The sequence below is a fragment of the Streptomyces sp. A012304 genome (assembly GCF_026008495.1).
GTDB lineage: Bacteria > Actinomycetota > Actinomycetes > Streptomycetales > Streptomycetaceae > Streptomyces.
Map to the genome: position 1 here is coordinate 16,147 of NZ_BQUN01000074.1, position 56,418 is coordinate 72,564.

44 protein-coding genes and 1 pseudogene are annotated in these 56,418 nt (G+C 72.4%); 33 read left to right on the top strand and 12 right to left on the bottom strand.

Going from position 1 to position 56,418, the window contains the following annotated elements; all coding sequences use genetic code 11:
* Positions 1-652 (top strand): annotated as a pseudogene (locus tag ALMP_RS17020) (sigma-70 family RNA polymerase sigma factor); the annotation flags it as partial.
* Here the strand turns inward: ALMP_RS17020 and ALMP_RS17025 are convergent.
* Positions 634-993 carry a helix-turn-helix domain-containing protein gene (locus ALMP_RS17025; RefSeq protein ID WP_264928848.1) on the bottom strand — a complete coding sequence of 120 codons (360 nt, stop codon included), beginning with the start codon at positions 991-993 and terminating at the stop codon, positions 634-636. The pseudogene ALMP_RS17020 and the gene ALMP_RS17025 sit on opposite strands and share 19 nt — an antisense overlap.
* Before the next feature lie 40 nt (positions 994-1,033).
* On the opposite strand from ALMP_RS17025, the gene ALMP_RS17030 reads away from it, so the two are divergent.
* Complete coding sequence (locus ALMP_RS17030; RefSeq protein WP_264928850.1) at positions 1,034-1,624, top strand: NADPH-dependent F420 reductase; 591 nt, start codon at positions 1,034-1,036, stop codon at positions 1,622-1,624.
* On the opposite strand, the gene ALMP_RS17035 is transcribed toward ALMP_RS17030, so the two are convergent.
* Positions 1,621-2,316: a glycerophosphodiester phosphodiesterase gene (locus tag ALMP_RS17035; RefSeq protein ID WP_264928851.1), complete on the bottom strand. Its 696-nt coding sequence runs from the start codon at positions 2,314-2,316 to the stop codon at positions 1,621-1,623. The genes ALMP_RS17030 and ALMP_RS17035 overlap by 4 nt on opposite strands.
* A gap of 18 nt (positions 2,317-2,334) precedes the next feature.
* Positions 2,335-3,357, bottom strand: a complete 1,023-nt coding sequence (locus ALMP_RS17040; RefSeq protein ID WP_264928915.1) for an adenosine deaminase — start codon at positions 3,355-3,357, stop codon at positions 2,335-2,337.
* Between the two features lie 321 nt (positions 3,358-3,678).
* Between ALMP_RS17040 and ALMP_RS17045 the strand changes: the two genes are divergently transcribed.
* Positions 3,679-4,494 (top strand): DUF4190 domain-containing protein, encoded by an 816-nt coding sequence (locus tag ALMP_RS17045; RefSeq protein ID WP_264928853.1) that lies wholly within the window; start codon positions 3,679-3,681, stop codon positions 4,492-4,494.
* Between the two features lie 228 nt (positions 4,495-4,722).
* Here ALMP_RS17045 and ALMP_RS17050 read toward each other — a convergent pair whose 3' ends face one another.
* The gene (locus ALMP_RS17050) at positions 4,723-5,280 is read right to left on the bottom strand and encodes an NADAR family protein (protein WP_264928855.1); all 558 of its coding nucleotides are present in this window, start codon (positions 5,278-5,280) and stop codon (positions 4,723-4,725) included.
* Positions 5,281-5,491: 211 nt separating this feature from the next.
* Here ALMP_RS17050 and ALMP_RS17055 point away from each other — a divergent pair, with 211 nt between their 5' ends.
* From ALMP_RS17055 to ALMP_RS17085, 7 genes are all read left to right on the top strand, one after another.
* Positions 5,492-7,051 (top strand): gamma-aminobutyraldehyde dehydrogenase, encoded by a 1,560-nt coding sequence (locus ALMP_RS17055; protein WP_264928856.1) that lies wholly within the window; start codon positions 5,492-5,494, stop codon positions 7,049-7,051.
* An 80-nt stretch (positions 7,052-7,131) separates the two neighbouring features.
* Positions 7,132-8,379: a spermidine/putrescine ABC transporter substrate-binding protein gene (locus tag ALMP_RS17060; protein ID WP_264928857.1), complete on the top strand. Its 1,248-nt coding sequence runs from the start codon at positions 7,132-7,134 to the stop codon at positions 8,377-8,379.
* A gap of 5 nt (positions 8,380-8,384) precedes the next feature.
* Positions 8,385-9,557, top strand: coding sequence for an ABC transporter ATP-binding protein (locus ALMP_RS17065; RefSeq protein WP_264928859.1), 1,173 nt, complete (start codon positions 8,385-8,387; stop codon positions 9,555-9,557).
* Positions 9,557-10,486, top strand: coding sequence for an ABC transporter permease (locus ALMP_RS17070; RefSeq protein ID WP_264928861.1), 930 nt, complete (start codon positions 9,557-9,559; stop codon positions 10,484-10,486). Before ALMP_RS17065 ends, ALMP_RS17070 begins: the two co-directional genes overlap by 1 nt.
* Entirely contained in the window at positions 10,487-11,287 is an 801-nt protein-coding gene (locus ALMP_RS17075; RefSeq protein ID WP_264928862.1) for an ABC transporter permease, read from the top strand.
* Between the two features lie 41 nt (positions 11,288-11,328).
* Positions 11,329-12,747 carry an FAD-binding oxidoreductase gene (locus ALMP_RS17080; RefSeq protein WP_264928864.1) on the top strand — a complete coding sequence of 473 codons (1,419 nt, stop codon included), beginning with the start codon at positions 11,329-11,331 and terminating at the stop codon, positions 12,745-12,747.
* Between the two features lie 121 nt (positions 12,748-12,868).
* Complete coding sequence (locus ALMP_RS17085) at positions 12,869-13,306, top strand: hypothetical protein (protein WP_264928865.1); 438 nt, start codon at positions 12,869-12,871, stop codon at positions 13,304-13,306.
* 247 nt (positions 13,307-13,553) lie between these two features.
* Here ALMP_RS17085 and ALMP_RS17090 read toward each other — a convergent pair whose 3' ends face one another.
* Positions 13,554-15,140, bottom strand: a complete 1,587-nt coding sequence (locus tag ALMP_RS17090; protein WP_264928866.1) for a PucR family transcriptional regulator — start codon at positions 15,138-15,140, stop codon at positions 13,554-13,556.
* 126 nt (positions 15,141-15,266) lie between these two features.
* Positions 15,267-17,717, bottom strand: coding sequence for an ATP/GTP-binding protein (locus tag ALMP_RS17095; RefSeq protein ID WP_264928868.1), 2,451 nt, complete (start codon positions 17,715-17,717; stop codon positions 15,267-15,269).
* A 271-nt stretch (positions 17,718-17,988) separates the two neighbouring features.
* Here ALMP_RS17095 and gabT point away from each other — a divergent pair, with 271 nt between their 5' ends.
* The 4 genes from gabT (at position 17,989) to ALMP_RS17120 (ending at position 22,940) form a co-directional block, all read left to right on the top strand.
* The gene (gene gabT, locus ALMP_RS17100; RefSeq protein ID WP_264928870.1) at positions 17,989-19,323 is read left to right on the top strand and encodes a 4-aminobutyrate--2-oxoglutarate transaminase; all 1,335 of its coding nucleotides are present in this window, start codon (positions 17,989-17,991) and stop codon (positions 19,321-19,323) included.
* Between the two features lie 450 nt (positions 19,324-19,773).
* A complete protein-coding gene (locus ALMP_RS17110) occupies positions 19,774-20,670 on the top strand; it encodes an alpha/beta fold hydrolase (protein ID WP_264928871.1) in 897 nt (298 codons plus the stop codon).
* 13 nt (positions 20,671-20,683) lie between these two features.
* Positions 20,684-21,430, top strand: coding sequence for a phosphatase PAP2 family protein (locus tag ALMP_RS17115; RefSeq protein WP_264928873.1), 747 nt, complete (start codon positions 20,684-20,686; stop codon positions 21,428-21,430).
* Positions 21,431-21,494: 64 nt separating this feature from the next.
* Positions 21,495-22,940, top strand: coding sequence for an aldehyde dehydrogenase family protein (locus ALMP_RS17120; RefSeq protein WP_264928874.1), 1,446 nt, complete (start codon positions 21,495-21,497; stop codon positions 22,938-22,940).
* A gap of 97 nt (positions 22,941-23,037) precedes the next feature.
* On the opposite strand, the gene ALMP_RS17125 is transcribed toward ALMP_RS17120, so the two are convergent.
* Entirely contained in the window at positions 23,038-25,875 is a 2,838-nt protein-coding gene (locus ALMP_RS17125) for a glycoside hydrolase family 3 C-terminal domain-containing protein (RefSeq protein WP_264928875.1), read from the bottom strand.
* Between the two features lie 384 nt (positions 25,876-26,259).
* Between ALMP_RS17125 and ALMP_RS17130 the strand changes: the two genes are divergently transcribed.
* From ALMP_RS17130 to ALMP_RS17165, 8 genes are all read left to right on the top strand, one after another.
* Complete coding sequence (locus tag ALMP_RS17130) at positions 26,260-27,954, top strand: extracellular solute-binding protein (RefSeq protein ID WP_264928877.1); 1,695 nt, start codon at positions 26,260-26,262, stop codon at positions 27,952-27,954.
* A gap of 26 nt (positions 27,955-27,980) precedes the next feature.
* On the top strand, positions 27,981-29,015 hold the full coding sequence (locus tag ALMP_RS17135; RefSeq protein ID WP_264928878.1) for a sugar ABC transporter permease: 1,035 nt from the start codon (positions 27,981-27,983) through the stop codon (positions 29,013-29,015).
* Positions 29,012-29,947: a carbohydrate ABC transporter permease gene (locus ALMP_RS17140; protein WP_264928879.1), complete on the top strand. Its 936-nt coding sequence runs from the start codon at positions 29,012-29,014 to the stop codon at positions 29,945-29,947. The genes ALMP_RS17135 and ALMP_RS17140 overlap by 4 nt, the downstream gene beginning before the upstream one ends.
* 177 nt (positions 29,948-30,124) lie before the next feature.
* A complete protein-coding gene (locus tag ALMP_RS17145; RefSeq protein ID WP_264928880.1) occupies positions 30,125-32,341 on the top strand; it encodes an exo-alpha-sialidase in 2,217 nt (738 codons plus the stop codon).
* Entirely contained in the window at positions 32,341-34,320 is a 1,980-nt protein-coding gene (locus tag ALMP_RS17150; RefSeq protein ID WP_264928882.1) for a beta-galactosidase, read from the top strand. Before ALMP_RS17145 ends, ALMP_RS17150 begins: the two co-directional genes overlap by 1 nt.
* Positions 34,317-36,515, top strand: coding sequence for a glycoside hydrolase family 95 protein (locus ALMP_RS17155; RefSeq protein ID WP_264928884.1), 2,199 nt, complete (start codon positions 34,317-34,319; stop codon positions 36,513-36,515). The genes ALMP_RS17150 and ALMP_RS17155 overlap by 4 nt, the downstream gene beginning before the upstream one ends.
* Positions 36,516-36,556: 41 nt before the next feature.
* Entirely contained in the window at positions 36,557-37,285 is a 729-nt protein-coding gene (locus ALMP_RS17160) for a hypothetical protein (protein WP_264928886.1), read from the top strand.
* A 63-nt stretch (positions 37,286-37,348) separates the two neighbouring features.
* Positions 37,349-37,939, top strand: a complete 591-nt coding sequence (locus ALMP_RS17165) for a chorismate mutase (RefSeq protein WP_264928888.1) — start codon at positions 37,349-37,351, stop codon at positions 37,937-37,939.
* A gap of 70 nt (positions 37,940-38,009) precedes the next feature.
* Here ALMP_RS17165 and ALMP_RS17170 read toward each other — a convergent pair whose 3' ends face one another.
* Complete coding sequence (locus ALMP_RS17170) at positions 38,010-40,052, bottom strand: glycoside hydrolase family 31 protein (RefSeq protein WP_264928890.1); 2,043 nt, start codon at positions 40,050-40,052, stop codon at positions 38,010-38,012.
* Between the two features lie 61 nt (positions 40,053-40,113).
* Complete coding sequence (locus ALMP_RS17175) at positions 40,114-41,121, bottom strand: LacI family DNA-binding transcriptional regulator (protein ID WP_264928892.1); 1,008 nt, start codon at positions 41,119-41,121, stop codon at positions 40,114-40,116.
* Positions 41,122-41,583: 462 nt separating this feature from the next.
* Here ALMP_RS17175 and ALMP_RS17180 point away from each other — a divergent pair, with 462 nt between their 5' ends.
* The 7 genes from ALMP_RS17180 to ALMP_RS17210 all read left to right on the top strand — a co-directional run bounded on the left by ALMP_RS17180 (position 41,584) and on the right by ALMP_RS17210 (position 51,113).
* A complete protein-coding gene (locus ALMP_RS17180; RefSeq protein WP_264928894.1) occupies positions 41,584-43,518 on the top strand; it encodes an acyl-CoA dehydrogenase family protein in 1,935 nt (644 codons plus the stop codon).
* A gap of 76 nt (positions 43,519-43,594) precedes the next feature.
* The gene (gene dxr, locus ALMP_RS17185) at positions 43,595-44,854 is read left to right on the top strand and encodes a 1-deoxy-D-xylulose-5-phosphate reductoisomerase (protein WP_264928895.1); all 1,260 of its coding nucleotides are present in this window, start codon (positions 43,595-43,597) and stop codon (positions 44,852-44,854) included.
* 11 nt (positions 44,855-44,865) lie between these two features.
* A complete protein-coding gene (locus ALMP_RS17190; RefSeq protein ID WP_264928917.1) occupies positions 44,866-46,158 on the top strand; it encodes an RIP metalloprotease in 1,293 nt (430 codons plus the stop codon).
* A 171-nt stretch (positions 46,159-46,329) separates the two neighbouring features.
* Positions 46,330-47,487 (top strand): flavodoxin-dependent (E)-4-hydroxy-3-methylbut-2-enyl-diphosphate synthase, encoded by a 1,158-nt coding sequence (ispG, locus tag ALMP_RS17195; protein ID WP_264928897.1) that lies wholly within the window; start codon positions 46,330-46,332, stop codon positions 47,485-47,487.
* Between the two features lie 281 nt (positions 47,488-47,768).
* Positions 47,769-48,617, top strand: coding sequence for a GNAT family N-acetyltransferase (locus ALMP_RS17200; protein WP_264928899.1), 849 nt, complete (start codon positions 47,769-47,771; stop codon positions 48,615-48,617).
* 135 nt (positions 48,618-48,752) lie between these two features.
* On the top strand, positions 48,753-49,292 hold the full coding sequence (locus tag ALMP_RS17205) for a GNAT family N-acetyltransferase (protein WP_264928901.1): 540 nt from the start codon (positions 48,753-48,755) through the stop codon (positions 49,290-49,292).
* A gap of 108 nt (positions 49,293-49,400) precedes the next feature.
* Positions 49,401-51,113 (top strand): proline--tRNA ligase, encoded by a 1,713-nt coding sequence (locus ALMP_RS17210; protein ID WP_264928902.1) that lies wholly within the window; start codon positions 49,401-49,403, stop codon positions 51,111-51,113.
* A gap of 138 nt (positions 51,114-51,251) precedes the next feature.
* Here ALMP_RS17210 and ALMP_RS17215 read toward each other — a convergent pair whose 3' ends face one another.
* Genes ALMP_RS17215 through ALMP_RS17225 form a run of 3 tightly spaced genes read right to left on the bottom strand, consistent with a single transcriptional unit; the run spans position 51,252 to position 53,338 of the window.
* The gene (locus ALMP_RS17215; RefSeq protein WP_264928904.1) at positions 51,252-52,145 is read right to left on the bottom strand and encodes an aminoglycoside phosphotransferase family protein; all 894 of its coding nucleotides are present in this window, start codon (positions 52,143-52,145) and stop codon (positions 51,252-51,254) included.
* A gap of 45 nt (positions 52,146-52,190) precedes the next feature.
* Entirely contained in the window at positions 52,191-52,757 is a 567-nt protein-coding gene (locus ALMP_RS17220) for a ferritin-like domain-containing protein (protein ID WP_264928906.1), read from the bottom strand.
* The gene (locus ALMP_RS17225) at positions 52,754-53,338 is read right to left on the bottom strand and encodes a hypothetical protein (protein WP_264928907.1); all 585 of its coding nucleotides are present in this window, start codon (positions 53,336-53,338) and stop codon (positions 52,754-52,756) included. Before ALMP_RS17225 ends, ALMP_RS17220 begins: the two co-directional genes overlap by 4 nt.
* Positions 53,339-53,552: 214 nt before the next feature.
* On the opposite strand from ALMP_RS17225, the gene rimP reads away from it, so the two are divergent.
* The 4 genes from rimP to ALMP_RS17245 all read left to right on the top strand — a co-directional run.
* Entirely contained in the window at positions 53,553-54,062 is a 510-nt protein-coding gene (gene rimP, locus ALMP_RS17230; RefSeq protein ID WP_264928909.1) for a ribosome maturation factor RimP, read from the top strand.
* A 2-nt stretch (positions 54,063-54,064) separates the two neighbouring features.
* On the top strand, positions 54,065-55,051 hold the full coding sequence (nusA, locus tag ALMP_RS17235; protein WP_264928910.1) for a transcription termination factor NusA: 987 nt from the start codon (positions 54,065-54,067) through the stop codon (positions 55,049-55,051).
* Between the two features lie 90 nt (positions 55,052-55,141).
* Entirely contained in the window at positions 55,142-55,438 is a 297-nt protein-coding gene (locus ALMP_RS17240) for a YlxR family protein (protein ID WP_264928912.1), read from the top strand.
* A gap of 147 nt (positions 55,439-55,585) precedes the next feature.
* Positions 55,586-56,418: translation initiation factor IF-2 N-terminal domain-containing protein (locus ALMP_RS17245; RefSeq protein WP_264928913.1), on the top strand; the 833-nt coding region annotated here is incomplete at its 3' end.

Consider the following 56,418-nt stretch of genomic DNA (forward strand, 5'->3'; position numbering starts at 1 on the left):
GTCCGTGACCGAGAAGAAGGCCGCCCTGTACGGCAGTGTCGTGGACGCCGTCGACAGGGCGCCCGACCCGGACACCCCGCCGGGCGCCCTGCCGCACCGGCCCGATTCCGGTGTCACCAGCACCGGCGGCGCGCACGCCGTCATGAACCACCGCGGGGACAGCGTCACCCTGAGCGGCCGGGGCTATGTCCTGGTGCGCTGGCAGATCTCGCCGCAGTACCGGCCCGGCACCCTGGTCATGCCGGCCTGGACCGGCCTGAGGGGCAAGCTCTTCCACGTGGCCTCGGGCGGCGGCCGCCGGATGGACGACCCGGTCAGCGCCACCGACCCGGCCGCCACCGGCATGGGCAGCCCGTCCACCGGTTACGCCGTCCTGCCGCCCGGCACCCAGCAGATGTGGCAGAACGAGTACTTCCACCTCGACGGCACCGTGACCCTCACCGTGAACGAGCGGGGCGCCGACTACGGGGTGAGCGTCTTCCCGACGACCTGGGAGGCCGTGGAGAAGGACGTCACGACCGGCCCCGACCAGGGCGCGAAGCGCTACGGCCTGGTCCGCGACACCGGCGAGGACGACACACCGGTCCCGCAGTACCTCACCCGCGACACCCCGGCCGACCCGGCGACCGTGGCTCAGCGCTCCCGCGTGTGACGGTCCTGGGCGGCCAGGACGTCGTCCCCGTGCTCGAAGGCCCACGCGCCGACCACGTCGATCGCGGGCAGCAGGCTCCGCCCGAGCGCGGTCAGTTCGTACTCCACCCGGGGCGGGGCGCCACCGTGCGCGTGCCGGTCGACGAGCCCGTTGAACTCCAGCCGCCGCAGGGTCTCGGTCAGCACCTTCTGACTGATCCCGCCGATCCGGGAGCGGAGCGCGCCGTGGCGCAGCGGTCCGTCGCGCAGCGCCCACAGCACCACCGCGTTCCAGGTGTGGGCGAGCAGGTCGAAGGCGAGCCGGGCGCGGCAGTCGGCGAGGAAGGATTGATCCGTGGTCACGTACCGAATGGTGCCCGAGCGGCCCCCTACCGTCAGGCGTATGCGAATCGGAATCCTCGGAACGGGAGCGATGGCGGACGCGCTCGGCACCCAGTGGGCGCGGGCCGGACACGAGGTGCGGGCGGGGAGCCGCTCGGGCGGGCTGCGGGAGGCGGCCGAGTTCGGCACGGACGCCGTGCTGCTCGCCGTGCCGTACGGGGCGGCGGTGGACGTCGTCGCCGGGCTGGCACCGGCGCTGCGGGGCCGGGTGCTGATCGACTGCACCAACCCGGTGGGGCCGGGGTTCTCCCTCCTCACCGAGGGCGGACCCGCGGCGGCGGAACGCATCGCCTCGGCGGCCCCCGGCGCCCATGTCGTCAAGGCCTTCAACCTCTGCCACGTCGACGTCTGGCGCCTCACCCCGCCGGTCTTCGACGGCCGCCCCCTCGCGGTGCCGTTGTGCGGCGACGACGAGGGGGCCCTGGACGTCGTCCGGCGGCTCGTGCGTGATGTGGGGTGCGAGCCGCTGAACGCGGGCGGGCTGCGTCGGGCGGCGCTCGCCGAGGCGACGGCCGCGCTGCTGATCGGGCTGTGGGTGGGGGAGGGAGCGGACGCCCAGGCGATCGCGCCGCCGCTGGAGTACGCCGGTTAGACGCGCGTGAGGTCCGCGCGCAGGGCGTGGAGGACGTCGACGCGGTTGGTGGTGATCGAGTCGACGCCCAGGTCGATCAGCCGGCGCATCGAGCGACGGGTGTCGGGGGTCCACACGGACAGCAGATGGCCGTCGCGGTGGATCCGGGTGGCCAGGGCGTGGTCGATCACGGAGAAGCGGTAGTTGAGCCAGCGCGGCCGCACCGCCGCCAGCAGCGCCGGCCGCACCGGCGCCCGGCTGGTGTGGGTCAGGGCGATCTCGGCCGCCGGGTCGGCGGCGCGCACGGCGAGCATCGCGACGGCGTCCGCGCAGTAGTACACGCGGTCCGCCGCCCCGGCCTCCCGGACGACGTCCACGATCCGGCGGGCCGTCCGCACGTCGCGGGTGCCCGGCAGGTCGATCATCACCCGGCTGCCCTCGGTCGCCACGAGCGCCTCCGCCAGGGTCGGCACCCCGCCCGCCGTCAGCCCCCGCACCTCGGCGGCCGACAGCGACCGCAGCGGCCGTTCCCGTTCCCACAGCCGCTTCAGCGTCTCGTCGTGCAGCAGCACGGGCACGCCGTCCTTGGTGAGCCGTACGTCGATCTCGACGGCGTCCGCGCCCTGGTCGAGCGCGGAACGCAGCGAGGCGAGCGTGTTCTCACGGAAGCGGTAGGGGTCGCCGCGGTGGGCCACGGCCGTCAGGGTCTGCATGCGCCCATTGTGCTGGGGTCAGCGGGTGAGCCACCCGGCGGTGTAGGTGTCGATCTCGGTCCTGACGCGGGCCTTGCCGGGCTCGTCGAGGAAGGACGCCTCGACGGCGTTCTTCGCGAGGTCGGCCACGCCCCGCTCGTCGAGGCCGAGCAGCCGGGCGGCGACGGCGTACTCGGTGTTGAGGTCCGTGCCGAACATCGGCGGGTCGTCGGAGTTCACCGTCACCAGGACACCGGCCCGCACGAACTCCTTGATCGGGTGCTCGTCCAGGGTGCGCACCGCGCGCGTGGCGATGTTGGACGTCGGGCACACCTCCAGGGGGATGCGGTGCTCGGCGAGGTGCGCGAGGAGCTTCTCGTCCTGCGCGGAGCTCGTGCCGTGCCCGATGCGCTCGGCCCGCAGGTGGGTGAGGGCGTCCCACACGGTCTGCGGGCCGGTCGTCTCACCCGCGTGCGGCACCGACCGCAGCCCGGCGGCGATCGCCCGGTCGAAGTACGGCTTGAACTGCGGACGCGGTACGCCGACCTCGGGGCCGCCGAGGCCGAAGGAGACCAGCCCCTCGGGTCGCAGCCGGTCGTCGGTGGCCAGCCGGGTGGTCTCCTCGGCCGCCTCCAGCCCGGCCTCGCCGGGGATGTCGAAGCACCAGCGCAGCACGGTCCCGAACTCCGCCTCGGCCGCCTTGCGGGCGTCCTCGATCGCGTCCATGAACGCGCGCTCGTCGATGCCGCGGCGGGTGGAGGAGAACGGCGTGATGGTCAGCTCGGCGTACCGCACCTGCTGCCGGGCCAGGTCCCGGGCCACCTCGTACGTCAGCAGCCGGATGTCCTCCGGGGTGCGGAGCAGGTCCACCACCGACAGATACACGTCGATGAAGTGCGCGAAGTCGGTGAAGGTGAAGTAGTCGACCAGGGCCTCGGGGTCGGCGGGCACCTTGGAGCCGGGGTGGCGGGCGGCGAGCTCGGAGACGATCCGCGGGGAGGCGGAGCCGACGTGGTGGACGTGCAGTTCGGCCTTCGGCAGCCCGGCGACGAAGGCGTGCAGCGGGTGGGTGGCGGGCTCGAAGCGCGCGCCGGAGGCGGGGGCCGCGGTGGAGTCGGCGGGGGTCGCGTCGGCGTCGAATCGCTCGGTCAAGGGGTCCTCCCCGGGACGGCGCCCCGGGCCACGGGGGCCGGACGGGACGCGGGTGATCGGCTGATCGGTGAGACGGGATCATCGTAGGCGGAGCGACGGGGAGACGCCGAAGGCTTTCGGACCACCCCGGAACGCCGGACGGAGGCAGTCCCCGCCGGGTCGAGGTCGGGGGGGGGCCGTTCAGGCGTGGGCCGTAGCATTGCGGGACCGTACGACAGAGGGGGCCCGCGCATGTCCGACGACGCGTCGACGCCGGAGACGCCGGAGAGCACGGCGGCTTCCCGGCCGGGTCCGGCCGAGGAGCCCGACCGCGATCCGTGGGCCGCGCCGGTGGCCGACGGCCCCCAGGGCGCCCCCGCCGCTCCCCGGGTCCCGCTGGACAAGCCGGCCCACGGTCCCGGTGCCACCCTCGTCTCCGGCGCACCGCCGGAGTCGCGGGAACCCGCCCCTCAGGACCGGGCACCGCAGGGCCCGGCGCCCCGCTCCGTGCACGACCAGCAGACGGTCACCTCCCTGCCCAGCGTGCCGGCGGCGCCGCAGCCCTGGGCCGGTCCCGTCGCCCCGCCGGTGCCGCCGGCGAACGGATCGCTCGCCTCCTTCCCGCCGCCCCACCCCGCCATGGTCTCCGGCGACGGCTCCGTCCCCCCGCCCCCGATCGCCCCGGACGGCCCCGGCCCGGCCGCGTACGGCCACCCCGGCGGGTACGGACACCCGGGCGGCTACGCACCGGGCGGGTACGCACCGGCCGGGTACGGACACCCGGCGGCACCGCCCGGCCCCTACGGCTGGCCCGGGCCGCGGCCGGTGGAGAACGGGATGGGCATCACGGCGATGGTGCTCGGGATCGTGGCGGCCGCCGGCTTCTGCCTGTGGCCGGTCGCCATCGTGCTCGGCATCCTCGCGGTGATCTTCGGGGTGATCGGCCGCGGCAAGGCGAGCCGGGGCGAGGCCACCAACCCCGGACAGGCCCTGGCCGGCATCATCTGCGGCGCCGCCGGAACCGTCCTGGGAATCGGCCTGCTGGTCGTGGCGCTCGTGGCGCCCTGAGGCACCGAGGCGGCTCCCCGCCCCGGGAGCCCCGACGGCGCCGCAGAACCGACCGCCGCTGCCGCATCCGCGCTTCGCGGGCCGCGCGCCGCAGGCTGCCGCTGCCGCACGATGGCGCCTCCTGGGCCGCGCGCCTCGGAACCGGCCGCCGCTGCCGCACCTCGGCGCCTTGTGGACCGCGCACGTGTGGCCGCCGCTGCCGGACCGGCACCGTATGAATCGTGTGCCTCAGGTCGCCCGCAGGCGCTCTCTGGCCTCCATCAGTGCGAACCCCAGCAGGTTGGGCCCCCGCCACCGCTCCGGATCGCCCGCCGCCTCGTCGTCGGCGGCGAGGCCGATGCCCCACACCCGGTCCACCGGGCTCGCCTCCACCAGCACCCGCTCACCCGTGTTCAGCAGGAACTCCCGTAGCCGCGGATCCGACCCGAACTTGTGCACGCTGCCCTCGACCACGATCCGGAACCGCTCCCGCTCCCAGGTCGCCTCGTCGAAGCCGCGCACCAGCCGCCCGGCCTTCTTCGCCTGCGAGGGGTGGTCCGCGGCCAGCACGCGCCGCTCGCCCTCCGCGTCCCCGAACAGCCGCGCCTTCCCGGCCATCATCCAGTGCTCGGCCGTCGCGTAGGTGACGCCCTCCACCACGAACGGCGACGGCCACCACTGGCTCAGACAGCTCGCGCCCAGCCGGCCGTCGGGCAGCGGCCGGTGCCCCCAGAAATGCAGGTACTTGATCCTCGCCCCCGCCCGGACCTGCCTGACCAGGGCCTCCAGGCCATCGATCTTCTCCATGCACGCCACTCTGACACGCACCACTGACACCCCGTCCCGCCTTTTCCGCCCCGACTCGACACCTGGTCGACAGATTCCGTCGCGTAACCAAAAGGAAACAACGGAATCACTTGTTGGAGTGTCATCGCTCTGTCAGGATCGGCACTCAAATCGAGCCGGAGCTACGCCACCCACCCCCGTCGACAGCGGGGCGAAGGCGGAGGAGAGCGACATGCAGAACCCGGGCACCGCCACCCCGGAGCACACCCCGGACCGAGCCGACCGGTTCCCCGCACGGCAGCGCTTCGCGGACGGCGCCCAGTACGTCGCGGGCCGCCTCATCCGCGGCACCGCGGGCCGCACCCACACCGTGGTCGACCCGGCCACCGGCGCCGAGGTGCTCACGTACGAGCTGGCCGGCCCCGCCGACGTGGACGCGGCCGTGGCCGCCGCCCGGGCCGCCTTCCCGGGCTGGGCGGGGGCCACGCCAGGCGAGCGCTCCGACGCCCTGCACCGCTTCGCCACCGTCCTCGCCGACCGCGCCGAGGACCTCGCCCGCGCCGAGTCCCTCCAGTGCGGCAAGCCGCTGAAGCTGACCCGCGAGTTCGACGTCCCGGGGACGATCGACAACACCGCCTTCTTCGCCGGCGCCGCCCGCCACCTCCAGGGCCAGTCGGCGGGGGAGTACTCCGGGGACCACACCTCCTACGTCCGCCGCGAGCCGATCGGCGTCGTCGGCTCCGTCGCGCCCTGGAACTACCCCCTCCAGATGGCCGCCTGGAAGATCCTCCCGGCGATCGCCGCCGGCAACACCATCGTGCTGAAGCCCGCCGAGCTCACCCCGCTGACCTCGCTGCTCTTCGCGCGGGCCGCGACGGACGCCGGGATCCCCGACGGCGTCGTCAACATCGTCACCGGCACCGGCAGGGAGGCCGGCGAGCACCTCGTCGGCCACCCCGACGTGGCCATGATCTCCTTCACCGGCTCCACCGCCGTCGGCCGGCGCGTCGCCGAGATCGCCACCGCCACCGTCAAGCGGCTCCATCTGGAGCTGGGCGGCAAGGCGCCCTTCGTGGTCTTCGACGACGCCGACCTGGAGGCCGCCGTGCACGGGGCGGTCGCCGCCGCCCTCATCAACACCGGCCAGGACTGCACGGCCGCCACGCGCGCGTACGTGCAGCGGCCCCTGTACGAGGCGTTCGTCGAGCGGACCGCGGCGCTCATGGAGACCGTCAGGCTCGGGGACCCGTTCGCCCCGGGCACCGACCTCGGCCCGCTCGTCTCGCACGCCCAGCGCGACCGCGTCGCCGCGTTCGTCGACCGGGCGCGTGCCCACGCGCGCGTGGTGACCGGCGGCGAGGCCCCGCAGGGCGGGCTGAAGGACGGCGCGTACTATCTCCCCACCCTGATCGCGGACGCGGCCCAGGACAGCGAGGTCGTCCAGTCCGAGATCTTCGGGCCGGTCCTGGTCGTCCTGCCCTTCGACACCGACGACGAGGGGATCCGGCTCGCCAACGACACGCCGTACGGGCTCGCGGCCTCCGCCTGGAGCCGGGACGTCTACCGGGCGAACCGCGCGACCCGCGAGATCAAGGCCGGGTGCGTGTGGGTCAACGACCACATTCCGATCATCAGCGAGATGCCCCACGGCGGGTATCGGGCGTCCGGCTTCGGCAAGGACATGTCCGCCTACTCGTTCGAGGAGTACACCCAGGTCAAGCATGTCATGTTCGACAACACGGCGGTCGCCAGGAAGGACTGGCACCGCACGATCTTCGGGGACCGGCCGTAGACAGTTTCCGGCTGCGGCCGGGTGAGACAACAGGCCGCCCGACCCGCGGCCGCCTACCCTCCCGAAAGGGCACCACGCGCATGGAGCAGTACGAGCCCGACCGCCTGACCCCGGCCCGAGCGGCCGCCATGCGGCGCAGCCTCCGCGACGGCAGGGCGGCCATGACCCGCCGGTCGCTGCTGCGCGCCTCGGCGGGCGGCGCCCTGACGCTGGGCGGCCTCGGGGCGCTCACCGCCTGCGGGATCCCCGCGGCCGGCAAGACCGAGGGCGGCACGTCCGCCGAGGACCACTCGGCCGAGGAGAAGACCGTCAACTTCTCCAACTGGACCGAGTACATGGACGTCGACGACTCGGGGAAGCGCCACCCGACCCTGGACGGGTTCAGCGCGCGGACCGGCATCAAGGTCAAGTACACCGAGGACATCAACGACAACAACGAGTTCTTCGCCAAGATCAAGCCGCAGCTCGCCGCGGGCCAGGACACCGGGCGCGACCTGATCGTCCTCACCGACTGGCTGGCCGCCCGCCTCATCCGCCTGGGGTGGGTCCAGAAACTGGACCCGTCCAACCTGCCGCACGCCTTCGCCAACCTGTCGAGCCAGTTCCGCAGCCCCGACTGGGACCCGGGACGCGCCTACTCGTACCCGTGGCAGGGCATCTCGACCGTCATCGCCTACAACAAGAAGGCCCTCGACGGCATCGAGGTCAAGTCGGTCTCCGACCTGCTCGACAACCCCAGGCTCAAGGGGCGCGTCGGCTTCCTCACCGAGATGCGCGACAGCGTCGGCATGACCCTGCTGGACATGGGCAAGGACCCGGGCAGGTTCACCGACGACGACTACGACGCGGCGATCGCCCGCCTCCAGAAGGCCGTCGACTCCGGTCAGATCCGCCGCTTCACCGGCAACGACTACACGTCCGACATCACCAGCGGCGACTTCGCGGCCTGCATCGCCTGGGCCGGTGACGTCGTGCAGCTCAAGGCCGACAGCCCCGACGTCGACTTCGTCATCCCCGACAGCGGCTACCTGACGTCCAGCGACAACCTGCTGATCCCCAACAAGGCCCGGCACAAGACCAACGCCGAGCGGCTCATCGACTACTACTACGAGCCGCGACCGGCCGCCGAGCTCGCCGCGTACATCAACTACGTCTGTCCCGTCGACGGCGTACAGGCGGAGCTCGCGAAGATCGACGAGGACGCGGCGAACAATCCGCTGATCATCCCCGACAAGGCCATGCAGGCCAAGTCCCATGCCTTCCGCTCGCTGAGCGCGAAGGAAGAGACGGCCTACGAAGAGAAGTTCGCGAAGCTCACTGGGGCGTGACGACGATGAAGACGACGACAGACAGCGGCAGCGGCGACGTCCGCCTCTCCGGCATCAGCAAGACCTACGGCTCCTTCACCGCCGTCCACCCGCTCGACCTGACCGTCCCGCAGGGCTCCTTCTTCGCCCTGCTCGGCGCCTCCGGCTGCGGCAAGACCACCACCCTGCGCATGATCGCCGGACTGGAGGAACCTTCCTCTGGCACCGTGCACCTCGGTGACCAGGACGTGACCGCCCTGCCGCCGTACAAGCGCCCGGTGAACACGGTCTTCCAGTCGTACGCGCTCTTCCCGCACCTCGACATCTTCGAGAACGTCGCCTTCGGCCTGCGCCGGCGCGGCATCAAGAGCGTGCGGAAGCAGGTCGAGGAGATGCTGGAGCTGGTCCAGCTCGGTGAGCAGGCCCGCAAGAAGCCGCATCAGCTGTCGGGTGGCCAGCAGCAGCGCGTGGCCGTCGCCCGCGCGCTCATCAACCACCCGAAGGTGCTCCTCCTCGACGAGCCGCTCGGCGCCCTCGACCTGAAGCTGCGCCGCCAGATGCAGCTGGAGCTCAAGCGCATCCAGACGGAGGTCGGCATCACCTTCGTCCATGTCACGCACGACCAGGAGGAGGCCATGACGATGGCCGACACGGTCGCTGTGATGAACGCCGGCCGCGTCGAGCAGCTCGGCTCGCCCGCCGACCTGTACGAGAACCCGAGGACGACGTTCGTCGCGAACTTCCTCGGCACCTCCAACCTGATCGAGGCCGAGGTCGACTCCAAGAGCGGGGACGACATCGTGCTGAAGGCCGGCGACGACAAGCTCGTGCTGCCCGAGGCGCGCTGCGCCGCGCCGACGACGACCGGCGGAAGGGTCCTGGTCGGCGTCCGCCCGGAGAAGATCACCCTCACCCACGCCGACGACGCGGGCGAAATCCCGGCCGGCCGCAACCGCGTCTGCGGCAGGATCGCCACCGAGTCCTTCATCGGCGTCTCCACGCAGTACGTCGTCGACAGCGCCGTCTGCCCCGAGCTGGAGGTCTACGTCCAGAACGTCGACCGCGACGCGCGGCTGGTGCCCGGCGCCGAGGTCGTCCTGCACTGGAGCCCCGCCCACACCTTCGGTCTGGACGCCGCCCAGTCCCCGCTCGCGGGGACGGCCGGCGAGGCCGGCGTCCAGGACGAGGCGGCGGTCTGATGGCGACGCTCACCGAGGCGCCGCCGCCTCTCTCCCCGGCCGCACCCGAGAAGAAGCCACCACGCAGACGGGGCCGCCGGACGCCGTACTGGCTGCTGCTGCCGGGTCTGCTGTGGCTGCTGGTGTTCTTCGCGCTGCCGATGATCTACCAGGCCTCCACCTCGGTGCAGACGGGCTCCCTGGAGGAGGGCTACAAGGTCACCTGGCACTTCGCGACCTACTGGGACGCGCTGAGCGAGTACTGGCCGCAGTTCCTGCGCTCGATCGCCTACGCGACCGCCGCGACCGTGCTCTGCCTGGTGCTGGGCTACCCGCTGGCGTATCTGATCGCCTTCCGGGCGGGCCGCTGGCGCAATCTGATCATGATCCTGGTGATCGCCCCGTTCTTCACCAGCTTCCTGATCCGCACCCTCGCCTGGAAGACCATCCTCGCGGACGGCGGGCCGGTGGTCGGCGCGCTCAACACGCTGCACGTCCTGGACGTCACCAGCTGGCTCGGCTGGACCTCCGGCGACCGTGTGCTGGCCACGCCGCTCGCGGTGGTGTGCGGTCTGACGTACAACTTCCTGCCGTTCATGATCCTGCCGCTGTACACCTCGCTGGAGCGCATCGACGGGCGGCTGCACGAAGCGGCCGGCGATCTGTACGCCAAGCCGGTCACCACCTTCCGGAAGGTCACCCTGCCGCTGTCGATGCCGGGCGTGGTCTCCGGGACGCTGCTGACCTTCATCCCGGCGGCCGGCGACTACGTCAACGCCGAACTCCTCGGCTCCACCGACACCCGCATGATCGGAAACGTCATCCAGACGCAATTCCTGCGGATTCTGGACTATCCGACGGCCGCGGCCCTCTCCTTCCTCCTCATGGCCGCGATCCTTTTCATGGTCACCTTCTACATCCGCAGGTCCGGGACGGAGGATCTCGTCTAAATGCCCTTCGTCAACTGGCTCAAGAGAAATCTCGTCGTCATCGCGGGACTCCTGACGCTCGCCTATCTCCTGCTGCCCAACGTCGTCGTCACGGTGTTCTCCTTCAACCAGCCGAAGGGACGCTTCAACTACCAGTGGCAGCGGTTCTCCACGGACGCCTGGCAGGACCCGTGCGGCGTCGCCGGCCTGTGCGGCTCGCTCTCGGTCAGCCTCCGGATCGCGTTCTGGGCGATGCTCGGCGCGACCGTCCTCGGCACGATGATCGCCTTCGCGCTCGTCCGCTACCGCTTCCGCGCGCGGGGCGCGGTGAACTCGCTGATCTTCCTGCCCATGGCGATGCCCGAGGTCGTCATGGCGGCCTCGCTGCTCACCCTGTTCCTCAACATGGGTGCTCAGTTGGGATTCTGGACGGTCCTGATCGCGCACATCATGTTCTGCCTCAGCTTCGTCGTGACGGCCGTGAAGGCGCGGGTGATGTCGATGGACCCGAGGCTGGAGCAGGCGGCACAGGACCTGTACGCCGGGCCGTTGCAGACGTTCCTGCGGGTCACCCTGCCGATCGCGGCACCGGGTATCGCCGCGGGCGCGCTGCTCGCCTTCGCGCTCTCCTTCGACGATTTCATCATCACCAATTTCAACGCGGGCTCGACCGTCACCTTCCCCATGTTCGTCTGGGGCTCGGCGCAGCGCGGAACGCCCGTTCAGATCAATGTCGTCGGTACGGCCATGTTCCTCGTCGCCGTGCTGCTCGTGCTGATCTCGATGGTCATCGGAAAACGCCGTAACAGACAAAAAGCATGACGCTGTCGCAAGGCGTCACGCTGTTGTAGGGAGTTGACATCATGGCCCCGAGCGCCATGAACCGCTGGACGAGATCGCTCTCCGACGCCCGGCCGGTCCCGTACTGGCTGGAGGACCCCGGCAAGCCCCGCCCCGAACCCGCGCTCACCGGCACCGAGACCTGCGACCTGCTGGTCGTCGGCGGCGGATACAGCGGCCTGTGGACCGCGCTGACCGCCAAGGAGCGCGACCCGCGACGGGACGTGGTGCTGGTGGAGGGCCGCGAGGTGGGCTGGGCGGCCTCGGGCCGCAACGGAGGCTTCTGCGCGGCCTCCCTCACGCACGGTCTGCCCAACGGGCTGGCCCGCTGGCCGGACGAGATCCACACCCTTCAGCGGCTGGGCGAGCGCAACCTCGACGCGATCGAGGCGGCGATCGCCCGGTACGGCATCGACTGCGACTTCGAGCGCACCGGCGAGATCGACGTCGCGACGGAGACCTACCAGGCGTGGGAGCTGCGCGACTGGTACGAGGAACTCGACCGCCGGGGCCTCGCCGAGGGCATCGAGTACCTCGACGCCGACGCGGTCCGCGCCCAGGTGGACTCCCCGACGTTCACGGCGGGGCTGTACGACCGCCGGGGCGTGGCCATGCTCCACCCGGCCAAGCTGGCCTGGGGCCTGAAGCGGGCCTGCGCACGGCTCGGCGTCCGCGTGTACGAGCACACGCCCGCGCTGACGCTGAAGCCGTACGGCGCCGGCATGGCCGTACGCACCCCCTACGGCCGGATCCGTGCCCGGCAGGTCGCGCTCGGCACGAACGTCTTCCCGAACCTGGTCAAGCGGGTGCGCCCGTACACCGTGCCGGTCTACGACTACGCGCTGATGACGGAGCCGCTGAGCGCCGGGCAGCTGGCGTCCGTCGGCTGGCGGAACCGGCAGGGGCTCGGGGACTCCGCCAACCAGTTCCACTACTTCCGGCTGTCGGCCGACAACCGGATCCTGTGGGGCGGCTACGACGCGATCTACCCGTACGGCGGTCGCGTGCGCGCCGAGTACGACGACCGGCCGGAGACGTACGCCAAGCTGGCGGGGCACTTCTTCACCTGCTTCCCGCAGCTGGAGGGCGTCCGCTTCACGCACGCGTGGGGCGGCGCGATCGACACCTGCTCGCGCTTCTCGGCGTTCTTCGGCACGGCGCACCAGGGGAGGGTGACGTACGCGGCCGGGTACACCGGGCTGGGCGTGGGCGCCAGCCGGTTCGGCGCCGAGGTGATGCTGGACCTGCTGGCGGGGGAGCGCACGGAGCGCACCTCGCTGGAGATGGTCCGCAGGAAGCCGCTGCCCTTCCCGCCCGAGCCGTTCGCCTGGACCGGCATCGCCCTCACCAAGTGGTCGCTGGCACGGGCCGACGCGCACGCGGGGCGGCGCAATCTGTGGCTGCGGACGATGGACCGGCTGGGGCTGGGCTTCGACAGCTGACGGTCCTCGGGGTGCGCGTCGGTTCACTCCGACGGGTGGCCCGAACCCGCGTAATGGTCGCCGGGGACCTCCCTCTCCCTCATGACGCGCACGCGTCCACGAGAGAAAGGGAGGTCTTCTCATGGCTGGGGCGAAGACGGCCGTCGAATGGCTGGCATCGGCGGCACCGGATCCCGAGGCCTGCCGCTGGGAATGGGAGCGCAACCCGCTGGGGGTCGTGCTGCTGCCCGCGGGCAGGGCCTGGGACGTGCTGATCCTGCCGGGCAGGCTCGGCTACCCCACGCTCGACGTCCTCACCCGCATCCTCGACCGGCCCGGGCCCGTACTGGCCGACTTCGGTGACGACCGGACGGGGTTCTTCGTGCCACCGGGCACGGCCGCGCGCTGGATCGGCACCGGCATCCGCACCGCCGGGGCCGGCACCTGGATCGTCGTCCCCTATCCGGGCCGCTCCGCCGGCGGCATCCGCTGGCTGGTCCCCCCGGACGGCTCGGGCACCCTCACCGACCCGGCGCTCCTGGAACTCTCCATGCACGAAGCGGCAGCGGGCCCGCCATGACCCCGGAGCCCGTGAAGTCCCCCCGTCCGCAGCCCGCCTGAGGCCCGTGCGCCATGGCCGGACCCCGACACGCTCGCCCGCCACGCGGCCGACACGTCTCCCGCCGGGACCGTGTGGTCCCATCGGCACCGCGTCCAGCCGCCGGCTCCGCGTCCAGCTGAAGGAACCCGTCCCACGTGGGCCTCAAGGTCCGCCCGTCAGGTGTGGGGCGGGCCCGAATGCTGCCTCCCCCCGGCGAGCCTCGCGTCTACTCCGTCGTCGTGGCCTTCAGGGCCAGCCACAGCTCCATGCGGACGTCCGGGTCGTCCAGGGAGCGGCCGAGGATCTCCTCCACGCGGCGCATGCGGTAGCGGAGCGTGTGGCGGTGGACGCCCAGGTCGGCTGCCGCGGCGTCCCACTGCCCGTGGCGGGACAGCCAGGCGCGTAGCGATGCGACGAGGTCGCCGCGGCCGGTGGCGTCGTGGTCGCGCAGGGCCCGCAGCAGGCCGTCCGCGAAGGCCTTCACCGCGTCGTCCGCGAGGAGCGGCAGCACCGAACCCGCCGCGAGCTGCTCGTGCTCGACCAGGACCCGGCCCCGGCGCCGGGCCACGGACAGCGCCTGCTCGGCCTGCTTGTACGCCGCGGCCGCCGCGATGGGCCCGGCCGGCGCCGACAACCCGACGACCAGGTCGTTCTCCTCGCAGCCCTCCCGGACGGCCCCGGCCGTCCGGGCCTGCTCCAGCGCCGCCGCGTGGCGCCCGCACGCCAGCACCGCCTGGCCCCCGTCCGCGCCCAGCACCACCAGCCGCTCGCCCTCGGGCACCACCAGCACGGTCTCCCCGGAGCGTGCCGCCGCCGACTCCACGACCTCGGCGAGGCCGCCCAGCGTCTCCCCGCCGCCGTGCGCGGCCTCGGCGACGATCACCCGGAACGGAGCGTCGAGCAGACCGCCGTACAGGTCCCCGGCGACGGCCCGCGCATGGTCCGGTTCGCCCGCGAGCAGCATGCGCAGCACCGCCGCCCCGATGCGCTGTTCCGCCGCGTGCAGCGAGCGGGAGCGTTCCGTGGTGAGGGTGAGCAGCGCGATCGCCGAGTGGACGGCGTACCGCTCCGCCGTGCCGGGGGCCGCCGCCGTGCCGACGGCTAGCGCGGCGCGCGGGCGCCGGCCGGTGCCCAGGGAGTGCAGCTCGACCCGGTCGTCGTGGTCGAAGTGGTCCGGTCCGCCGACCACCGCCGACGCCGGCGCCGGCCGCTCGCGCAGCCGCTCCACCTCCGCCGTCAGCCGCGCGGCCCGCCGCCCGGCCCACTCCGGCGCCGCCGCGACGACCGTGCCCGAGGCGTCGTACAGCGCCGCCCACCCGTCGACCTGGGAGGCGAGCGCGGCGAGCAGGCCCTCCGGACCGGCCGTCAGAGCCTGCTTCGTCAGCTCCCGCTGCGCCGCGAACCCGGCCGTCACCGCCCGGTACTGGTCGGCCGCGATCGCCGCCGACACCGCCTTGCTGATCGCGAGGAAGGGCGTGCGGCGCGGCACCTCCAGCAGCGGCAGTCCCTCCAGCTCCGCCGCGTCCACCAGGGCCTTCGGGATCTCCTCGTAGTTGACCCCGACGGCGAAGCCGAGCCCGACCACCCCCGCCCCGACCAGGCGCTTCACATAGCGCCGCATGGCCTCGGGGTCCTCCGCGTCCAGCTTCAGCGCGGTGATCAGCAGCAGCTCCCCGCCCTCCATGTACGGCACGGGGTCGGCCAGCTCGCTCACGTGCGCCCAGCGCACCGGCACGTCCAGACGGTCCTCGCCCGCCCGCACGGTCAGCTTCAGCGCGGAGTGGTGGACGAGCGAGGCGAGCGTGGGGGGCATGGGACCTTCAGGTCGGAGACGTGATCATTTGGCCACGACGTATGAAGGGCCGGTGTCGATTCTGCCTCACTGTACGATCCGGGGACGGTCCTTCGCCCGCAGGCCCGCTCGCCCCCGCAGGGCCGCTCACCCCCGCAGATCCACCAGCAGCGGCGGCGCGTGCTCGCCCTCGACCGTGGTCAGGGACAGCACCGCGTGCCCCGGCGGCACCTCGTGCGCCAGCTGGGACGCCGACCACCGCTCCCGCTCCACCTGCCGCACGGTCACCGCGTCGGTGGTCACCGCCTTGCCGGTCACCAGCTTGCGCAGCGCGTGGATGGCGCGGGTCATCGGCTGGTCCGCGAAGACGGTGTGCTTGGCGACCTCCGTCGTCTCCACCCACTCGGTGCCCCAGGTCTGCGCGAACCGGCTGCCGTCCCAGGTGGTGATGCCGCAGAACGCCATCCGGCAGCCGACCGCCCCGTACAGCGGGCCGTGCAGCGCCTCCGGGACGTCACCGACGGAGCGCAGGGCGAGCACCACACCGGCGTTCTGCGAGCGCAGCCGCTGGATGCGACGCACCGACTCGGCGGTGACCGTACCCGTCGCGTCGTCCAGCACCAGGCAGGCGAAGTGCGCGCGCCGCCCCTCCCGTACGACGGCGTGGAACTGGGCCAGCACCAGCCGGGTGATCAGCCGCCCGGCCTCCTCGTGGCCGCGCTCCGGCAGGTCGATGCGCACGCGCAGCGGATGGTGCGCGACGGCCCGCAGCGAGAACGGCCGGTGCGCGCCCCCCTTCGCGCTCCCTCCGCCGAAGAACTCCGCGAACGCCGGCCGGTTCAGCAGCGCCAGCCGGTCCGCGAGGGCGCGGCCAGGGTCGCCGGGCGCGCCGGCCTGCCGCACGCGCGCCTCCAGCTCACGGCGCATGACGTCGTCCCCGGCCACCGCGTCGCGCAGCGCCGACACCGCCGTGGGCTCGCCCTCCAGCAGCTCGCGCAGCTCCGGCAGCGCCGGGAACCGTCCGTGGGCGGCCCGGTAGGGGCCGAGCACCTGCGCGAGCGCGGTGGCCGCGCTCTGCCCGCCGACGGTGTCCAGGTCGCCCGCCAGCGCCTCGGCGAGGAGGGCGGCCGCCTCGTCGGGGTCGTCGGAGTCGGCGTAGGGGTCCAGGTCGTGCACCGACGACGGATCACCGATCCGCACGATCACATCGAAGGAGGAGTCCGGGCCGAGCGGGCTGCCGGGGGAGGAGACGGCGACCAGGGCGCACCCTCCGGTCAGCGCCTGGAGGGCCAGCGCCTCGGTCACCGGCTCGATCAGCGTCCGCGTCTTGCCCGAGCCGGACGGCCCCACCGCGAGCAGTGAGGTGCCCAGCACCTCAGGGCCGAGCGCGGCGCCCGCGTCGTGATAGGCGGACGGGGCGCGGTCCGTGGCCACCCAGCGGCCGATGCGCACCTGACCGGCCAGCAGGTCGTGGCGTGCGCCGCGCCGGGGCAGGTCACGGGAGCCGGAGGGGTGCGTCCAGGCGGCGCCGGCCTGCCGCAGCACGACGTCCCGGAAGTCGGCGGGCCGCGCCTCCCAGACGCGGGTGACGCGCGCGCAGTCCACGTCGTTCATCCGCCCGGCCGCGACCTCGGCGGTCAGCACGTCGGCCGCCTCGCCCTGCCCGGCGTCCCGCAGCGCGGGCCACTGGGCGCGCGGCCGCTCGACGCTCACCGGCGCGGGCCGCCCGGTGTCCGCGCGCCGCGCGGCGAGTCGTTCCCTCAGGTACGGCCACCAGCCGCCGACCAGCGCGAACGGCCACACCACCAGCAGTGTGATCACCGTGTACATCGAGTTGGTGAAGGTGGGGGAGGCGAACAGCTCGTAGCCGCCGGAGACCAGGACGATCAGGGAGAACAGCGGGTCGACCACCGGCAGGGCGTCCCAGCCGACGCCGGGGAAGGCGCTGGGGAAGACGAAGCTCAGCGCGATCAGGGCGGTCAGCAGGGCGAGCAGCGCCCGCGCGGGCTGCGGCCGGCGGCCGATGAAGTAGCGCACCGCGTCCGGCCAGCTGCCGAGCCGGCCCATGGCGTAGACGAGGACGGCGAAGAAGACACCGTCGTAGACGACGCGGGCCTCGGCGCCCTCCATCGTCCTGGGGGAGGCGATCGTGCCGCCCCACCACCAGTCGTCAGGGGTGAACAGCCGCAGCGGGGCGAACTGGTACGGCAGACCGCCCTGCCGCCACAGCGACCACAGCACCAGCGCGACCACGAAGGGGATCAGCATGCCGACGACGGTGACCGGGGCGAGCCGCTCGGCCGTCCGCGAGGCCTTCGACGGGCGGTACCCGAAGCGCCAGATGCCCGGCCCGGCCGCCGGACGTGCCTCGTTCAGCCACGCGGCCACGGCGGAAGAGGGCGGCGCGGCCTGCCCGGCCACCTGCGGCGCGTCCTGCCCAGGCGCCTGCGCCGCCTGCGGAGCCTCCGGTGCGCGGGCCGGCCGTGGCGGTGCCGCGGGGGGTGCCGGTGCCGCGGCGGGGCGCGGTGGCGGCCCCGCCGGGCGCGGCACGGGATTCGCATGCGTACCGCGCGCGTCCTGCGTCCCGTCGCTGTCCATCGCCCTTGCCCCCTGACCAGCCGCTCCGTCCACCATCAGCGAGCCAATCTAACCCGGCCGCAAGGGGAGTTCACGGCTTACCCGGCCGGGCGTCGCGAGGACGGCCCGACGCCCGCTATGTCCACGACGGACAACCGGTGCCGCCGACAACGCCCACATGGAGCATGCCCACCCCTCCTTCCCCGTCCTAGCCTGCGAGAAAAGAAGTCGAGCGTCCTCAGCACGCCCCATCTCCGGAATCTCCGGTTCGCAAGATCATCAGGGAGCCCCCATGACCGCACTTCCGCAGGAGCGCCGCGTCGTCACCGCCATCCCCGGCCCGAAGTCGCAGGAGCTGCAGTCCCGCCGCGTCGCCGCGGTCGCGCAGGGCGTGGGCTCCGTGCTGCCGGTGTTCACCGCGCGCGCGGGCGGCGGCATCATCGAGGACGTCGACGGCAACCGCCTGATCGACTTCGGCTCCGGCATCGCCGTGACCTCCGTCGGCGCCTCCGCCGAGGCCGTCGTACGCCGCGCGAGCGCCCAGCTCGCCGACTTCACCCACACCTGTTTCATGGTCACCCCCTACGAGGGCTACGTGGAGGTCGCCGAGGCCCTCGCCGAGCTCACCCCGGGTGACCACGCCAAGAAGTCCGCGCTGTTCAACAGCGGCGCCGAGGCCGTCGAGAACGCCGTCAAGATCGCCCGTGCCCACACCAAGCGGCAGGCCGTCGTCGTGTTCGACCACGGCTACCACGGCCGGACGAACCTCACGATGGCGCTGACCGCGAAGAACATGCCGTACAAGCACGGCTTCGGCCCCTTCGCGCCCGAGGTGTACCGCGTCCCCGTCGCCTACGGCTACCGCTGGCCGACCGGCCCGGAGAACGCCGGCCCCGAGGCCGCCGCGCAGGCCATCGACCAGATCACCAAGCAGGTCGGCCCGGAGAACGTGGCCGCGATCATCATCGAGCCGGTGCTCGGCGAGGGCGGCTTCATCGAGCCGGCGAAGGGCTTCCTGCCCGCGATCCGCCAGTTCGCCGCCGACCACGGCATCGTCTTCGTCGCCGACGAGATCCAGTCCGGCTTCTGCCGCACCGGCCAGTGGTTCGCCTGCGAGGACGAGGGCATCGTCCCCGACCTGATCACCACCGCGAAGGGCATCGCCGGCGGTCTGCCGCTGGCCGCCGTCACCGGCCGCGCCGAGATCATGGACGCCGCGCACGCGGGCGGCCTCGGCGGCACCTACGGCGGCAACCCGGTCGCCTGCGCCGGCGCGCTCGGCTCCATCGAGACGATGAAGGAGCTCGACCTCAACGCCAAGGCGAAGAACATCGAGGCGATCATGAAGGCCCGCCTCGGCGCGATGGCGGAGAAGTTCGACATCGTCGGCGACGTCCGCGGCCGGGGCGCGATGATCGCCATCGAGCTGGTCAAGGACCGCTCGACCAAGGAGCCCAACCCCGAGGCGACCGCCGCGCTCGCCAAGGCCTGCCACCAGGAGGGGCTGCTGGTGCTGACCTGCGGCACCTACGGCAACGTCCTGCGCTTCCTGCCGCCGCTGGTGATCGGCGAGGATCTGCTCAACGAGGGTCTCGACATCATCGAGCAGGCCTTCGCGCGCATCTGAGCCGAGGCGTCGCACAGCTGATTACCGCTGGTGGCAGAGCGTGTGAAGAAGGTGTGCGAGGTGGATGGCGGGACGGGATTCCGTCTGTCGCCCCGTCGGCCACTGCCGTAGGTTCTCTTCAGATGAGAGATACACCCGTCCACAGGTGACTGTGGGCGAACCCAGGACGGGGCCTCCCCAGCTTCGACCTGGTCGTGCCTCGCGCACAACCGGAGCTTCCGGCTTCGGATCTCCTCACCGATCGGACCGTCGAGCGCCCCAAACCCCCCGGGGCGCGCGGCACCCCGATCCGGACGGCCGCCCCGGAACCACCCCCCCTGTTCCGGGGTGGCCGACCTCCTTCTCGACACGCACACCTCGCACGCGACCCCGGTTCCCCACCGGGGTCTCTTTTTTCATCGAGAAGCGATACGATACGTCTCGTCTTGTCAGTCGACGGGAAGGATCCCCGTGCACCGCTTCATCGACGCCGCACCCGGCATCCGCCTCTGGGTGGAGGAGCGCGGCCCGGCCGACGCGCCCCCGCTCCTGCTGATCATGGGCGCGCAGGCCTGCGGGCTCGGCTGGCCGGACCCGTTCGTCGACCTGCTCGCCGCCCACCACCGGGTCATCCGCTACGACCACCGCGACACCGGCCGCTCCACCTGGGCCTACGACGAGCGGCCGTACCCCGTCACCGCGCTCGCCCAGGACGCCGTCACCGTCCTGGACGCCCTCGGTGTCGACCGCGCCCATGTGGCCGGTATGTCGCTGGGCGGGATGCTCGCCCAACTGCTGATCGCCGACCACCCCGACCGGCTGCGCACCGCCACCCTGATGGGCACCATGGCGCTCAGCTCCACGCCCTACACAGGGCCGGACGGCGTAGCCGTACCCGTGGCGGACCTGCCCGGCATCGACCCCCGGATCCTGGAGCTGTGGGCCCGGCCCGTGCCGCCCGACCTGGACCTGGAGGCGGAGCTGGACCGCCGGGTCGAGCACTGGCGGCTGCTGAGCGGCGACGCCCTCCCCTTCGACGCCGCCCACACCCGCGCCTTCGAACGCCGGATCGTCGAGCACACCGGTCACCACCGCACCAACACCGCGCACGGCCGCGCCAACCCCTCCGGAATGGACCGCACCGACCGGCTCGCCCGCACCACCGTGCCCACGCTGGTCGTCTCGGCCCCGGCCGAGCCGGTCTTCCCGCCACCGCACCCCCAGCACCTCACCCAGACGATCCAAGGCGCCCGACTGGTGGAGATCCCGGGCATGGCCCACGCCCTGCCGCCCGCCGTGCACGTTCCGCTGGCCCAGGCGGTCCTGGAGCACACCTCGGCCGCCGAGCGGGCGGGCAGCCACCCCTGACAAGCTGGAACACATGTCGACCAGCTCCCGCCCGCAGACCGAGGGTGCCCCCGCGGGACCGGCCACGCCGCACCGGCCGGGCCCGTCCCCCGCCGGTCTCCTGCTCGTCCTGCCCGCGCTCCTCTTCTCCCTGATCACCTGGCAGGTCACCGACGACGGTCCCCTGGTGGACGTCGACGAGCGGCTCAGCCGTGCCCTCGTCCACCCGGACCGGGCCTCCGAGCTGCTGTCCGACCTGGGGAACGCCGAGACAGCGATACCGGTGATAGTGCTGGCCGCCGGGTACACCGCCTGGCGGGGGAGCGCGGCGCGCGTGCGGCGCTGGTGGCTGCCGCCCGTCGCCGCACTGCTGCTCCTGACCCTGGTGCCGCTGATCGTCATACCCCTGAAGGCGTGGACCGACCGGGTCGGTACGCCCGCGGTGCCGCCGGCCACCGGGTACTACCCCTCCGGGCACACGGCGACGGCCGTCGTGGCCTACGGGGCCGCCGCGCTCCTGCTGCTGCCCTGGCTGCTCACCCCCCTCGCGCGCCGCGCGGCCCTGACCGCGGCCGCCGTCCTCGTCGCCGCCGTCTCCTTCGGGCTGGTCCGGCGTGGCTACCACTGGCCGCTGGACGTCGTGGCCAGCTGGTGCCTGGGGGCGCTGCTGCTCGGCACGCTGTGGCTCGCCCTGCGGCGGATCGCGCGGGGGGCGACCGCGCCAATCCGGCGCACCGCGGCCTCGCACCACTACGACTCGGACAAGCGACCCCCCGCCTGACCGCCCCTACCGTGGAGCCGAAAGCAACGCACACCTCCAACGCGGAAGGGCCGGGAACTCGATCATGACTTCCACCCACGCCTTCTGGCTCGCCGGCCGCCAGGTCACCGGCGAGGACAGCTTCGACGTCACCTCCCCGTGGGACGGCCGGCTCGTCGCCAAGGTCAGCGTGCCCACGGACGCCCAGGTCGAAGAGGCCGTGGCCGCCGCGTACGCCGTACGGGACGAGTTCGCCGCCACCCCGGCCCACGTCCGCGCCGCCGCCCTCGACCACGTCAGCAAGCGGCTCGTGGAGCGCACCGAGGAGATCGCGCGGCTGATCTCCGCCGAGAACGGCAAGCCGATCAAGTGGGCGCGCGGTGAGGTCGGCCGGGCCGTGTCCGTGTTCCGGTTCGCCGCCGAGGAGGCCCGCCGGTTCAACGGCGGCGAGGCCCAGCGGCTCGACACCGACCTCGGCGGCCAGGGGCGCCTCGCCCTCACCCGGCGCTTCCCCAAGGGCGTCGTGCTCGGCATCGCGCCGTTCAACTTCCCGCTGAACCTGTGCGCCCACAAGGTCGCCCCGGCCATCGCCGCCGGCGCGCCGATCATCCTGAAGCCCGCCCCGGCCACCCCGCTGTCCGGCCTGGTCATCGGCGAGCTGCTCGCCGAGACCGAGCTGCCCGCCGGCTCCTGGAGCATCCTGCCGGTCTCCAACGACCGCATGCCCGCCCTCGTCCAGGACGAGCGGCTGCCGGTCATCTCCTTCACCGGCTCCGAGAAGGTCGGCTACGCGATCATGGACTCGGTGCCGCGCAAGCACTGCACCCTGGAACTGGGCGGCAACGGCGCGGCCGTCGTCCTCGGCGACTACGCCTCCGACGCCGACCTCGACTGGGCCGCGACCCGCATCGCCACCTTCTCCAACTACCAGGGCGGCCAGTCCTGCATCTCCGTGCAGCGGGTCATCGCGGACGCCTCGGTGTACGACCGGCTGCTGCCGCGCATCGTCGCCGCCGTCGAGGCGCAGGTCACCGGCGACCCCTCCGACGACGCCACCGACGTCGGCCCGCTGGTCAGCGAGGACGCGGCCAAGCGCGTCGAGGCGTGGGTCCAGGAGGCCGTGGACGCCGGGGCGAACCTCCTCACCGGCGGCAAGCGCGACGGCGCCTCCTACGCGCCGACCGTCCTCACCGACGTACCGGCCACCGCCACGATCTCCTGCGAGGAGGTCTTCGGACCGGTCCTGACCGTGCGGAAGGTGGACGGCGAGGCCGAGGCCTTCGCCGCCGTCAACGACTCCAAGTACGGCCTTCAGGCGGGCGTCTTCACCCACGACCTCCAGGTCGCCTTCCGCGCCCACCGCGCGCTGGAGGTCGGCGGGGTCGTCATCGGCGACGTGCCCTCCTACCGCGCCGACCAGATGCCCTACGGCGGAGCCAAGCAGTCCGGCGTGGGCCGCGAGGGCGTGAGGTTCGCCATGGACGACTACACCTACGAGCGCGTGCTGGTCCTGACCGGACTCGCCCTCTAGCTCATGGGAACCATTTTCAGTTAAGCTGCCCGAAGGGGCCCGGCACCGATGCCTTCCGGTGCCGGGCCCCTTCTTCTCGTCGGCCTCGTCCGGACCCTCAACCGGAGAAGCCGACGTGCGCCAGCCGCAACGGGCCGCGCAGTCTCAACCGCAGATCACCCACGCCCTCCGCGGTGAACGGGGCGTCGAGGGTGATGTAGTCGTACGGCCCCGCCGTGGGCGTGGGGACCGTCAGCTCCGCGAGGACCGGGCCGCCGGCCAGCGACACCTCCACCGTGCCCTCACCCGCCACGGTGACCCGCACCCCGCCGACCCCGGTCCCGAAGTCGCAGGCCCGGTAGAGCAGCTCGCCCGAGCCGCCCGCCGCCGGCGTCACCGCGTCGCCCGACACCTTCGTCCGGTCGACGATCTCCGTGCCGCTCTGCTCGTCGAAGTCGACCGCGTCCACCCCCCGCCCGCGCACCGCGCGCGGCGCGGCCGGCTCGCCGTCCAGCGTCACCGCCGTCCGCAGCCGGACGTCCTCGCTGGAGGCGCCGACCAGCAGGTCGTACGGCCCCGGCTCGCGGCGCCAGGCGCCCCGGGCCACGTCCCAGAACGCGAACGCGGACAGCGGCACCTCGAAGGACAGCTCCGTCCTCGCGCCGGGGGCGAGCGTGACGCGGTGGTGGGCCAGCAGCTCACGGCGCGGACGGGTGACCGACGGCTCGACCGCGCGCGTGTAGAGCTGCGCGACCTCGTCGGCGGTCACGTCCCCGGTGTTGGTGACCGTGAAGGAGACCCGCACCCGGTCGTCCCCGACGCGCACCGCCAGATCGGCGTACGCGAACGACGCGTACGACAGGCCGTGCCCGAACGGGAACAGCGGGGTGCCCTCGAAGTACAGATACGTCTGACGGGCGCCGATCACGTCGTAGTCCAACAGGTCCGGCAGATCGGCGTCGTCGGCGTACCAGGTCTGCGGCAGCCGGCCCGCCGGGGAGACGTCACCGGCCAGGACACGGGCCAGGGCGGTGCCCGCGGCCTGCCCGCCGTGCGCGGTCCACAGCGCCGCCGCCAGCCGGCCCGGCTCGAACGCGTACGGGTACGCCGACACCAGCACCAGCACCGTCCGCGGGTTCGCGGCGCGGGCCGCGGCGAGCAGCCGCTCCTGGTGCTCCGGCAGCCGCAGCGTCGTACGGTCCTCGGTCTCCCGGCCGTTGATGTGCGGGTCGTTGCCCGCCACCACCACGACCACGTCCGCCTCGGCCGCGACGCGGGTCACCGCGTCCTCGCCGCGCTCCACGACGACGACCTCGAAGACCTCGGGATCCTCCTCGGCAACCTTCACGCCGTCGGCGGCGACGCAGACGTGGTGCCCCGTTCCCATGTGCTTCAGGAGGTGACCGTTCTCATGGGCCTCGAGACGGAACGTCTCCTGGACCACCCAGCCGCCCGGCTGGTCCGCGGAGGCGCGCAGGAAGCCGTCCTCGGCGACCGAGAGATAGCGGCCGTCCGGAGCGCGCAGCGTCCAGACGCCCTCGCCCCATTCGACCAGCGCGAGTTCGGTGCCGGCCGCGTCGGCGGTCAGCGGCGGGAGGTCGGTGCGGCCGGCGAGGAGCGCCGGGTCCAGCGCGCCCTCGGCGCCGCGCACCTGGTCGGTGGCCTCCGGGGCCGGCGGCACCTTCAGGAACGTACCCGCGGCGGTCTTCAGCAGGACCCGGTCCACGCCCTCCGCGAACAGCACCCGCTCCGCGCCGAACCGCTCGTACAGGCCCTCCAGAGGGGTGGAGCGGTGGATCAGCGTGCCGCTGTACCAGTCGAGCTTGCACTCGTCGGCGAGCAGACCGACCACCGCGATCCGGGTGTCGGCGGCCAGCGGCAGCACCCCGTCGTTGCGCAGCAGGACGACCGCCTGCTCGGCGGCCTCCCGGGCGAGGTCGCGGTGGGCCGGGGTGTCGAACTCGCCGGTGCCCGCGTGCGGGTCGTAGTGCGGGTCGAACTCGCCGAGGCGGAAGCGCACCGACAGCTGGCGGCGGACCGCCGTGTCGAGGTCGGCCTCGGTCAGCAGGCCCCGCTCCAACGCCCCCCGGACGCGCGCGGTGATCTTCGAGCCGTCCGTGCCGTGGTCGGTGAAGCTGTCCACGCCGGCCACCAGCGCGGCAGCCGTCGCCTCCTCATGGGTGTCGAAGTAGTGCTCGGAGTCGACCAGGTTGGACGGCGCGCCCGCGTCCGAGCAGACCAGCAGGTCCTCCTCGGTCCAGCCGCGCAGGTGCTCGCGCAGATAGGGGGAGACATGGTTGGGGCGGCCGTTGACCAGGTTGTACGCCGGCATCACCCCGGCCACCGCGCCCGCCTCGACCGTCTCGCGGAAGGCGCGCAGATCGTACTCGTGCAGCACGCGCGGGCGCACCGAGGACGAGGTGACGTCACGGCCGGTCTCGTTGTTGTGGGCCAGCCAGTGCTTGAGGACCGGGGCGGTGCGCCAGTACGTCGGATGTTCGCCGCGCAGCCCGTGGGTGTAGGCGGTGGCGATAGCGGAGGTCAGCTTCGGGTCCTCGGAGTAGCCCTCCTCGTTGCGGCCCCACAGGGGGTGGCGCAGCAGGTTGACCGTGGGGGACCACACGTTCAGCCCGACGCGCTCGTCCCGGGCACGCATCGCGCGGACCTCCTTGGACACCGCCTCGCCGACCCGGCGTACCAGCTCCGGGTTCCAGGTCGCGCCCAGCCCCACGGCCTGCGGGAACACCGTCGCCGGGCCCATCCACGCCACGCCGTGCAGCGCCTCCTGGCCGGTGCGGAACGCGGCGACGCCGAGCCGCTCGACGGCCGGGGCGAACTGGTGGAGGAGGGAGATCTTCTCGTCCAGGGTCAGCCGCGACAGCAGATCGTCGATGCGCTTCGCGAACGGCAGGTGCGAATCGCGGAAAGGCGGCGTGGGCGGCGTGGGTGCGGTCACGTGGGTTCCCTTTGCGACGGAGCGAGGAGACTCTTTCGAAGCGCTTCGATGCTCATTCGACGGTGCCGTGGGTGTCAAGAGACCCCACCGCGACAACTCCGACGCACTGGCGTGATTTCAAGTCGTATATGAGCGTGCACAAAACCCGGATACCTCGGAGCAATCTTGGAAGCGACCCTTGTGCACCCCCATGCCTTCACTTAACCTCACAGCAACATCGAAGCGCTTCGACGATCCTTCGACAGTGCGGAGCCGCCGCCGCGAGGTGGGCAGTGCTCCGACGAGCAGGGGCCGGGAACCGCTTCAGCTCAGCCAGTTCCACTCGAGACACCACAGCCGACGGCCACCGCCGGGTGTCCTGGTGCGCCATGAAGGGTTGACGCAATGACGCCGAACGCCGCTTCCCCCTCGTCCGGGCCCACCCGGAGAAGCTTCCTCGCCTCCACGGCGGTCGCCACCGCAGCGGTGGCGGGAGGGATGCCGCTGCTGTCCGCCTGCGGCGGCTCGGACAGCGGCTCGAATGAGGGCACCACCTCGGGCAAGGACGCCGAGAAGATCCTGCCGGCGTACGTCGCCAGCAACGTCGTCACGCCCGACCTGCCCTCCAAGAACGGCTCCGCGCTCGGCTTCACCAGCAAGCTTGACCTCGCCACTCTGAAGACCTCGGTGCCGAAGAAGCTCGGCAAGGGCGGCAAGGTCACGATCATGTCGCCGTTCTGGGGCCCGCCGCCCAAGAGCGACAACGCCTACTACAGGGCGATGAACGACCTGATCGGCGTCGACGTCGCCTGGCAGAACCAGGACGGCAACGCCTACGAGCAGAAGCTCGGCGCGGTCCTCGCCTCCAGCAACGTCCCCGACGTGGTGGTCATCCCCGGCTGGAACATGGGCGGCAAGATACCCAGCGCCATCGCCGGCAAGTTCGCCGATCTCGGGCCGTACCTCTCCGGCGACGCGGTCAAGGAGTTCCCGAACCTCGCGGCGATCCCGACCGACGCCTGGCAGCGGTCCATCTTCAGCGGCCGGCTGCGCGGCCTGCCGATGCCCGCCTCGTACGTCGCGAACATCGTGCCCTTCTACCGCAAGGACATCTTCGACAAGGAGGGCTACGAGGTCCCCCGGTCGGCGGACGAGTTCATGGCGCTGGCCAAGGAGATCACCAACGCCAAGGCCAAGCGGTGGGCCTGCAACGACATGAAGTGGACGGCCTTCAACGTCTTCGGGGTGCTGTCCGGAAGCGAGAAGGCGCTCGGCTGGAACCTGGTCGACGGCAAGCTGATCTACCGCGTGGAGACCGAGGAGTACCTCGAGGCGCTGGAGTGGACCCGCAAGCTCTTCGCCGCCGGGTACGTCCACCCCGACGGCCGGCTCGGCAAGAGCCAGGCCGTCGACCCGAGCACCAAGTTCGCGGCCGGCGAGTTCCTGATCTACAACAACGACATGTCCAGCTGGTGGGGCCAGCAGGCCATCCAGCAGACCCACAACCCCGACTTCCGCATCTGGGGCATGGACATCTTCGGCCACGACGGCGGCGACCCGACGCTCTACGCCACCAACCCGGCCAACATCTTCGCCTTCGTCAGCAAGAAGGCGTCCGAGGCCGTCATCCGTGACGTCCTCGCCGTCGCCAACGTGACCGCCGCCCCGTACGGCACGAAGGAGTACATGCTCACCAACTACGGGGTGGAGGGCACCCACTACACCGTCAAGGACGGCGTGCCCACCAAGACCGACAAGGGCAACCTCGAGGTCGCCAACGCCTACGTCATGGTCGCCAGCCCCGCCGCGACCATCGCCCGCCCCGACTTCCCGGACATCGGCAAGGCCGCGGTCGAGTGGCAGCAGCGGATGGGCGCCTTCACCAAGAAGACCCCGTTCTACGGCATGCAGGTCGCCGAGCCCGCCCGCTACACCAACCTCTCCAACGACTTCGAGCAGCTGGAGGACGACGTCGTCCGCGGCCGCAAGAAGATCAGCGACGTGCAGCAGGCCGTCTCCGACTGGCGCAAGAAGGGCGGCGACCAGCTGCGCGACTGGTACAAGAAGCTGCTCGACGACAACGGCTCGGCCGCGAGCTGACCCGACGCCAGGCAAGGAGAACGGCCGTGTCGAACAGCACGGTGCCTCGCAGCAAGGCCGAGGCCGACGAGAAGAGCAGGACCCCGGTGGCGTCCGGTGACGCCACCGGTCCGAAGAAGAAACGATCCGCGGGGAAGCTGAGTCTGCGGATCAGGTTCAGACGCGACCGCGTCCTGCTCCTGATGACCCTGCCGGCCGTCCTCCTGGTCCTGCTCTTCAACTACGTGCCGATCCTCGGCAACGTCGTCGCCTTCCAGGAGTACGACCCTTACATCAGTGACAACGGCGTCGTCTCCATCCTCAACAGCCCCTGGGTGGGCCTGGAGAACTTCCAGCGGCTGTTCGAGGACTCGGCCTTCTGGGGCGCCGTCCAGAACACGCTCGTACTGTTCTTCCTCCAGCTCGTGCTGTACTTCCCGATCCCCATCCTGCTCGCGCTGCTGATCAACAGCGTGGTCAGGCCCCGGGTGCGGGCGGTGTCGCAGGCGATCCTCTACCTGCCGCACTTCTTCTCGTGGGTGCTGGTCATCGCGGTGTTCCAGCAGTTGTTCGGCGGGGCGGGCATCCTCTCCCAGCTCCTGCGCCGGCACGGCTACGACGGCATCGACATCATGACCGACCCGGACACCTTCGCGTTCCTGATCACCGCGCAGAGCGTGTGGAAGGACGCGGGCTGGGGGATCATCGTCTTCCTCGCCGCGCTGGCCTCGGTCCCTCCGGACCTGTACGAGGCCGCGGCGATGGACGGCGCGAACCGCTGGCGCCGCATGTGGCACGTCACCCTGCCCGCCCTGCGCCCGGTGATCGCCCTGCTGCTGGTGCTGCGCGTCGGTGACGCCCTCACCGTGGGCTTCGAACAGATCCTGCTGCAACGCGACGCGGTGGGGCCCGGGGCGGGGGAGGTCCTCGACACCTTCGTGTGGTGGAACGGCGTCCGCAACCAGGACTTCGGCTACGCGGCCGCCGCCGGACTCATCAAGGGCGTCGTCAGCCTCGGGCTGGTCCTCGTCGCGAACAAGGTGGCCCATCTCATGGGCGAGCAGGGGGTGTACAAGAAGTGACCGCCGTCATCGACAAGCCCGCGCGCAAGCCCGGACGCTGGGCCGCCCCGCCCCGGCCGGTGTGGGAGGAGCCGCCCAGCAGGGCCGGCCTCGCCGGCAAGGGCCTGGCCCTCTCCCTGGCCTGCCTCGCGATCCTCTTCCCCCTGTGGATCGTCGTCGTCACCAGCCTGTCCACCCGCAAGACCATCGACGAGGCGGGCGGGCTGGTGATGATCCCCAAGGACATCACCTTCATCGCCTACCAGGAGCTGCTGAGCGGCGGACAGGTCACCCGGGCGGCCGTCATCAGCGTGCTGATCACCCTCGTCGGCACCCTGTTCTCCATGACGGTGTCCGTGCTGTGCGCCTACGGGCTCTCCCGCACCGGCTCGCTCGGCCACCGCTGGCTGCTGATGACCCTGCTGGCGACGATGTTCTTCAGCGCCGGTCTGATCCCGACGTACCTGCTGGTGCAGTCGCTGGGGCTGACCGACACCTACCTGGCGCTGATCCTGCCGAGCGCGATCAGCGTCTTCAACATCCTGGTGCTGCGGGGCTTCTTCATGGGGATCTCGCCGGAACTGATCGACAGCGCGCGGATCGACGGCGCGGGCGACGTCCGGATCCTCTGGCAGATCGTCATGCCGCTCTCCCGCGCGGTCATCGCGGTGATCACGCTGTTCTACGCGGTCGGGTACTGGAGCGCGTGGTTCAACGCCTCGCTGTACCTCAACGACCAGGACATGATGCCGCTGCAGAACGTCATGATCCAGCTCGTCCAGAAGCAGGAGGCCCCGGTGGGACTGGGGCAGGCCATCAGGACCGGCGAACTGTCCGGGCTGGCCGTGCAGATGGCGGTCATGGTGATGGCGTTGCTGCCGGTCGCGGTGTTGTCGCCGTTCGTCCAGAAGCACTTCAAGAAGGGAATGCTGACGGGCGCGGTGAAGGGCTGACGCCCACCGCGGAGGTGCCGGGCGTCGTCCGGCCGCCGCGGGCCGTCCCTCGCCGATCCGGCGGTTCCCCGCGCCGCCGGGCACGTCCGCCGCCGCCCGCCGCCCGGCGGAGCCGTCTCCACGGGCAGGCACCCAGCAAGAGCAGGCTCACCCAACCGACTCCCTGCGAGGTACCCCATGTTCACCCGCCGCACCGTCCTCGCCGGCACGGCAGCCGCAGCCGCCCTGACCACCCTCCCGGCCCTCCCCGCCCTCCAGACGGCCCGGGCCGCCGGCCGGGCGGCGGCCGCCGCCCCCGTCGCCTACCGCTGGCGCAACGCCGTGATCGGCGGCACCGGCTTCATCTCCGGCGTCCTCTTCCACCCGGCCGTACGCGGCCTCGCCTACGCCCGTACCGACATCGGCGGCGCCTACCGCTGGGACGACCGAGCCGCCCGCTGGACCCCCCTCACCGACCACCTCGGCTGGGACGACTGGAACCTCCTCGGCGTCGAGGCGATGGCCGTCGACCCGGCGCACCCCGACCGCCTCTACCTGGCCCTGGGCACCTACACCCAGTCCTGGGCCGGCAACGGCGCGGTGCTGCGCTCCGAGGACCGCGGCAACACCTGGACCCGCACCGACCTCACCGTCAAGCTCGGCGCCAACGAGGACGGCCGGGGCGCGGGCGAGCGTCTCCTCGTCGACCCGCGCGACAGCGACACCCTCTGGCTGGGCACCCGGCACGACGGACTGCTGAAGTCCACCGACCGGGGCGCCACCTGGGCGGCCGTCGGCGCCTTCCCGCCCGCTCCCAGCGCCACCGGCCAGGGCGTCACCCTCCTGGTCGCCGCCGGCCGCACCGTCTACGTCGGCTGGGGCGACGCCGACGGCACCACCGCGAACCTCTTCCGCACGGCCGACGGCTCCACCTGGCAGCAGGTCCCCGGACAGCCCGCCGGAACCGCCGCGAAGGTCCCGATCCGCGCCGCGTACGACAAGCACACCCGCGAGCTGTACGTGACGTACGCCAACGCGCCCGGCCCCAACGGCCAGTCCGACGGCAGCGTCCACAAGCTGGCCACCACCACCTGCAAGTGGACCGAGGTCACCCCGGCGAAGCCGGGCGGGACCACCGGCGACGGCTCCACCGACAGCTTCGGGTACGGCGGCGTCGCCGTCGACGCCTGCCGCCCCGGCACCGTCGTCGTCTCCACCAACAACCGCTGGGCCGCGGTCGACACCCTGTACCGCACCACCGACGGCGGCCGGACCTGGACCTCCCTGAAGGACACCGCCGTCCTCGACGTCTCCGAGACGCCCTACCTCAAGTGGGGGGAGGCGAAGCCCAAGTTCGGCTGGTGGATCCAGGCCCTCGCCGTCGACCCGTACGACTCCCGCAACGTCGTCTACGGCACCGGCGCCACCCTCTACGGCACCCGGGACCTGAGGAACTGGGCGCCGCGGATCCGCGGCCTGGAGGAGACGGCCGTCCGTCACCTGATCTCGCCGCCGGTCGGAAAGGCCCACCTGATCAGCGCCAACGGGGACATCGGCGTGATGTACCACGAGTCGCTCACCGCGTCCCCGTCGCGCGGCATGGCCGCCAACCCCGTGTTCGGGACGGCCACCGGGCTCGCGCAGGCCGCGGCCAGGCCGGCGTACGTGGTACGCACCGGCTGGGGCGACCACGGCAACGGCGCCTACTCGAACGACGGCGGGCGGACCTGGGCGCCCTTCGCGGCCCAGCCCGCCCTCGGCAAGGACGCGCCGGGGCCGATCGCCGTCAACGCCGACGGCGGCGTGCTGCTGTGGGTCTTCGTGCACTGGGACGGCACCAAGTACCCGGCCCACCGCTCCGCCGACAACGGCGCCACCTGGTCCGAGGTGCCCTCCTTCCCCAAGGGCGCCACGCCGGTCGCCGACCCGGCCGACCCGACGCGCTTCTACGCCTACGACACCGACACCGGAACCCTGTTCGCCAGCACCGACAGCGGCCGCACCTTCACCGCCCGGGCCACCGGGCTGCCCTCCGGCGACAGCCAGTTCGAGCTGGTCGCGGCTCCGGGACGCTCCGGCGACCTGTGGCTGTCGGTCAAGTGGAACGGGCTGTACCGCTCCACCGACGGCGGCGTGAGCTTCACCAAGGTCGACAGCTGCTCGGCGGCGTACACGCTCGGCTTCGGCAAGGCCGCCGAAGGCGCCGACTACCCCGCCCTCTACCTGGTCGGCGCGACGGAGACGATCACCGCCGTGCACCGCTCCGACGACGGCGCGAAGAGCTGGGTGCGGATCAACGACGACGCCCACCAGTGGGGCTGGACGGGCGAGACCATCGCCGGCGACCCGCGCGTGTACGGCCGGGTCTACCTCGGCACCAACGGGCGCGGCATCCAGTACGGGGACCCCGTCTGATGCGCGACCGGCCGACCCTGCGCGCCGCCACCCGCGGCCGTGTCCTCTTCGGCGGCGACTACAACCCCGAGCAGTGGCCCGAGGAGACCTGGCACGACGACGTCCGCCTCATGAAGGACGCCGGCGTCAACTCCGTCACCCTCGGCGTCTTCTCCTGGTCGATGCTCGAACCCGAGCCGGGGGAGCGGAACTTCGGCTGGCTGGACCGGCTCATGGACCTGATGCACACGAACGGCGTCGGCGTCGTCCTGGCCACCCCCACCTCCGCGCCCCCGCCCTGGCTGGGCCGGCTGCACCCGGACACCCTGCCCCGCGACGAGAACGGGAACGTCGAGTGGTGGGGCGGCCGCCAGCACTTCTCCCACTCCAGCGCCACCTACCGCCGCTACGCCGCCGCCATCACCGAGGACCTGGCCGCCCGCTACGCGGGCCACCCCGCCCTCACGATGTGGCACATCAACAACGAGTACTGCACCGTCGACCACGGCGACGAGGCCGCCGCCGCCTTCCGCCGCTGGCTGCGCGCGAAGTACGGCACCCTCGACGCCCTCAACGAGGCCTGGGGCACCGCCTTCTGGAGCCAGGGCTACGACAGCTGGGACGGCATCCTGCCCGCCCGCCGCCCCCACTACCTGCGCAACCCCACCCAGCTGCTGGACTTCCGGCGCTTCACCTCCGACATGCTCCTGGAGTGCTACACCGCCGAACGCGACATCGTCACCCGGCACACCCCGCACATTCCGGTCACCACCAACTTCATGCCGCTGTTCTTCGGGCAGGACGCCTGGCGCTGGGCCGAGGAGGAGGACGTCGTCTCCGTCGACCTCTACCCCGACCCGCGCGACCCGCTCGGCCCCCAGCACGGCGCGCTGATCCAGGACCTCACCCGCTCCCAGGCCCGCGGCCCCTGGATGCTCATGGAACAGGCGGCCGGACCGGTCAACTGGCGCGGAGTGAACCACCCCAAACCACGCGGACTCAACCGCCTGTGGTCCCTCCAGGCCGTCGCGCGCGGCGCGGACGCCGTCTGCTACTTCCAGTGGCGCCAGTCCCGCCAGGGCGCGGAGAAGTTCCACTCCGGGATGGTCAGCCACGCGGGGGAGGAGGGCCGCACCTTCCAGGAGGTCAAGCAGCTCGGCGCGGATCTCGCCGCGATCTCCCCGAAGGTGGCGGACCGCCGGGTCACCGCCGACATCGCGATCCTGCACGACTGGCACGCCTGGTGGGCGGGATCCCAGGACGGCCGCCCCTCCACCCACGTCGACCACGCGGCCGTGCTGCACGCCTGGCACCGCGCCCTGTGGGAGGCCCACCTCCCCACCGACTTCGCCCACCCCGAACACGACCTGACCGCCTACCGCCTGGTCGTCGTCCCGCAGCTCTACCTCCTCACGGACACGGCGATAGACCGCCTCCGCGCCTACGTCGACGGCGGCGGCACCCTCGTCAGCGGCTTCCTGACCGGCGTCGCCGACGAGCACGACCGGGTCCGCGCCGGCGGCATGGACGCCCGGCTGCGAGAGCTGTTCGGCATCCGCGTCCTGCACGAGTGGTGGCCGCTGGAGCCGGGGGAGAGCGTCGACTGCGACGGCTTCCGCGGCACCCTGTGGTCGGAGGAGATCGAACCCGACCGGGAAACCGTCACCGAGACGATCCCGTACCGGGGCGGCGAGCTCGACGGACTGCCCGCCGTCCTGCGCCGGGGCCGCGCCTGGTACGTCTCCACCCTCCCCGAACCGGACGCCCTGCGCGCCCTGCTCACCCGTGTCGCCGCCGAGGCCGGCGCCCGGCCCGTGCTCGACGGACTGCCGGCCCGGGTGGAGGCCGTGCGCCGCGGTGACCTGCTGTTCCTGCTGAACCACAGCCGGGAACCGGTCACCGTCGACGTCCCCGGCACCCACCGCGACCTGCTCACCGGCGCGACGGTCACGGACACCGTCGCCCTCGGCCGCTACGGAGCGGCGGTGCTGGAGCCATGACGACCGGACCCGTCCACGGAACCTGGGAGCCGCACCCCGCCGTCCGCTGGGAGGACGGCTTCCTCAGCGGCAACGGCCACCACGGCGCCCTCGTCTTCGGAGACCCGGACGACGACCGGGTCGTCGTCACGCACCACACCCTGGTCCGCCCGAACGGCGGCCGGCACACCCGGCCCCCCGAGCTGGCCGCCGAACTCCCCGACCTCCAGGACCGGCTCCTCGCCGGAGACCTCACGGCCGCCGAGGGCTTCACCGACGGCCGCCCCCTGCAGTGGGTGCGGCCCTTCCACCCCGCCTTCCAGGTACGACTGCGCCGGCCCGCCGGGCCCGGCTCCCGCTACCGCCGCCAGGTCGACTTCGCCACCGGCGAGACCACCGCCACCTGCGGCCACTGGACCAGCCGGGTCTTCGTCTCCCGCGCCGACGACGTGATCGTCCAGCACGTCACCGCCCGCGGCCTCACCCTCGCCGTCGCACTCGACCACCGCCTCCCCGGCGCCCCCGCCGGCCTCGGCGTCGGCCACGGCACCCTGCTCACCCCGGAGGGCGCCGCCCTCACCCTGCGCGCCCGCTACCCCGACAGCGACCGCGCCTACACCGGCGTCACCGTCGTCGCGGTCACCGGCGGCCGGGTCTCCCTCGCCGCACCCGGCGTCCGCGTCGAGGGAGCCGACTCCGTCCTGCTCCTGACCCGCGTGCGACGGCACACCGGTGAACTCGACGCCACCGAGGAGACCCGCACCCTGCGCGCCCTCCTCGCGGACCGGTCGTACGACGACCTCCTCGCCCGGCACACCCCCCTGCACCGCACCGCCTACGAACGCGTCACCCTGGACCTCGCCGCGCCGGCGGACGAACGCGCGCTGCCCGGCTCCGAGCTGCTCAAGCGCCCCCGCGGCGCCGCCCTCCTGGAACGGCTCTTCGCGGCCGGCCGCTACCACCTGCTCAGCGCCAGCGGCCTCTTCCCGCCCCGGCTCACCGGCCTGTGGACGGGCGACTGGGACACCGCCTGGGCCGAGGCGTTCACCAACGACGCCAACCTCAACCTCCAGACCGCGTCCGCGGCGGCCGCCGCCCTGCCCGAAGCGACCTCGGCCCTCAGCGCCCTGATTCAGCGTCAGCTACCGGACTGGCGGGAGAACGCCCGCGCCGTCTTCGGCGCCCGGGGCGTGGTCGCGCCCGCCCACACCGACGGCGAGTCGGGGCTGACGTACCACTTCAGCCGCGAATACCCCCTCCACCTGTGGACCGCCGGCGCCGACTGGCTGCTCAAGCCGCTCGTCGACCACGACGACACCCGCGGCGCACGCGACCCGCGCACCGCCGCCGTCCTCGCCGAAGTGGCCCGGTTCTACGAGGACTTCCTCACCCGCACCGACGCCGACGGGCAGCTCGTCGTCGTCCCCTCCTACTCGCCGGAGAACCGGCCCGCGGGCGCGAGCTGGGGCGCGATCAACGCGGCCATGGACCTCTCGGCGGCCCGGCACGCGCTGCTCACCGCCGCCGACTACCACCCGGGGACGGAGCACGCCGACCGCTGGCGCGCCCTCGCCGACCGTCTCCCGCCGCACCGGGTCAACGCCGACGGCGCCCTCGCCGAATGGGCCTGGCCCGGCCTCGACGACACCTACGACCACCGCCACCTCAGCCACCTCTACGCCGTCTGGCCCCTCGACGAGATCAACCCCTACGACACCCCCCGCCTGGCGGCGGCCGCCCACCGCGCCCTGGAACTGCGCGGCGCCGAGAACGACTCCGCGCACGGCCACCTCCACCACGCGCTGATCGCCGCCCGCCTGCGCGACGGACACCGGGTCGACCGGGCCCTCGCCCAGGTCCTGGAGGGCGACTTCTTCCACACCTCGCTGATGAGCGCCCACTACCCCCACCGCGACGTCTACAACGCCGACGCCGCGCACACCCTGCCCGCCGTGCTCATCGAGATGCTCGTCCAGTCGACCCCCGACCGGCTGGTCCTGCTGCCCGCGCTGCCGCCCGCGTTCCCGGCGGGCGAACTGCGGGGCGTGCGCACCCGGTTCGGCGCCGGCCTGGACCTCACCTGGGGCCCCGACGGTGCCCGCGCCGTCCTGAAGCCGCACCGCACCCGCACCGTCGAACTCCGGACTTCCTCCGGCGCACAGCCGCTCCACCTCGTCGCCGGAGAAGACCACGTCCTCACCCTGGGGACGTGGTAACTCCCCCCCCACGATTCCCCCCCACCCATGGAAGGGACACCATGGTCACACGCACCCTGAGCAGACTCACCAAGGTCCTGCTGGCCCCCGCCCTCGCGCTGGGCGCCACCATCGGCCTCGCCTCCGCCCCCGCCTCGGCCGCCGTCTGGAACTCCTGCGACCAGTGGGGCAACACCAGCCTGAACGGCTACACCCTCTACAACAACATCTGGGGCTCCGGCGCCGGCAGCCAGTGCTTCTGGGCCAACTCCGGCACCAACTGGGGCGTCTGGGCCAACCACCCCAACACCGGCGGCATCAAGTCGTACCCCAACTCCAAGAAGGTGATCAACAAGACGATCACCTCCATCGGCTCGCTCAGCAGCAGCTACAACGTCACCGTCCCGTCCACGGGCGCGTACAACTCGTCGTACGACATCTGGGACACGGACTACGACTACGAGACCATGCTGTGGGTCAACTACAACGGCAACGTGGGCGCGCTCGGCAGCTTCCAGCAGAGCGTCACGCTCGGCGGCCACAGCTGGAACGTCTACAAGGGCCGCGCCTACCGGGCCGACGGCACCTACTGGGACGTCTTCTCGTTCCTGCGCACCTCCGACTCCACCTCCGGCACGGTCCAGATCCTCCCCATCCTGAAGTGGATCAAGGACACCAAGGGCTGGATGGGCAACGAGACCATCGGCGACGTGCAGTTCGGCTTCGAGATCACCTCGTCGTCCGGCGGTCTGGACTTCCGGACCAACAACCTCACGGTAAGCAGTAGTTGAGAATCCGGGGGGCCGTCCGCGGGGCGGCTCCCCGTCCGTGCGCGGGTGCGGTTTCATGAACCCATGCGCCTCACCACCCCCCTCCGTCACACCCTGGTCGCCGCTGCCGCCACAGCCGCCCTGCTGACCGCGCCCGGCACCGCCACCGCCGCCCCCCGGCCGGCCGGAATCTCGGCGTCGGCCCTGCACCCCGTGGCCGCCCTCTCCGCCGAGCGCCTCGCCACCGCCGACCTGGTCGCGGCCGCCAAGTGGGGCACCGACAGCCCCATCGACGACCCCGCCCGCGAGCAGCAGGTCCTCGACACCGTCGCCGCCCTGGCCGAACAGGCCGGCGCCGACCCCGACGAGGTCCGGGAGGTCTTCCGCGATCAGATCGAGGCCAACAAGATCGTTCAGCGCGGCCTCTTCCGCCGCTGGACCGCCCACCCCGACCAGGCCCCGACCAGCCGCCCCGACCTCGCCGTCGTCCGGCAGACGATCAACCGGATCAACACCGACCTCGTCACCGCCCTGGCCGCCACCGCCCCCGAGCGCACCACGCCCGTGTGCCGTCCCGAGCTGGCCCTCGCCGTCCTCCAGGTCCACCACGAGCGGCACCCGGACGCCCTGCACACCCGCGCCCTCGTCCGCTCCCTGGCCTCCGTCTGCCGCTGACGCCCGCCCACGCCGAACGCGGCCGGTCCCTCCCCTCCCGGAACCGGCCGCGTCCTTGCGCGCGACGCGCCTACTCCGCCACCGGCAGCCGCGCCCCGTCCCGCAGGAACAGCGGGATCCGGTCCAGCGGGGCGTCGACCGTCACGGCCGCACCGCCCTCGTACGTCTCACCCGTCCACGCGTCCGTCCAGCGCGCGCCCGCCGGGAGGTGGACCGTGCGGACCGTGGCCCCCGCCGTCAGCACCGGCGCGACCAGCAGCTCCCCGCCGAAGAGGTAGGAGTCGTCCACCGACCAGGCCGCCGGGTCCTCGGGGAACTCCAGGAACAGCGGCCGCATCACCGGCAGCCCTTCCTCGTGCGCCTCCCGCATGACCTTCAGGACGTACGGCTTCAGCCGCTCGCGCAGCCGCAGATACCGCTCCATGATCGCGCCGGCCTCCTCGCCGTACGACCACACCTCGTTCGGGCCGCCCGTCATGGCGGGGCCGAGCGGCATGCCCGGGTCGCGGAAGCCGTGCAGGCGCATCAGCGGGGACAGCGCGCCGAACTGGAACCAGCGGACCATCACCTCCCGGTACGCCGGGTCGTCCGGGTCGCCGCCGTGGAAGCCGCCGATGTCCGTGTTCCACCACGGGATACCCGACAGCGAGGTGTTCAGGCCGGCCGCGATCTGGCGGCGCAGGGTCGCGAAGTCGGTACCGATGTCCCCGGACCACAGGGCGGCGCCGTAGCGCTGGCTGCCCGCCCACGCCGACCGGTTGAGGGTGATGACCTCCTCCTCGCCGGACGCCTTCAGGCCCTCGTAGAAGGCGCGGGAGTTCTCGACCGGGTAGATGTTGCCGACCTCCAGGCCCGGGCCCGCCCAGTAGCGCAGGTTCTCCTGGAAGCCCGGCTTCAGCTCCGGCTCGCAGGCGTCCAGCCAGAACGCCGTGATGCCGTACGGGACGAGGTAGTTGTCCCGCACCCTGGACCACACGAAGTCCCGCGCCTCGGGGTTGGTGGCGTCGTAGAAGGCCACCTGGACGGTGGAGGCGACCTCCTTGTCGGGCCAGTCGGCGTGCGCGAGCGGACCGTACTGGGTGCCGATGAAGTAGCCGCGCTGCTCCATCACCGGGTGGTTCTCGCTCAGCGGCGACACCGACGGCCAGACGCTGACGACCAGCTTGATGCCCAGCTCGTCCAGTTCCCGGACCATCGCCGCCGGGTCCGGCCACTCCGTCGGGTCGAACTTCCACTCGCCCAGGTGCGTCCAGTGGAAGAAGTCGCAGACGATCGCGTCGATCGGCAGGTTCCGGCGCTTGTACTCCCGGGCCACGGCGAGCAGCTCGTCCTGGGTGCGGTAGCGCAGCTTGCACTGCCAGAAGCCCGCCGCCCACTCCGGCAGCATCGGCGTGCGGCCCGTCACCGCGCTGTAGCGGCGCTGGGCGTCGGCCGGGGCGCCGGCCGTGATCCAGTAGTCGATCTGCCGGGCCGAGTCGGCGACCCACCGGGTGCCGTTGCCGGCCAGCTCCACCCGGCCGATCGCCGGGTTGTTCCACAGCAGGGTGTAGCCCCGGCTGGAGGTGAGCACCGGGATGCCGACCTCGGCGTTGCGCTGCACCAGGTCCAGCACCAGGCCCTTCTGGTCCAGCCGCCCGTGCTGGTGCTGGCCCAGGCCGTACAGCTTCTCGTCGTCGTAGGCCGCGAACCGCTGCTCCAGGCGGTGGTAGCCGTTGCCGACGGCCGTGTAGAGGCGGGGGCCGGGCCACCAGAAGTGGGCGCGCTCCTCGGCGAGCAGCTCCTCACCGGTGGCGGTGTCCAGGAAGCGGATCAGGCCCTCGTCGTCCACCTCGACGGTCAGCGCGCCGACGGTCAGCAGGCCCCGCCCGCCCTCGATCTTGACGGTGCTCTCCGTGGCCGGGGCGGTGTCGAGCAGGGCGCCCGGCAGCCCTTCGAGGACCGGCCCGCCGAGCCGGGCCCGCACACGTGCCGCGTCCGGGCCCCACGGCTCGACACGGACGGTCTCCTGGCGGCCGCTCCACTCCAGCGCGCCGTCCCGTTCCCGGAACGTGCCGACCGTGGGGGAGGACTGGGCCAGGCTCACCTTGGGCTGGACTTCGGGGGGCTGATTCACGAGGCGTACTCCTGATGAAGACATGAGGATGCCCCCGCAGGGGCCACACGGGAGGTACTGCTCAGGAAGCGGCGGGTCCGGAGCTCGCCCGGACCGTCAGCTCGGGCGCGATCAGCACGATGTCGTCGCTGCCCCGCCCGTCGAGCTTGGCCACCAGGTGTTCCACGGCGCGCCGGCCCATCTCCTGCGCGGGGATGGCGACGGAGGTCAGCCGCACCGAGGCCTGGACGGCGACCTGGTCCGGGCAGATCGCCACCACCGACACGTCCTCGGGCACGGCCCGGCCCTGCTGGCGCAGCAGCGCGAGGAGCGGTTCGACCGCCGACTCGTTCTGCACCACGAACCCCGTGGTGCCCGGGCGTTCGTCGAGGATCCGGGCCAGGGTCACGGCCATCGCGTCGTAGCCGCCCTCGCACGGCCGGTGCAGCACCCGCAGGCCCAGCTCCCGGGCCCGTGAGCGCAGTCCGTCGAGGGTGAGTTCGGCGAAGCCGGTGTGCCGCTCGTAGACCGCGGGGGCCTCGCCTATGACAGCGATGTCGTGGTGGCCGAGCATCGCCAGGTGCTCCAGGCACAGTGCGCCGGTCGCGCTCCAGTCGAGGTCGACGCAAGTCAGGCCGCTGGTGTCGGCGGGCAGCCCGATCAGGACCGACGGCTGGTCGGTGCCGCGCAGCAACGGCAGCCGTTCGTCGTTGAGCTGCACGTCCATGAGGATCATCGCGTCGGCCAGGCCGCTGCCGGTGACGCGGCGGACGGCGTCCGGACCCTCCTCGCCGGTGAGCAGCAGGACGTCGTAGCCGTGGGTGCGGGCGGTGGTGGCCACCGCGATGGCGATCTCCATCATCACCGGCACGTACATGTCGGTGCGCAGCGGGATCATCAGCGCGATGATGTTCGACCTGCTGCTGGCCAGGGCCCGCGCCCCGGCGTTCGGGTGGTAGCCGAGTTCACGGATGCTCTGCTCGACCCGCTGCCGGGTGGTCGCGGAGATGGACCGCTTACCGCTGAGGACATAGCTCACCGTGCTCGCCGAGACTCCGGCGTGCTGGGCGACCTCGGCGAGGGTGACCATCCAGCTCTCCAAGTTTGTGAAGCGCTTCGACAGTGCGCGGTGCGAACGGGGGTGGGTGAGGTTGGTTCGACAGTAGCTCTAGCGAGGGTGGGTGTCCATAGGTTGTCGAAGCGCTTCGACAGCTTTTCCCGCGGCGGTGTCCGACGCCTGCGTCCCGGGGCGGGTGCCGCCCGCCCCGCCCCGCCGCCGGGGCCGTGCCGCCGCCCCGCCCCCGCCCCCGTCCGCTGTCGTCCGCGCCCCGGGCCGTGCCCCCGCCCGCCCGTCACCCGGTCGGGCGAGGGGGTAGCGATGGTGCGGCGTCCGTCGTGTGCTCGGCAAGTGCCGCGTCGTGTCGCCCCGCCCAGATCTGAACGGACGCGCGAGGGGTGGTGGCTTCGCCCCGGATCGGGTACCAACGATCCAGTAGGACCCGTCGGTAACCAATTCTGGTCCGAGATCCCGATTCGCGGCGAGGTGAGCCTCATGTCCGCACCACCCCTCAAGAAACCCGTCGTCACGGAGCGTGAGGCACGCCAGGTGGCCGAGGCCGCCCGCGAGCAGCACTGGCGCAAGCCGAGCTTCGCCAAGGAACTCTTCCTCGGCCGCTTCCGCCTCGACCTCATCCACCCCCATCCGCTGCCCACCGACGAGGCCGTACGGCGTGGCGAGCAGTTCCTCGTCAAGCTGCGCGACTTCTGCGAGACACGGGTGGACGGCGCCCGGATCGAGCGCGAGGCGCGGATCCCGGACGACGTCGTCGACGGTCTGAAGGAACTCGGCGCCTTCGGCATGAAGATCGAGCCCAAGTACGGCGGACTCGGCCTCACCCAGGTGTACTACAACAAGGCACTCGCCCTGGCCGGCTCGGCGAGCCCGGCGATCGGCGTGCTGCTGTCGGCACACCAGTCCATCGGCGTCCCCCAGCCGCTGAAACTGTTCGGCACGCCCGAGCAGAAGGAGAAGTTCCTGCCGCGGTGCGCCCGCACCGACATCAGCGCCTTCCTCCTCACCGAGCCGGACGTCGGCTCCGACCCGGCCCGGCTCGCGACGAGCGCGGTGCCCGACGGCGACGACTACGTCCTCGACGGGGTGAAGCTGTGGACCACCAACGGCGTGGTCGCCGACCTGCTGGTCGTCATGGCCAGGGTGCCGAGGTCCGAGGGCCATCCGGGCGGCATCACCGCCTTCGTCGTGGAGAGCTCCTCGCCCGGCATCACCGTCGAGAACCGCAACGCCTTCATGGGCCTGCGCGGCATCGAGAACGGCGTCACCCGCTTCCACCAGGTGCGGGTCCCCGCCGCCCACCGCATCGGCCCCGAGGGCGCCGGCCTGAAGATCGCGCTGACCACCCTCAACACCGGCCGGCTCTCCCTGCCCGCGTCCTGCGTCGCGGCCGGCAAGTGGTGCCTGAAGATCGCCCGGGAGTGGTCGGCGGCCCGCGAGCAGTGGGGCAAGCCGATCGCCCAGCACGAGGCGGTCGGGGCGAAGATCTCCTTCATCGCGGCGACCACCTTCGCCCTGGAGGCCGTCCTGGACCTGTCGAGCCAGATGGCCGACGAGGACCGCAACGACATCCGCATCGAGGGCGCCCTGGCCAAGCTCTTCGCCTCCGAGATGGGCTGGCGCATGGCCGACGAGCTGGTCCAGATCCGCGGTGGCCGCGGCTTCGAGACCGCGGAGTCGCTCGCGGCCCGTGGCGAGCGCGCGGTCCCCGCCGAACAACTCCTGCGCGACCTGCGCATCAACCGCATCTTCGAGGGCTCCACGGAGATCATGCACCTGCTGATCGCCCGCGAGGCCGTCGACGCCCACCTCGCGGTCGCCGGCGACCTCATCGACCCCGACAAGTCCCTCCAGGACAAGGCGAAAGCGGGCGCGAACGCGGGCGTCTTCTACGCCAAGTGGCTGCCGAAGCTCATCGCGGGCCCCGGTCAACTGCCCTCCTCGTACACGGAGTTCAAGCACGACGTCGACCTCTCCCCGCACCTGCGCTACGTCGAGCGCCACGCCCGCAAGCTCGCCCGCTCGACCTTCTACGCCATGTCCCGCTGGCAGGGCCGGATGGAGACCAAGCAGGGCTTCCTCGGCCGGATCGTCGACATCGGCGCCGAGCTGTTCGCGATGAGCGCGGCCTGCGTCCGCGCCGAGCTGCTGCGCTCGCGCGGCGAGAACGGCCGCGAGGCCTACCAGCTCGCCGACGTCTTCTGCCGCCAGTCCCGCATCCGCGTCGAGGAGTTGTTCACCCGTCTGTGGTCCAACACCGACGACATCGACCGCAAGGTCGTCAAGGGCGTCCTCGCCGGCACCTACACCTGGCTGGAACAGGGCGTCGTCGATCCGTCGGGCGAGGGCCCCTGGATCGCCGACACCACACCCGGCCCGAGCAGCAGGGAGAACGTCCACCGCCCGATCCGGTGAGCGGACGAGGGGTGTCCCCCCCCCGTGCGGGGGACACCCTGTCCTGCCGTCCGGCCGTTGCGGCCACAATGGGGGGATGAGCGACAGTCCAGCCCCCCTCGCCGATCCACACCTCGTCCACGATCCCGTCACGGGCGACGGACCCAAGGACGTGGTGGTCCTCGGCTCCACCGGCTCGATCGGCACCCAGGCCATCGACCTCGTGCTGCGCAACCCGGACCGCTTCCGCGTGACCGGCCTGTCCGCCCACGGCGGCCGGGTCGCCCTCCTCGCCGAGCAGGCCCACCGGCTGCGGGTGCGGACCGTCGCGGTCGCCCGCGAGGACGTCGTACCGGCGCTGCGCGAGGCGCTCACCGCCGAGTACGGCGCCGGGGAGCCGCTCCCCGAGATCCTCGCCGGCCCGGACGCGGCCACCGAACTCGCCGCCTCCGACTGCCACACGGTGCTGAACGGCATCACCGGCTCCATCGGCCTCGCGCCCACCCTCGCCGCCCTGGAGGCGGGCCGCACCCTCGCGCTCGCCAACAAGGAGTCGCTCATCGTCGGCGGCCCGCTGGTCAAGGCGCTCGCCAAGCCCGGGCAGATCATCCCGGTGGACTCCGAGCACGCGGCCCTCTTCCAGGCCCTCGCCGCCGGCACCCGCGCCGACGTCCGCAAGCTCGTCGTCACCGCGTCCGGCGGCCCCTTCCGCGGCCGTACCAAGGAGGACCTGGCGCACGTCACCGTCGAGGACGCCCTCGCCCACCCCACCTGGGCCATGGGCCCCGTGATCACGATCAACTCCGCGACCCTCGTCAACAAGGGCCTGGAGGTCATCGAGGCGCACCTGCTCTACGACATTCCCTTCGACCGCATTGAGGTCGTCGTGCATCCCCAGTCGTATGTCCACTCGATGGTTGAGTTCACAGACGGATCGACACTGGCCCAGGCGACGCCCCCCGACATGCGCGGGCCCATCGCCATCGGCCTCGGCTGGCCCGAGCGCGTGCCCGACGCGGCCCCCGCCTTCGACTGGAGCACCGCGTCGACGTGGGAGTTCTTCCCGCTCGACGACGAGGCCTTCCCCTCGGTGAACCTCGCCCGGCACGTCGGCGAGCTCGCGGGGACCGCCCCGGCGGTGTTCAATGCCGCCAATGAGGAGTGCGTGGAGGCGTTCCGCCAGGGCGCGCTGCCGTTCAACGGGATCATGGAGACCGTCACCCGGGTCGTCGAGGAACACGGCACGCCGGTCACGGGAACCTCACTGACCGTGTCGGACGTCCTCGAAGCGGAGACCTGGGCCCGGGCCCGGGCCCGGGAACTGACAGCACAGACGGCGACGGCGGAGGCCCGTTGATGACGTCCCTGATGATGATCCTCGGCATAGTCGTCTTCGTGGTCGGCCTGCTGGTCTCGATCGCCTGGCACGAACTGGGACACCTGTCGACGGCCAAGCTCTTCGGTATCCGCGTCCCGCAGTACATGGTCGGCTTCGGCCCGACCATCTGGTCCCGCCGCAAGGGCGAGACCGAGTACGGCATCAAGGCGATCCCGTTCGGCGGCTACATCCGCATGATCGGCATGTTCCCGCCCGGCGACGACGGCCGGATCACCGCCCGCTCCACCTCACCGTGGCGCGGCATGATCGAGGACGCCCGCTCCGCCGCGTTCGAGGAGCTCAAGCCCGGCGACGAGACCCGCCTCTTCTACACGCGCAAGCCGTGGAAGCGGGTCATCGTGATGTTCGCGGGCCCCTTCATGAACCTGGTGCTGGCGGTGGCGCTGTTCCTCACGGTCCTGATGGGCTTCGGCATCTCCCAGCAGACCACCACGGTCAGCTCGGTCTCCCAGTGCGTCATCAAGCAGAGCGAGAACCGCGACACCTGCAAGTCCGGCGACCCCGCCTCCCCGGCCGCCGCGGCCGGCCTGAAGGCGGGCGACAAGATCGTCTCCTTCGCCGGGGTCCGCACGGACGACTGGAACGAACTGTCCGACCTCATCCGCGCCAACCCCGACAGGACCGTCCCGGTCGTCGTCCAGCGCGACGGCGAGGACGTCACCCTGACGGCGACCATCGCCACCAACCAGGTCGCCAAGAAGGACTCCAGCGGCCAGATCGTCGAGGGCGAGTACGTCACCGCCGGCTTCCTCGGCTTCAGCGCCGCCACCGGCATCGTCAAACAGGACTTCGGGGAGTCCCTGACCTGGATGGGCGACCGGATCGGCGAGGCCGTCGACTCCCTCGCCGCCCTGCCCGGCAAGATCCCCGCCCTGTGGAACGCGGCCTTCGACGGCGCCCCCCGCGAACCCGACTCGCCCATGGGCGTGGTCGGCGCGGCCCGCGTCGGCGGCGAGATCTTCACCCTCGACATCCCGGCCACCCAGCAGCTGGCGATGGCGTTGATGCTGGTCGCGGGCTTCAACCTGTCCCTGTTCCTGTTCAACATGCTCCCGCTGCTCCCGCTCGACGGCGGACACATCGCGGGCGCCCTGTGGGAGTCGCTGCGCCGCAACACGGCGAAGGTGCTGAAGCGGCCGGACCCGGGCCCGTTCGACGTGGCGAAGCTGATGCCGGTCGCCTACGTCGTGGCCGGGATCTTCATCTGCTTCACGATCCTCGTCCTCATCGCGGACGTGGTGAACCCCGTGCGCATCTCCTAGCCCGTACGGCATTCAGGGCGGCCGGACACCCCTCGGGGTCCGGCCGCCCCCCTATGAGTGGGTTTACGAGTGGGATGTGCTCGCGCCGACGCCTGTGCCGTAATCTCGGATGCCGGAGCCCGCTAGCTCACGGGACCGGACCTTGATCCACGACTTGGGGTTGCACAGCAGATGACTGCGATTTCTCTCGGCATGCCGTCCGTTCCTACCAAGCTCGCCGAGCGCCGCAAGAGCCGGCAGATCCAGGTCGGCTCCGTGGCGGTCGGCGGGGACGCCCCGGTGTCCGTGCAGTCGATGACCACGACCCGTACGTCCGACATCGGCGCCACCCTCCAGCAGATCGCCGAGCTGACCGCCTCCGGCTGCCAGATCGTCCGCGTCGCCTGCCCCACCCAGGACGACGCCGACGCCCTCGCCACCATCGCCCGCAAGTCGCAGATCCCGGTCATCGCGGACATCCACTTCCAGCCCAAGTACGTCTTCGCGGCCATCGAGGCCGGCTGCGCCGCGGTCCGCGTGAACCCCGGCAACATCAAGCAGTTCGACGACAAGGTCAGGGAGATCGCCAAGGCGGCCAAGGACCACGGCACCCCGATCCGCATCGGTGTGAACGCGGGCTCGCTGGACCGGCGCCTGCTGCAGAAGTACGGCAAGGCCACCCCCGAGGCCCTCGTCGAGTCCGCCCTGTGGGAGGCGTCGCTCTTCGAGGAGCACGACTTCCGGGAGATCAAGATCTCCGTCAAGCACAACGACCCGGTCGTGATGATCGAGGCCTACCGCCAGCTCGCCGCCCAGTGCGACTACCCCCTCCACCTCGGCGTGACCGAGGCCGGCCCCGCCTTCCAGGGCACGATCAAGTCGGCGGTGGCCTTCGGCGCGCTGCTCAGCCAGGGCATCGGCGACACCATCCGCGTCTCGCTGAGCGCGCCTCCGGCCGAGGAGGTCAAGGTCGGCATCCAGATCCTGGAGTCCCTCAACCTCAAGCAGCGCGGCCTGGAGATCGTCTCCTGCCCGTCCTGCGGCCGCGCCCAGGTCGACGTCTACAAGCTGGCCGAGGAGGTCACCGCCGGCCTCACCGGCATGGAGGTCCCGCTGCGCGTGGCCGTCATGGGCTGTGTGGTGAACGGCCCGGGCGAGGCCCGCGAGGCCGACCTCGGCGTCGCCTCCGGCAACGGCAAGGGCCAGATCTTCGTCAAGGGCGAGGTCATCAAGACCGTCCCCGAGTCCAAGATCGTCGAGACCCTCATCGAGGAGGCCATGAAGCTGGCCGCGCAGATGGAGGCGGAGGGCGTGACGTCCGGCGAGCCGTCGGTGGCGGTGGCGGGCTGACGGCCTTCCCGAGCGCCGGTGGGGGTGGCGGTGGCAGGCTGACGGGCCTCCCGAGCGCCGGCGGCCTTCCGGAGCGCCGGTGAGGGCGGCCCGGCCCGTCCGGCGCTCGAGGACGAGGCCCGTCCAGGGCCGCAGCGGAAGTCCGCAGCGAAAGTCCGGGGCGGCAGTACCCGGAAGACGGCACGACCGCCGGCCCCGAGCGCACGGCACCACCACGACGCCGCCCGGCTTCCGCGGGTACAGTGCGGAGATCAGGCAGACCCGAGTGTGAGGCCCCGCACGTGTTGACGCAGACCACCTCCCGGGTCCTCGAACCGAGCGACCTGGACGCCGCGCTCGCCGTCCTGGACCGCGAGCCGGTCACGAACGCTTTCGTGACGGCCCGCGTACAGGTCGCGGGCCTGGACCCGTGGCGCCTCGGCGGCGAGATGTGGGGCTGGTACGAGGACGGGATGCTGACGTCCCTGTGCTACGCCGGCGCCAACCTCGTCCCGATCTGCGCCACTCCGCGCGCCGTCCGCGCCTTCGCCGACCGCGCCCGCCGGGCCGGCCGCCGCTGCTCCTCCATCGTCGGCCCCGCCGAATCCACCGCCCGGCTCTGGCGCCTGCTCGAACCCCACTGGGGCCCGGCCCGCGACGTCCGCGCCCACCAGCCGCTGATGGTCACCGACCGCATGCCCGCCGACATCGCTCCGGATCCGTACGTCCGCCGCATCCGCAAGGACGAGATGGACACGATCATGCCGGCGTGCGTGGCGATGTTCACCGAGGAGGTCGGCGTCTCCCCGATGGCGGGCGACGGCGGTCTGCTCTACCAGGCCCGCGTCGCCGAACTCGTCGGCTCCGGCCGCTCCTTCGCCCGCCTCGACGAGCGGGGCAGGGTCGTCTTCAAGGCGGAGATCGGCGCCGCCACACCGCAGGCCTGCCAGATCCAGGGCGTGTGGGTGGCCCCCGAGTACCGGGGCCGGGGCCTGGCGGCCCCCGGCATGGCGGCCGTCCTGCGCTACGCCCTGGCGGACGTGGCCCCGGTGGTGAGCCTCTACGTCAACGACTTCAACACGGCGGCGAGGCGGACGTATCAGCGGGTGGGCTTCCAAGAGGTGGGCGCGTTCATGAGCGTGCTGTTCTGAGAGCGCTGTTCCGAGAGCGCTGTTCCGCGCGTGCTGTTTGCGGCCAACACCCCCAGGAGGGTCGGGAAACCGCGCGATCGACCACAAACAACCGGCACCCCGCACACCACCGGAACCCCCCTGTAGGCTCCCCGCATGGACCTCGTCATCGGCCCCCTGGACCTCCCAGCCCACGTGGACGAGGCCTTGGCCGTCCAGGCCGTCGCCTTCGGCCTCGGCCCGGACGAGGTGGCCGTACGCCGCCAGATCGTCATCCGCCACATGACCTACGCCGGAGCCCGCGCCCTCGGCGCGTGGACCGCGCAGGGCCGCCTGGCCGGTTTCGTCTACGGCATGCCCAACGACCGTACCCACTGGTGGTCCACGGTCGTCGAGCCCTACCTGCGGGCCGGCGGCAACGACCACTGGCTCGACGACTCCTTCGTCATCACGGAGCTCCACGTCCACCCCGCCTACCAGAACCGCGGCGCCGGCCGGGCCCTGATCACCAGCATCACGGACGACGCCACCGAACCCCGCTCGATCCTCTCCGCGATCGACACGGAGAGCCCCGCCAGAGCCCTCTACCGCTCCCTCGGCTACCAGGACCTGGCCCGCAACGTCCTCTTCCCGAGCGCGCCCCGCCCGTACGCGGTGATGGGGGCCCCGCTCCCGCTGCGCCGCAAGCACGGCTGACCGATTTCCGGCGACCGCGCGCTCCCGGATAACCTCCTAGCCATCACCTTCCCCCGCTCCCGGGCCGCGCTCGGGCAGGGAACCCCATCCGGCAGGAGTACGAGAACCATGGCGAACGCACCGGTCCAGCGCATGTCCCAGTTGATGGCGAAGACCCTGCGCGACGACCCCGCCGACGCCGAGGTCCTCAGCCACAAGCTCCTCGTCCGCGCCGGCTACGTCCGCCGCACCGCCGCCGGCATCTGGACCTGGCTGCCGCTCGGCAAGAAGGTCCTCGCCAACGTGGAGCGCATCGTCCGCGAGGAGATGGACGCCATCGGCGCCCAGGAGGTGCTGCTCCCCGCCCTGCTGCCGAGGGAGCCGTACGAGGCGACCGGCCGCTGGGACGAGTACGGCGCGGAGCTGTTCCGGCTCCAGGACCGCAAGGGCGGCGACTACCTGCTCGGCCCGACCCACGAGGAGATCTTCACGCTGATCGTGAAGGACCAGGCCTCCTCCTACAAGGACCTGCCGGTCATCCTCTACCAGATCCAGACCAAGTTCCGTGACGAGGCCCGCCCCCGGGCCGGCATCCTGCGCGGCCGTGAGTTCCTGATGAAGGACTCCTACTCCTTCGACACGGAGGACGAGGGCCTCGCCCGGTCGTACGCCCTGCACCGCCAGGCCTACCAGAAGGTGTTCGAGCGTCTCGGCCTCGACTACCGCATCTGCGCCGCGACCGCCGGCGCGATGGGCGGCTCCAAGTCGGAGGAGTTCCTCGCCCCGGCCGGCGCCGGCGAGGACACCTTCGCCGACTGCCCGAACTGCGACTTCGCGGCCAACACCGAGGCGATCACCTACGAGCTGAAGCCGGTGGACGCCGCCGACGTCCCCGCGGCCGAGGAGATCCCGACCCCGGACACCCCGACCATCGAGACCCTCGCGGCCTCCCTCGGCGTCCCGGCCTCCACGACGCTGAAGAACCTCCTCGTCAAGGTCGACGGCGAGATCGTCGCCGTCGGCGTGCCCGGCGACCGCGAGGTCGACATGGACAAGGTGGAGGCGCACTTCGCCCCGGCCGTCGTCGAGATGGTCACCGAGGCGGACTTCGCGGGCCGCCCGGACCTGGTCCGGGGCTATGTCGGCCCGCAGGGCCTGGGGGAGAAGGTCACCTACATCGCCGACCCGCGCGTGGCCCCCGGCACGGCCTGGATCACCGGCGCGAACAAGGCGCACACGCACGCCAGGAACGTCGTCGCCGGCCGCGACTTCGAGGTCGGCGCGTACGTCGACGTCGTGGTCGTCCAGGAGGGCGACCCCTGCCCGAACTGCGGCACCGGCCTCAAGCTGGACCGCGCCATCGAGATCGGCCACATCTTCCAGCTCGGCCGCAAGTACGCCGACGCCCTCAAGCTCGACGTCCTCGGCCAGAACGGCAAGCCGGTCCGCGTCACCATGGGCTCCTACGGCATCGGCGTCTCCCGCGCGGTCGCGGCCCTCGCCGAGCAGACCGCCGACGACAAGGGCCTGTGCTGGCCCGCCGAGGTGGCCCCGGCCGACGTGCACGTGGTCGCCGCCGGCAAGGCCCTCCAGACCGAACTGGCCCTCGACGTCTCCGAGAAGCTGCGGGCGGCGGGTCTGCGCGTCCTGGTCGACGACCGGGCCGGGGTCTCGCCGGGCGTGAAGTTCACCGACTCCGAGCTGATCGGCGTACCGAAGATCCTCGTCGCGGGCCGCCGTTCGGCCGAGGGCGTCCTGGAGCTGAAGGACCGCAGGACCGGTGAGCGCGAGGAGCTGACGGTGGACGAGGCGATCGCCCGCCTGACGGCGTCGGCGCGTTAGGACACCCCGGACATCTCTCAGGCCGTTCCCCGGCCGTAGGACGTGACAGAGCGTCACTACGGAGGGGAACGGTCATGACCACGAGGGAACGAGGCGCCGCCGCGGCGGGGGCTTCACCCTCGGACCGGCGTCGGCGGGTCAGAGCCAGCCCGCGAACTCCAGCAGCAGCTCCGCGTCCCGCGCCCGTCCCACGCGCCGCGCCCGCACCCCCGACTCCACCGCCCGGAACAGCGTCCAGCCGCGCAGCCGCTCCTGGTCCACCTCCAGCGACTCCGCGAGCCGCTTCACCCGCCGCCGGGTCGTCGCCGCCCCGGACGGCGAGGCGATCAGGTCCTCCACCCGGTCCCGCACCAGCCGCGCCAGGTCGAAGGCACACTCGCCGACCACCGGATCCGGCCCCACCGCCAGCCACGGCATCCGCTCACCGGCCAGCACCTTGCTCTGCCGGAACGTGCCGTGCAGCAGCCGCTGCTCGGGCGGCGCTGCCAGCAACTCCTCGCGGGCCGCGAGCGCGGCGTCCACCAGTGGGGCCACCTCGGCGTCCGCGCTCGCCCGCATCGCCGCCGCCTGCCGCCCGGTCCGCCCGGCCACGGACTCGAAGACCGTCCCGGCCGGCGGCTCCACCCACAGCCGCCGCAGCGTCCCCGCCGCCTCCAGCAGCGCCTTGGCCTCCGGCAACGACCGCACCGACACATCCGGATGCAGCCGCTCCAGCACCAGCACCCCCTCAGCCCCGGACGGCTCCAGCAGCTGGACGGCGCCCAGACCGCCCCAGTGCGCGAGCGCGGCCCGCTCCGCCTCCGGCCGGAACCGGGGCGGCGCCAGCTTCAGCACGGCCGGGGTCCCGTCGGGGTAACGCACCAACACCACCAGGCTGCTGCGCCCACCCGGCACCTGCACCCGCTCGACGGTCAACTCCCGTTCGGAGACCGCACGTTGAGCCATCGCGGACAGTTTTCCCAGCCAGTCGTCACCATCGGGTGCCGTCTCACCGAGCGCCCTGACCAGACGCTGCGGCGGTTCGAAAGCCATGCGCGCGTCGTCCCTTCGTGGTCTCGGTGTTCCGCTGCCCACCGCTCACGCCGTGGGCGTTCGCGCCGGTGCCTCTGTCGCTGTTCCCGTTCTGGTTCCTGTTCCCGCCCCTGCCCCTGATCCTTCTGTCGCCGCCGTCGAGGCGGAGGGCCCGGCCCCGGTCGCGGCCGGATCCGTGTCCGCCCGCTCGACGAGACCAGGGAAGGCTACGCTCCCACCGCGCCAGCGCACCGCCCGCACCGCCGCCTCCCGCAACGCCCCGGCGGCCTCCCGGCGCCGAGCGCCCCCCGCCGCCCGCACCAGGTCGGAGTAGACCCCGGCGACACGATCCTCCAACTCGGCGGCGAGCCGGACCGCCGCCGCCGCGTCCGGCACCGGGAACGGCAGCGCGTAGGCGGCGCTCGCGGCGACCGGCTCGGCGCCCAGGTCACGCACCTCGCGCGCCAGCGCGTCCCGCCGCGCCCGGTGCGCGTCGTACGCCGCCCGTGCCTGCGCGCGCCGCTCCTCGGCCACCCGGCCGCCGACGACGCCGTACCCGTACACCGCCGCGTGCTCGGCGGCCAGCGCGGCCTGCAAGGCCGTCAGCTCGGGCCGCTTCTGCTCGCCGCTCATCGCGCCCCCTCCGTCAGCAGGTACGCGTGCGCCGCCCCGGCCGCCGCCACCGAGGCCAGCAGCCGGGCCAGCTCGCCCGGCACGTCCGCCAGCGCCGCGACCCTGCGATCGGCCAGCGCCCGCTCGGCGGTGGCCAGCTGCGCGAGCGCCTCCTTCTCGGTCGGCGGGGCGGCAGCGGGCGCCGGCGCGGTCACGGACGGCGCGGAGGACGAGGCGGTCGCGGAGGGCGACGGAGCGGACGACGTCCCGCCGGTCCCCGGCGTCCCGCCCGTGTCCCCGAACGCCTCCACATGCCGTACGACTTCCGCCCGCAACGGCCCCAGCCGCGGCGCGAGCTGCGGATACGCGGCGAGCACGACGTCGTAGCGCTCCACCAGCCCGCCGCTGTCCCGGGCCGCACGCGCGCGTGCGGCTCGGGCGGCCGACCGGCCGGCGTCCGCGCTCCCCTCGCCGGAACCGCCGGAACCGGAACCGGTATCGCCCCCGGAGGAGCAGCCCACCAGCAGGGCGGCCCCGGCGGCCGAGGCGAGCACGGTTCTTCTGCGCGGCCCCGAGCGGGCGCGCGGCGGGGGATAGGGCACTACAGACGTCCTCGGGGGGTTCGTACGACAAAACGACCTGACAGGGCAGCACGCCCGTGATCACGGTACCCGCGCGTCCGTCCCGCACCACTCAGCGGCACCGGCCGCACCCGCCAGGCCGCCCGGTGGACGGCAACACCGTCCGCGACCGGATACCCTTTGACCAGACAGCGACCCATCCCACAACAGCACACGCGGCCGAGGAGTCACCCGGATGAGCACCACCCAGAGCGAGAGGCTGCGAGAACTGCTGGAACCGCTCGTCACCTCCCAGGGCCTGGATCTCGAGGAGATCGCCGTGGACTCCGTCGGGCGCAAGCGTGTGCTGCGCGTCGTCGTCGACTCCGACACCGGAGCCGACCTGGACCGGATCGCCGATGTGAGCCGTGCGCTCTCGGCGAAGCTCGACGAGACCGACGCGATGGGCGCGGGCGAGTACACCCTCGAGGTCGGCACCCCTGGCGCGGAGCGCTCCCTCACCGAGCACCGCCACTACGTGCGTGCCACGGACCGCCTGGTGAAGTTCCAGCTGCACGAGGGCGGCGAACTCGTCGCCCGCATCCTCGCCGTGGACGAGGACGGACTCGACGTCGAGGTGCCCGGAGTCAAGGGCCGCAGGGCCACCACCCGCAGACTCGCCTTCGGCGACATCGGCAAGGCACGGGTACAGGTCGAGTTCGGCCGCAAGGACAAGAAGGACATGAAGGAAGAGGAGGAGGCGTAGCCGTGGACATCGACATGAGCGCCCTGCGGGGCTTGGTTCGGGAGAAGGAGATCTCCTTCGACCTGCTGGTCGAGGCGATCGAGTCGGCCCTCCTCATCGCCTACCACCGCACCGAGGGAAGCCGCCGCCACGCGCGCGTGGAGCTCGACCGGGAGACCGGCCACGTGACGGTGTGGGCGAAGGAGGACCCCGAGGACCTGGAGGAGGGCCAGGAGCCCCGCGAGTTCGACGACACCCCGTCCGGTTTCGGCCGGATCGCGGCCACCACCGCCAAGCAGGTGATTCTCCAGCGCCTGCGCGACGCCGAGGACGACGCGACACTCGGCGAGTACGCCGGCCGCGAGGGCGACATCGTCACCGGCGTGGTCCAGCAGGGCCGCGACCCGAAGAACGTGCTCGTCGACATCGGCAAGCTCGAGGCCATCCTGCCGGTGCAGGAGCAGGTGCCCGGCGAGACCTACCCGCACGGCATGCGCCTGCGCTCGTACGTCGTCCGGGTGGCCAAGGGTGTGCGCGGCCCGTCCGTGACGCTCTCCCGCACCCACCCCAACCTGGTGAAGAAGCTCTTCGCGCTGGAGGTGCCGGAGATCGCCGACGGGTCCGTCGAGATCGCCGCCATCGCCCGCGAGGCCGGCCACCGCACCAAGATCGCCGTCCGGTCCACCCGTTCGGGCCTGAACGCCAAGGGCGCCTGCATCGGCCCCATGGGCGGCCGGGTGCGCAACGTCATGGGCGAGCTCAACGGCGAGAAGATCGACATCGTCGACTGGTCGGACGACCCGGCCGAGATGGTGGCCAACGCCCTCTCGCCGGCCCGCGTCTCGAAGGTCGAGGTCGTGGACATGTCCACCCGCTCCGCGCGCGTGACCGTGCCCGACTACCAGCTGTCCCTGGCGATCGGCAAGGAGGGCCAGAACGCCCGCCTCGCGGCCCGCCTGACCGGCTGGCGCATCGACATCCGGCCCGACACCGAGCAGGCCGGGGAATAGATCTCGGCCGCGGTTGGCTGAGATCACGACAACAAGCGTTCGCATCCTGGCCCAAAGGGGTGAGGTCGGTACGGGGAGGTAGACTTAGCTGTGTCTGGCCGGACGCACGCCGGAGCATGCCCTGAACGCACCTGTGTGGGGTGCCGGGAGCGAGCGGCCAAGACGGAGCTGCTGCGCATCGTGGCGATCGAGGACGCGTGCGTCCCCGATCCTCGCGGTACGCTGCCCGGCCGGGGTGCTTATGTGCATCCCGCTCCGGTCTGTCTCGACCAGGCGGTACGCCGCCGGGCGTTCACGCGGGCGTTGCGCGCCCCGGGAGCGCTCGACACAAAGGTGTTGCGTCAGTACGTCGAGCAGACGACCGTTGTCGAGCAGGCAACACCGTAAGAAGCGTCGCGCGGAACCCCCGTGCGGCCCTGGTACCTCGCGAGTCGAAAGCAGGTCGAGATTGCGATGAGCACTCGATGAGTACGCGATGAGTACGCCCATGAAGTAGCGACGGTCCGGCCGCAACCCGGACCTAAAAGGAGCGAAGTGGCTAAGGTCCGGGTATACGAACTCGCCAAGGAGTTCGGCGTGGAGAGCAAGGTCGTCATGGCCAAGCTCCAAGAACTCGGTGAATTCGTCCGTTCGGCGTCCTCGACGATCGAGGCGCCCGTGGTACGCAAACTGACTGACGCCTTCCAGGGTGGTGGCAGCGGCAAGTCCGCCAAGCCCGCCGCCCCGCGCAAGGCTGCCCCCAGGCCCGCCGCGCCTTCCCCGGCGCAGGCGGCACGTCCGGCCGCACCTCGGCCGGCCGCCCCCAAGCCCCCCGCGGCACAGACCCCCGCGGCCCCGGCGGCGCCCTCCGCGCCGGCCCCGGGCCCGCGTCCGGTTCCGGGCCCCAAGCCCGCGCCGCGTCCCGCCCCGGCCGCCCCGGAGTTCACCGCTCCGCCGTCGGCCCCGGCCGCGCCCAAGCCGGCCGCTCAGGGTCCGCGCCCCGGCGCCCCCAAGCCCGGCGCCCGTCCCGGTGCGCCCGGCCAGGGCCAGCAGGGCGGTCAGGCCCCGCGTCCGGCCGCCGCGCAGGGTCCGCGTCCCGGTGGCGGCGCGCCGCGTCCGGGTGCCCGTCCGGCCGGTCCGCGTCCGGGCAACAACCCCTTCACCTCCGGCGGCAACGCCGGTATGGCTCGCCCGCAGGCCCCGCGCCCGCAGGGCGGCCCGCGTCCCGGCGGCCCCGGTGGCGCTCCCGGCGCCGGTCCCCGTCCCCAGGCCCCCGGTGGCCAGGGCGGCGGTCCGCGTCCGCAGGCTCCGGGCGGTTCACGTCCGTCGCCGGCCGGCATGCCCCGTCCGCAGGGCGGCGCCCCGCGTCCCGGTGGCGGTCCCGGTGG

What these genes read in the sequence shown, in the direction of transcription:
- ALMP_RS17030 (WP_264928850.1), top strand. Translation starts at nt 1,034, where the DNA reads ATGCGAATCGGAATCCTCGGAACGGGAGCGATGGCGGACGCGCTCGGC.
- ALMP_RS17035 (WP_264928851.1), bottom strand. Translation starts at nt 2,316, where the DNA reads ATGCAGACCCTGACGGCCGTGGCCCACCGCGGCGACCCCTACCGCTTC.
- ALMP_RS17045 (WP_264928853.1), top strand. Translation starts at nt 3,679, where the DNA reads ATGTCCGACGACGCGTCGACGCCGGAGACGCCGGAGAGCACGGCGGCT.
- ALMP_RS17050 (WP_264928855.1), bottom strand. Translation starts at nt 5,280, where the DNA reads ATGGAGAAGATCGATGGCCTGGAGGCCCTGGTCAGGCAGGTCCGGGCG.
- ALMP_RS17055 (WP_264928856.1), top strand. Translation starts at nt 5,492, where the DNA reads ATGCAGAACCCGGGCACCGCCACCCCGGAGCACACCCCGGACCGAGCC.
- ALMP_RS17060 (WP_264928857.1), top strand. Translation starts at nt 7,132, where the DNA reads ATGGAGCAGTACGAGCCCGACCGCCTGACCCCGGCCCGAGCGGCCGCC.
- ALMP_RS17065 (WP_264928859.1), top strand. Translation starts at nt 8,385, where the DNA reads ATGAAGACGACGACAGACAGCGGCAGCGGCGACGTCCGCCTCTCCGGC.
- ALMP_RS17070 (WP_264928861.1), top strand. Translation starts at nt 9,557, where the DNA reads ATGGCGACGCTCACCGAGGCGCCGCCGCCTCTCTCCCCGGCCGCACCC.
- ALMP_RS17075 (WP_264928862.1), top strand. Translation starts at nt 10,487, where the DNA reads ATGCCCTTCGTCAACTGGCTCAAGAGAAATCTCGTCGTCATCGCGGGA.
- ALMP_RS17080 (WP_264928864.1), top strand. Translation starts at nt 11,329, where the DNA reads ATGGCCCCGAGCGCCATGAACCGCTGGACGAGATCGCTCTCCGACGCC.
- ALMP_RS17085 (WP_264928865.1), top strand. Translation starts at nt 12,869, where the DNA reads ATGGCTGGGGCGAAGACGGCCGTCGAATGGCTGGCATCGGCGGCACCG.
- ALMP_RS17090 (WP_264928866.1), bottom strand. Translation starts at nt 15,140, where the DNA reads ATGCCCCCCACGCTCGCCTCGCTCGTCCACCACTCCGCGCTGAAGCTG.
- ALMP_RS17095 (WP_264928868.1), bottom strand. Translation starts at nt 17,717, where the DNA reads ATGGACAGCGACGGGACGCAGGACGCGCGCGGTACGCATGCGAATCCC.
- gabT (WP_264928870.1), top strand. Translation starts at nt 17,989, where the DNA reads ATGACCGCACTTCCGCAGGAGCGCCGCGTCGTCACCGCCATCCCCGGC.
- ALMP_RS17115 (WP_264928873.1), top strand. Translation starts at nt 20,684, where the DNA reads ATGTCGACCAGCTCCCGCCCGCAGACCGAGGGTGCCCCCGCGGGACCG.
- ALMP_RS17120 (WP_264928874.1), top strand. Translation starts at nt 21,495, where the DNA reads ATGACTTCCACCCACGCCTTCTGGCTCGCCGGCCGCCAGGTCACCGGC.
- ALMP_RS17130 (WP_264928877.1), top strand. Translation starts at nt 26,260, where the DNA reads ATGACGCCGAACGCCGCTTCCCCCTCGTCCGGGCCCACCCGGAGAAGC.
- ALMP_RS17145 (WP_264928880.1), top strand. Translation starts at nt 30,125, where the DNA reads ATGTTCACCCGCCGCACCGTCCTCGCCGGCACGGCAGCCGCAGCCGCC.
- ALMP_RS17150 (WP_264928882.1), top strand. Translation starts at nt 32,341, where the DNA reads ATGCGCGACCGGCCGACCCTGCGCGCCGCCACCCGCGGCCGTGTCCTC.
- ALMP_RS17155 (WP_264928884.1), top strand. Translation starts at nt 34,317, where the DNA reads ATGACGACCGGACCCGTCCACGGAACCTGGGAGCCGCACCCCGCCGTC.
- ALMP_RS17160 (WP_264928886.1), top strand. Translation starts at nt 36,557, where the DNA reads ATGGTCACACGCACCCTGAGCAGACTCACCAAGGTCCTGCTGGCCCCC.
- ALMP_RS17165 (WP_264928888.1), top strand. Translation starts at nt 37,349, where the DNA reads ATGCGCCTCACCACCCCCCTCCGTCACACCCTGGTCGCCGCTGCCGCC.
- ALMP_RS17175 (WP_264928892.1), bottom strand. Translation starts at nt 41,121, where the DNA reads ATGGTCACCCTCGCCGAGGTCGCCCAGCACGCCGGAGTCTCGGCGAGC.
- ALMP_RS17180 (WP_264928894.1), top strand. Translation starts at nt 41,584, where the DNA reads ATGTCCGCACCACCCCTCAAGAAACCCGTCGTCACGGAGCGTGAGGCA.
- dxr (WP_264928895.1), top strand. Translation starts at nt 43,595, where the DNA reads ATGAGCGACAGTCCAGCCCCCCTCGCCGATCCACACCTCGTCCACGAT.
- ALMP_RS17190 (WP_264928917.1), top strand. Translation starts at nt 44,866, where the DNA reads ATGATGATCCTCGGCATAGTCGTCTTCGTGGTCGGCCTGCTGGTCTCG.
- ispG (WP_264928897.1), top strand. Translation starts at nt 46,330, where the DNA reads ATGACTGCGATTTCTCTCGGCATGCCGTCCGTTCCTACCAAGCTCGCC.
- ALMP_RS17205 (WP_264928901.1), top strand. Translation starts at nt 48,753, where the DNA reads ATGGACCTCGTCATCGGCCCCCTGGACCTCCCAGCCCACGTGGACGAG.
- ALMP_RS17210 (WP_264928902.1), top strand. Translation starts at nt 49,401, where the DNA reads ATGGCGAACGCACCGGTCCAGCGCATGTCCCAGTTGATGGCGAAGACC.
- ALMP_RS17215 (WP_264928904.1), bottom strand. Translation starts at nt 52,145, where the DNA reads ATGGCTTTCGAACCGCCGCAGCGTCTGGTCAGGGCGCTCGGTGAGACG.
- ALMP_RS17220 (WP_264928906.1), bottom strand. Translation starts at nt 52,757, where the DNA reads ATGAGCGGCGAGCAGAAGCGGCCCGAGCTGACGGCCTTGCAGGCCGCG.
- rimP (WP_264928909.1), top strand. Translation starts at nt 53,553, where the DNA reads ATGAGCACCACCCAGAGCGAGAGGCTGCGAGAACTGCTGGAACCGCTC.